36 protein-coding genes and 6 pseudogenes are annotated in these 43,416 nt (G+C 37.5%); 15 read left to right on the top strand and 27 right to left on the bottom strand.

Annotated features, from left to right (window positions below; genetic code table 11):
• Window positions 1-1,060 (top strand): annotated as a pseudogene (locus L655_RS0105785) (serine/threonine protein kinase); the annotation flags it as partial.
• A gap of 105 nt (window positions 1,061-1,165) precedes the next feature.
• Here L655_RS0105785 and L655_RS1000000128480 read toward each other — a convergent pair.
• Window positions 1,166-1,683, bottom strand: a pseudogene (locus L655_RS1000000128480) (hypothetical protein).
• Between the two features lie 13 nt (window positions 1,684-1,696).
• Window positions 1,697-2,701 carry a YHYH protein gene (locus L655_RS0105775; protein ID WP_024604402.1) on the bottom strand — a complete coding sequence of 335 codons (1,005 nt, stop codon included), beginning with the start codon at window positions 2,699-2,701 and terminating at the stop codon, window positions 1,697-1,699.
• 205 nt (window positions 2,702-2,906) lie between these two features.
• Between L655_RS0105775 and L655_RS0105770 the strand changes: the two genes are divergently transcribed.
• On the top strand, window positions 2,907-3,338 hold the full coding sequence (locus tag L655_RS0105770; RefSeq protein WP_024604401.1) for a DUF3859 domain-containing protein: 432 nt from the start codon (window positions 2,907-2,909) through the stop codon (window positions 3,336-3,338).
• Window positions 3,339-3,436: 98 nt separating this feature from the next.
• Here the strand turns inward: L655_RS0105770 and L655_RS0105765 are convergent, their stop codons facing one another.
• From L655_RS0105765 to L655_RS0105755, 3 genes are all read right to left on the bottom strand, one after another.
• The gene (locus tag L655_RS0105765; RefSeq protein WP_024604400.1) at window positions 3,437-3,853 is read right to left on the bottom strand and encodes a VF530 family protein; all 417 of its coding nucleotides are present in this window, start codon (window positions 3,851-3,853) and stop codon (window positions 3,437-3,439) included.
• 72 nt (window positions 3,854-3,925) lie between these two features.
• Window positions 3,926-4,918, bottom strand: a complete 993-nt coding sequence (locus L655_RS0105760; RefSeq protein WP_024604399.1) for an MDR family oxidoreductase — start codon at window positions 4,916-4,918, stop codon at window positions 3,926-3,928.
• A 49-nt stretch (window positions 4,919-4,967) separates the two neighbouring features.
• The gene (locus tag L655_RS0105755) at window positions 4,968-5,603 is read right to left on the bottom strand and encodes a TetR/AcrR family transcriptional regulator (RefSeq protein ID WP_024604398.1); all 636 of its coding nucleotides are present in this window, start codon (window positions 5,601-5,603) and stop codon (window positions 4,968-4,970) included.
• Window positions 5,604-6,002: 399 nt separating this feature from the next.
• Here L655_RS0105755 and rmf point away from each other — a divergent pair, with 399 nt between their 5' ends.
• On the top strand, window positions 6,003-6,173 hold the full coding sequence (rmf, locus tag L655_RS0105750; protein ID WP_002960897.1) for a ribosome modulation factor: 171 nt from the start codon (window positions 6,003-6,005) through the stop codon (window positions 6,171-6,173).
• 67 nt (window positions 6,174-6,240) lie between these two features.
• On the opposite strand, the gene fabA is transcribed toward rmf, so the two are convergent.
• Window positions 6,241-6,756 (bottom strand): bifunctional 3-hydroxydecanoyl-ACP dehydratase/trans-2-decenoyl-ACP isomerase, encoded by a 516-nt coding sequence (gene fabA / locus L655_RS0105745; RefSeq protein WP_007582756.1) that lies wholly within the window; start codon window positions 6,754-6,756, stop codon window positions 6,241-6,243.
• Window positions 6,757-6,959: 203 nt separating this feature from the next.
• On the opposite strand from fabA, the gene L655_RS0105740 reads away from it, so the two are divergent.
• From L655_RS0105740 to L655_RS0105730, 3 genes are read left to right on the top strand one after another with little or no spacing between them, the layout of a single operon-like run.
• The gene (locus L655_RS0105740) at window positions 6,960-7,817 is read left to right on the top strand and encodes a 6-carboxytetrahydropterin synthase (protein WP_024597965.1); all 858 of its coding nucleotides are present in this window, start codon (window positions 6,960-6,962) and stop codon (window positions 7,815-7,817) included.
• The gene (locus tag L655_RS0105735; protein WP_024604397.1) at window positions 7,810-8,628 is read left to right on the top strand and encodes a M23 family metallopeptidase; all 819 of its coding nucleotides are present in this window, start codon (window positions 7,810-7,812) and stop codon (window positions 8,626-8,628) included. The genes L655_RS0105740 and L655_RS0105735 overlap by 8 nt, the downstream gene beginning before the upstream one ends.
• A gap of 5 nt (window positions 8,629-8,633) precedes the next feature.
• On the top strand, window positions 8,634-9,077 hold the full coding sequence (locus L655_RS0105730) for an acyl-CoA thioesterase (RefSeq protein ID WP_024604396.1): 444 nt from the start codon (window positions 8,634-8,636) through the stop codon (window positions 9,075-9,077).
• A gap of 259 nt (window positions 9,078-9,336) precedes the next feature.
• Here the strand turns inward: L655_RS0105730 and L655_RS0105725 are convergent, their stop codons facing one another.
• The 5 genes from L655_RS0105725 to L655_RS0105705 are packed head-to-tail and all read right to left on the bottom strand — an operon-like array spanning window position 9,337 to window position 14,933.
• Window positions 9,337-10,659, bottom strand: coding sequence for a Na+/H+ antiporter family protein (locus L655_RS0105725; protein WP_024604395.1), 1,323 nt, complete (start codon window positions 10,657-10,659; stop codon window positions 9,337-9,339).
• 8 nt (window positions 10,660-10,667) lie between these two features.
• Window positions 10,668-12,638 (bottom strand): DUF3488 and transglutaminase-like domain-containing protein, encoded by a 1,971-nt coding sequence (locus L655_RS0105720; RefSeq protein ID WP_024604394.1) that lies wholly within the window; start codon window positions 12,636-12,638, stop codon window positions 10,668-10,670.
• Entirely contained in the window at window positions 12,638-13,624 is a 987-nt protein-coding gene (locus L655_RS0105715) for a DUF58 domain-containing protein (RefSeq protein WP_024604393.1), read from the bottom strand. Before L655_RS0105715 ends, L655_RS0105720 begins: the two co-directional genes overlap by 1 nt.
• A 6-nt stretch (window positions 13,625-13,630) precedes the next feature.
• Window positions 13,631-14,536 carry a MoxR family ATPase gene (locus L655_RS0105710; RefSeq protein WP_024604392.1) on the bottom strand — a complete coding sequence of 302 codons (906 nt, stop codon included), beginning with the start codon at window positions 14,534-14,536 and terminating at the stop codon, window positions 13,631-13,633.
• A 13-nt stretch (window positions 14,537-14,549) separates the two neighbouring features.
• Window positions 14,550-14,933, bottom strand: a complete 384-nt coding sequence (locus L655_RS0105705; protein WP_002960883.1) for a response regulator — start codon at window positions 14,931-14,933, stop codon at window positions 14,550-14,552.
• Between the two features lie 529 nt (window positions 14,934-15,462).
• Here L655_RS0105705 and L655_RS0105695 point away from each other — a divergent pair.
• From L655_RS0105695 to L655_RS0105675, 5 genes and pseudogenes are all read left to right on the top strand, one after another.
• A pseudogene (locus L655_RS0105695) lies at window positions 15,463-15,789 on the top strand (hypothetical protein); the annotation flags it as partial.
• Between the two features lie 32 nt (window positions 15,790-15,821).
• Window positions 15,822-16,605, top strand: a pseudogene (locus L655_RS01000000125165) (sugar ABC transporter permease).
• 2 nt (window positions 16,606-16,607) lie between these two features.
• Window positions 16,608-17,438: a carbohydrate ABC transporter permease gene (locus tag L655_RS0105685; protein WP_024604390.1), complete on the top strand. Its 831-nt coding sequence runs from the start codon at window positions 16,608-16,610 to the stop codon at window positions 17,436-17,438.
• A 10-nt stretch (window positions 17,439-17,448) separates the two neighbouring features.
• Window positions 17,449-18,450, top strand: coding sequence for an ABC transporter ATP-binding protein (locus L655_RS0105680; RefSeq protein WP_024604389.1), 1,002 nt, complete (start codon window positions 17,449-17,451; stop codon window positions 18,448-18,450).
• 248 nt (window positions 18,451-18,698) lie between these two features.
• Window positions 18,699-19,658, top strand: a complete 960-nt coding sequence (locus L655_RS0105675) for a sugar-binding transcriptional regulator (RefSeq protein ID WP_002960874.1) — start codon at window positions 18,699-18,701, stop codon at window positions 19,656-19,658.
• A gap of 420 nt (window positions 19,659-20,078) precedes the next feature.
• Here L655_RS0105675 and L655_RS01000000125160 read toward each other — a convergent pair.
• The 8 genes and pseudogenes from L655_RS01000000125160 to L655_RS0105635 all read right to left on the bottom strand — a co-directional run bounded on the left by L655_RS01000000125160 (window position 20,079) and on the right by L655_RS0105635 (window position 27,100).
• Window positions 20,079-20,878 (bottom strand): annotated as a pseudogene (locus tag L655_RS01000000125160) (alpha/beta hydrolase).
• Window positions 20,879-21,267: 389 nt separating this feature from the next.
• Complete coding sequence (locus tag L655_RS0105665) at window positions 21,268-21,696, bottom strand: response regulator (RefSeq protein ID WP_024604388.1); 429 nt, start codon at window positions 21,694-21,696, stop codon at window positions 21,268-21,270.
• 96 nt (window positions 21,697-21,792) lie between these two features.
• Window positions 21,793-22,926, bottom strand: coding sequence for a response regulator (locus L655_RS1000000127870; protein WP_241764451.1), 1,134 nt, complete (start codon window positions 22,924-22,926; stop codon window positions 21,793-21,795).
• Window positions 22,895-24,679, bottom strand: a complete 1,785-nt coding sequence (locus L655_RS1000000127865; protein WP_029751616.1) for a hypothetical protein — start codon at window positions 24,677-24,679, stop codon at window positions 22,895-22,897. The genes L655_RS1000000127870 and L655_RS1000000127865 overlap by 32 nt, the downstream gene beginning before the upstream one ends.
• 252 nt (window positions 24,680-24,931) lie before the next feature.
• Window positions 24,932-25,249, bottom strand: a complete 318-nt coding sequence (locus L655_RS0105650; RefSeq protein ID WP_024599105.1) for a pilus assembly protein N-terminal domain-containing protein — start codon at window positions 25,247-25,249, stop codon at window positions 24,932-24,934.
• A gap of 212 nt (window positions 25,250-25,461) precedes the next feature.
• Window positions 25,462-26,034, bottom strand: coding sequence for a tRNA-(ms[2]io[6]A)-hydroxylase (locus tag L655_RS0105645; protein ID WP_024604387.1), 573 nt, complete (start codon window positions 26,032-26,034; stop codon window positions 25,462-25,464).
• A 47-nt stretch (window positions 26,035-26,081) separates the two neighbouring features.
• Window positions 26,082-26,714: a sulfotransferase gene (locus L655_RS0105640; RefSeq protein ID WP_024604386.1), complete on the bottom strand. Its 633-nt coding sequence runs from the start codon at window positions 26,712-26,714 to the stop codon at window positions 26,082-26,084.
• A 14-nt stretch (window positions 26,715-26,728) separates the two neighbouring features.
• Window positions 26,729-27,100: an MAPEG family protein gene (locus tag L655_RS0105635; RefSeq protein WP_024604385.1), complete on the bottom strand. Its 372-nt coding sequence runs from the start codon at window positions 27,098-27,100 to the stop codon at window positions 26,729-26,731.
• Between the two features lie 151 nt (window positions 27,101-27,251).
• Here L655_RS0105635 and L655_RS0105630 point away from each other — a divergent pair, with 151 nt between their 5' ends.
• The gene (locus L655_RS0105630; RefSeq protein WP_024604384.1) at window positions 27,252-28,598 is read left to right on the top strand and encodes a DUF2254 domain-containing protein; all 1,347 of its coding nucleotides are present in this window, start codon (window positions 27,252-27,254) and stop codon (window positions 28,596-28,598) included.
• A 134-nt stretch (window positions 28,599-28,732) separates the two neighbouring features.
• Here the strand turns inward: L655_RS0105630 and L655_RS0105625 are convergent, their stop codons facing one another.
• From L655_RS0105625 to ggt, 3 genes are all read right to left on the bottom strand, one after another.
• Window positions 28,733-29,458, bottom strand: coding sequence for an SIMPL domain-containing protein (locus L655_RS0105625; RefSeq protein WP_024604383.1), 726 nt, complete (start codon window positions 29,456-29,458; stop codon window positions 28,733-28,735).
• Between the two features lie 154 nt (window positions 29,459-29,612).
• Window positions 29,613-31,307, bottom strand: coding sequence for an NAD-dependent malic enzyme (locus L655_RS0105620; RefSeq protein WP_024604382.1), 1,695 nt, complete (start codon window positions 31,305-31,307; stop codon window positions 29,613-29,615).
• A gap of 142 nt (window positions 31,308-31,449) precedes the next feature.
• Window positions 31,450-33,228 carry a gamma-glutamyltransferase gene (gene ggt / locus L655_RS0105615; protein ID WP_024604381.1) on the bottom strand — a complete coding sequence of 593 codons (1,779 nt, stop codon included), beginning with the start codon at window positions 33,226-33,228 and terminating at the stop codon, window positions 31,450-31,452.
• 97 nt (window positions 33,229-33,325) lie between these two features.
• Here ggt and rrtA point away from each other — a divergent pair, with 97 nt between their 5' ends.
• Window positions 33,326-33,910: a rhombosortase gene (rrtA, locus tag L655_RS0105610; RefSeq protein ID WP_024604380.1), complete on the top strand. Its 585-nt coding sequence runs from the start codon at window positions 33,326-33,328 to the stop codon at window positions 33,908-33,910.
• A gap of 81 nt (window positions 33,911-33,991) precedes the next feature.
• Here the strand turns inward: rrtA and L655_RS0105605 are convergent, their stop codons facing one another.
• From L655_RS0105605 to L655_RS0105585, 5 genes are all read right to left on the bottom strand, one after another.
• Window positions 33,992-36,496, bottom strand: coding sequence for a prolyl oligopeptidase family serine peptidase (locus L655_RS0105605; protein ID WP_024604379.1), 2,505 nt, complete (start codon window positions 36,494-36,496; stop codon window positions 33,992-33,994).
• A 132-nt stretch (window positions 36,497-36,628) separates the two neighbouring features.
• Complete coding sequence (locus L655_RS0105600; protein ID WP_024604378.1) at window positions 36,629-37,792, bottom strand: endonuclease/exonuclease/phosphatase family protein; 1,164 nt, start codon at window positions 37,790-37,792, stop codon at window positions 36,629-36,631.
• A 112-nt stretch (window positions 37,793-37,904) separates the two neighbouring features.
• Window positions 37,905-39,056: a 5-(carboxyamino)imidazole ribonucleotide synthase gene (locus tag L655_RS0105595; protein ID WP_024604377.1), complete on the bottom strand. Its 1,152-nt coding sequence runs from the start codon at window positions 39,054-39,056 to the stop codon at window positions 37,905-37,907.
• Window positions 39,057-39,058: 2 nt separating this feature from the next.
• Window positions 39,059-39,541 carry a 5-(carboxyamino)imidazole ribonucleotide mutase gene (gene purE / locus L655_RS0105590; RefSeq protein WP_002962540.1) on the bottom strand — a complete coding sequence of 161 codons (483 nt, stop codon included), beginning with the start codon at window positions 39,539-39,541 and terminating at the stop codon, window positions 39,059-39,061.
• Window positions 39,542-39,692: 151 nt separating this feature from the next.
• Window positions 39,693-41,282: an ABC-F family ATPase gene (locus tag L655_RS0105585; RefSeq protein WP_076915297.1), complete on the bottom strand. Its 1,590-nt coding sequence runs from the start codon at window positions 41,280-41,282 to the stop codon at window positions 39,693-39,695.
• 637 nt (window positions 41,283-41,919) lie between these two features.
• Here L655_RS0105585 and L655_RS0105580 point away from each other — a divergent pair.
• Both L655_RS0105580 and L655_RS0105575 read left to right on the top strand, forming a co-directional pair.
• A pseudogene (locus L655_RS0105580) lies at window positions 41,920-42,078 on the top strand (porin); the annotation flags it as partial.
• Window positions 42,079-42,174: 96 nt separating this feature from the next.
• The gene (locus L655_RS0105575) at window positions 42,175-43,392 is read left to right on the top strand and encodes an IS4 family transposase (protein WP_125825536.1); all 1,218 of its coding nucleotides are present in this window, start codon (window positions 42,175-42,177) and stop codon (window positions 43,390-43,392) included.
• Window positions 43,393-43,416 lie beyond the last annotated feature (24 nt).

The following is a 43,416-nucleotide window of genomic DNA, read 5'->3' as shown; positions in this document are numbered from 1 at the left end:
GTTGTATGCGCTAGCGTCGGCGCAGTCGTGTCGCTTTGGTGCGCAAGCCATCCCTGCAAGCAGCTTAGGGCTCCCAAAAGAACTGGCTAAAGTGATTGATGGCATGCTCTCTAAAAGTAAGGCACAACGTGATGGTGCCGGTGATTACTTTATGCGTAACATTACAACTATGGCTAAAGCGTATTTACCTGAGCTTGATAAAAAACAAAAAAAAGCAGATATTCCTTTTTGGTATGGCAAGGCAGAGCAACCCGACACGGTTGTATATAGTTCACGAAAACAGTTTTTACGCCAAGCCGATCATAACCAGCAATTACTAGATATAAACGACGCGCAACTTGACCGTTATTATAAAGAGTTTTTGTTTGATACAGGCGATAACGAAAAAGCATTTTTAGCATCAATAAGCCGATTAGCTAAGTACCCTGTTGTTGGTGGGCTTAGTTTTCATTGGAAGGATGAGTCGATGTTTGTTGAATCGTCTTTAATTATGCATGACGAATCATTGGGTGATGCGTTTAGTGATGCGATTAATAACACGGTGATGCTTGCGCAAGCGATTAATCAAAAAGGGTTATTTAAGTGTTGTTTGTTTGATGCCCGTAAAACCATTCAACTAGAGCGAGATGGCACGGGTGCATTTAAGTTTGATAGCCTGCCAGAGCTTGAATACGAAGTAGTCAGCATGAAAGCAAACGACATAACCCGCCCGCATTCATACTTTGAAGACGGTAAAGACCCTGATGAGCAACTACAGCTACCTAAAAAAGTTATTAAGTGCGTATTTGAGCTTAACCAAATTCATCATACGGGGTGTATTATTTTTGAAGCACTGCCTGACAGAATGAAGATTCACCATTACTACCGCTTACTCGATTCGAGCAAAGAGGTTGAGTTTAAACGCCTTCTTAATAAACTAATGCAATACGCGGTAAATATTACGGACGTGGGTGTTGCGGGCTTTATGAAACTCCCATATAAAAACACCCGTGAGTTTAGTTTATGTGAACAGCAACAAGAGCATTACTTTCCTAAAAATCCCAAGCTTGTATCTTTATAGCAAGAACCCTTCACTAAAGAGTGTTAAATAAGAAGACAAAGATAAAAAGAGCACAAATTGGTTTAACTTGTACTCTTTGCCACTTAATTATTTAGGTAAATATTACTAATTATTAAACACCTTACTAAAGGGCGACGTTGGTGATAGCTCAAATTGATGAGTTAACTTTTGCGTTTTATTAGTCGCTGTAATTTGATAGTGCTGCTTGTGCTCATTGTTACTAAATAGCTTAACGTTAAAGTTAACTTTGGTTAGTTTACTAGGCAAAGAGTAGCGCCCAGTAATGGTTACTTGGTCTATATTGTCGCTTTTATGTTTATGCGACGCTTCTGGGTTTAGCAAAAGCCCGTCAATAGTAAATTTATACTGATGATCCGCTAAATAAACGTTCTTTTTAACTCGCTTAGTTATTAGCTTTTATGAGCGTTAAACTCAACTATTGATACTTTGCCATCCTTGTTTTCATCAACCCCCTTAAAAGCCGACATAGGGATTGAAAGTACAATAAACACGTTATTATCAACAAAATTCAGCGTACCGTGCTCTGCAACGTTTGCTAATGTTGATGTACTCAATAAGCCCAATGTGGTTACAATTAACAAATAATTTTTCATATAAGGCATAACTTACTCCTAATTAAACTTCGCCTTTAACGCAGCGTTGAAAAAACGGATAAGTGTCTGTTGCGTAGTAGTGGTATATCCCATCAGGAAACTCAGGTGTTACGCCAACGCGGCCATTACATTCATCTAAATCACCAGAGCCTGCTACGTATTCCCAATCTTGTGCAAATGTACCTAGTGGGTATGTATCGGTAGAAGGGCGGTTTGCGCTTACAGATGTTATGTGTTGGTAGCTACCGGTCATTACGGTTAGCGCTGAAGTTGTATCATTTGAGTCTAAATAGCCGTAACGTGCATAAATAGGAAAGCCGTCTGCTGCCCAGCCTATTAGAGTCATAGTGGAGCTATTGCCACCTCGCAGTGTTACAAAGCCTTCAGGCATACCATGATAATGATATGTGCCATCGGGTTGTACGTGTGCATTGTTGTCGTCTGTTCCAAAACTAAACGTGTCTTGGCTTAAGGCTTCTATGTTCCAATTACCGCTGTTGTCGCCTAAATCGCAATCGGTGCCTGAATCATCGCAACTTCCGGCTGTGCCGGCGTCTATTTTAATGCCGTTAAGTACAACGCCTATCATTCCGCGAGGGCCACCAAGCATGGTTGCTTGTGTTGTTTCTACAGGCTCAAGTGTGTAGCTTTCATTTACTGATTGTTCAGAAATAGTATTTGGGTTATCGGCATTAGGGAATGTACCTACTTCGTGATCAGGTATGCCATTAGCTACTAAGTCGCGTGTAGTTCCTGTGCATGACCAATCTGCCACGCTGGTGGCCTGTACTGACTCTGACTCGTTATATTCACTGTAGCTATATTCACAAAACACGCCTGGGGTTGAGCTACTCGTACCTGTACCGTTATCTGAGGTGGTTGATGATGAATCTGTAGTTGTTGAGGTATCAACTATGCCTTCTTCACCTCCACAAGCAACTAACGGTAAAACAACTAGAGCCAAGGTGCTTAGCTTTATAGCATTTACCCTATTTGAGTTTTTAATATTAAGTGCGTGTAGTTTCATTGCTGCTTACCTGATCAATTAAGTTACTTAAACAATAATCAGCAATTGTGCAAATAGTGTGTAAACAATGATGACAAATTAGCAATGATGTAAATAGGCGAAGTATTAAAGCTAAGTTGAGATTTAACTTTATTAGATTGTGTTTTATTTTAAAATTTCAAAAAGTTAAACTAACAGTAATTAAGTAATATAAAAGGCTATCTTAATGGCTAAAATAAAACCTGTTGTTACGCTACAAAGTCACGGTATTTACTCTAAGTGGGACAGCGAAAGTAAAGCATTGCCACAAATAGAGCAATTTACAACAAATGTAATAGCTGAGGTAGATGTTGAGTTTGGCTTAATCGTAAATATTAAAAAGGGTAAAGGCGAAAAGCTTCACTATTGTATATACCATCCAGATATTCCAGACAGTGAAGGTGATGTAATGGACCCCTTTGAAGGCGATGTATACGTTAAAAACAGTGATTGGAACTTTTATTTAGGCGACACGCTTTGGTTGCCAATAGAGAATAAATTGGGTGATTGGCGTATGACTATTGAGCTAAATGGGAAAATTATTGCTGATAAAACTTTTAAGGTGGCATTAGAGGCAGAGCGTACTGAAACAGATTTTTGGAAAAACCGAGGGTATTGATTTCTATTTGTTAGCTATATGGTGTGGATGTAATAAAAATTAATAAAAGAGAATTGTAGAGCCATTTAAAATAGCTCTACAAAATTAAATTAGCGTGTTTAGTTACCCCAAGGGTTACTAGAATTAGAGCGTTGTTTACGATCGCGAGCACGTTGCTTTGATGCTTTTTTTTCCATAATACGTTTTGCATCACTAAAACTTAACTCACATGGCTCACCAGGTTTATGATCAGCTGGGATCACGCGATCGCGTGGCGGTAATTCGTATTGAACATCATCAGGCTTAGGTAAGTTTTTAAGACGATAAAGGTAAAAGTTATCTACTTTTTCTTGTGCCCATTGTGTTTTACGTAAAAATTTAACCGCAGACTTAACATCAGGATTATTTTTAAAGCAGTTAAGTTGTAAATAAGCGTGTAGGAGTTCCCACCCGTATTGTTCAACCAGCTCTTCAACCACTTGTTCTAATTTTACGCCTTGCAGTGGGTTATTACTGAAAAGTTCTTGGTTGCTCATAGGTGTTGCCTCATTATTAAAATACAAATTGCATTATAAATTTAATAACGAGGCTTTAACAGAGTAAATATCTTAACTTTGGCAATTAACTACAACACGACCACGAATTTTACCTTCCATAAGTTGCTCTGCGTTATCAATTACATGTTCGAGAGATATTTCTGTCGAGATTTTATCTAAATAATCAGCGCTTACTAATTTAGCTAAACGCTCCCATGCTTCGATTCTGTCGACTTTAGGGCGCATTACGCTATCAATCCCCATTAACGATATGCCACGTAATATGAATGGCGCAACTGACCCTGGTAAATCCATACCTTGTGCAAGTCCGCAGGCGGTTACTACGCCACCATATTTTAATGATGCACAAATATTGGCAAGTGTATAGCTCCCTACAGAGTCTATTGCCCCAGCAAAGCGCTCTTTTTGAAGGGGCTTACCTGGGTTTGAAAGCTCATTTCTGTCAATTACGTGTTTAGCGCCTAACTCTTTTAAATACTCACTTTGATCTAATCGGCCCGTTGCTGCTGTTACGTTAAACCCAAGTTGATTTAATAAATAAATAGCAAAGCTGCCTACGCCACCATTAGCACCCGTTACCAGTATTTCGCCAGACTCAGGCGTAATACCTTGTTTTTCAAGAGCTATAACACTTAGCATGGCGGTATAACCGGCGGTACCAATTTGCATGGCTTGTTTTGGTGAAATACCAGCAGGCAAGGGGATTAGCCAATCGCTATTAAGTGCCGCTTTTTGAGCAAGCCCACCCCAATGTTTTTCGCCTACACCAAAGCCATTTAATATTACGTTATCGCCATTTTTAAATTCATCGCTGGTGGAATTTGTAACCGTACCCACTAAGTCGATACCTGGCACCATAGGAAAACTACGTACAACGGGGCCTTTGCCAGTAATTGCTAAGCCATCTTTATAGTTAAGTGTGCTGTATAGCACGTCGATAGATACGTTTTCGTTTGGTAAATCACTATGTTCGATAGTAGATAATGAAGCACTATAGTTATTATCTTCTTTATTAATAACAATGGCTTTAATTGGGTTACTCATGGGATATCCTTTTAGACCGATCGTCTTTTAATTGGTAAATAAAAACGCATTAGGTTAATAATGCGCGTAAAAACATTTCTGTATACAAAGTAAGTGGGGTATTTGATTTAGTTAGCTTGGCGCGCATAACAGCACCTTCCCAACCAATCCAAAAGTACTCACTCATTAATTTTGTGTTTACATGGCTTGCAATAGTGCCTTGCTGCTTAGCTTGGTTTAAGCAAACTTCTACATGGTTTTGCCAAGCGGTGTAGCTTTGCATTAATCTGGTTTTAAACTCACCACTTAAATGGTTAAGCTCTTGGTTTAAGTTACCGACTAAGCAGCCACGTTTGTAATCGTATTTTTTCATCCCCTTAATTGCGCTTTGGGTAAAATTAACGATTCGCTCCAGTGGGGGAACATTTTCTTGCTGTAAGTAATAGGTAAGCTTGGCAATAAAATAATTGTCGTATGCATCAACTAACGCAATACCGTAGGCTTCTTTACTTTTAAAGTAGTGATAAAAAGAGCCTTTAGGTACAGCGGCTTTTTTTAAAATAGTATCGAGGCCTGTGGCACTAAAACCAAATTCGGTTAGTGTTTCTAGGCCCGTGCGAATAAGTAACGCTTTTGTATCGGCGTTCTCTCTGGCTATTTTAGGTGGGCGACCACGGCGTATTGGTGTTGATGTATTTTTGTTCATAGGTATATATTAGACCGATCAACTTTAAATAATCAAGTGTAAATTTAAATTGTTTAAAAATAATGCAAATTAGGCGAGTAATAATAACTGAAATAAAAGTGTCACGATTACATTTTTGTTTGGAACTTAGTCAAATTACTCAGGTCGTAATTTATGTACTTAAGTACATTTTAGCGATTATTGAGTCGCATTTTATTTAGCATAAAACCGGTCAAATTAAATGTTGTATGACCACTTACTTTTTTAAATGTTAATTCATTTTTGCATCAGCAGCTTAGTTAAAGTCAAACAATTTAATTGCTTTTACGATTTGAATTTTACATTTTTATTAACTATTCATTAAATGTAGATTTCACTAATGCTACACAATATATAAATAAAAAGGTGAGGATATTACCGATGAAGAGACAGAAAAGAGATCGTTTAGAAAGAGCTCATTCTCAAGGTTTTAAAGCAGGTTTAGCAGGTCGCTCAAAAGAGCTATGCCCTTATCAACAAGTAGATCCAAAATCAGAGTGGTTAGGAGGTTGGCGTGAAGCGATTGAAAACCGCAACATGTACAAAACCTAAAATCAATAATCGAATTTAAGCAAAAAGGCCTCCACATTGGAGGCCTTTTTGTTTGTGCGTTTAAAAATTAAAATGCGCTAGTGTCTTGGAACAAGCCCACTTTTAAATCTTTTGCTTCGTAGATTACTCGGCCATCTACTTCTACAGTGCCGTCAGCAACGCCCATAAACAATTTACGTTTAATTACGCGTTTCATTACAAGGCGGTAAGTTACTTTTTTATTAGTTGGTAAAATTTGGCCAGTAAATTTAACTTCACCCACACCTAGCGCGCGGCCAAGACCAGGGCCACCAGACCAACCTAAGTAAAAACCAACTAGTTGCCACATAGCATCTAAGCCTAAACAACCTGGCATTACTGGGTCGCCTTTAAAATGGCAATCGAAAAACCAAAGGCTAGGGTCAATATCAAGCTCAGCAACAATCTCGCCTTTACCATGAATTCCGCCATCAGCGGTAATAGAGGTAATGCGGTCCATCATTAACATGTTGTCACTTGGTAAACGGCAGTTGCCTTCACCAAACATTTCACCTTGACCGCAAAGGATCAAATCTTCTTTTGTATAGCTATTTTTAGGTTCCATAACACTTATCTTCGCTTAGAAATTGCCAAGTACTTTAGCGTACACTTGTACGCTAAACAACTCGGAGCAGTTAAAAAATCTAAATATTGCATATTAAATCACCAATCAATCAGCGCGATTGGTTTTTGCACTATAAAACCGCGCAATTACAATCAGAAATCATTATAATTGGCACTGTCTTATAACCAGTCTAAAGGAAGTTTATGATCCTTTTTGTTAACTCACTAACTGTGATTGATTTTTCTTACTTATGTAACAAACGCGGCGCCGTTGGCGAGAGCTGGATTGTTGATTTAACTTTGCACGGTAAACTTAACGAAGAGTCTATGGTTTTAGACTTTGGTTTAGTTAAAAAGCAAATTAAAGGCATTATAGATGAGTGTATTGATCACCGATTAGCAATTCCTACGGGCCTTAATGGCACTGTATCTGAATTTGACGAGCATAAAACACTCGACTGTACATTTGGTGAAAACAACCACTTGGCTATGAGTGCTCCTCATCAAGCTTATTGCATGATTAACGCAAACGAAGTCACTGTTGAATCGGTAACTGAATTTTTAATTGCGACTATTTTACCAAAGCTACCAGATAACATAGAAAAAATTGAGTTGTCTCTTAAGCCTGAGCACAGCCAGAGCTTTTACTATCATTACAGCCATGGCCTTAAAAAGCATGACGGTAATTGCCAACGTATTATTCATGGGCATCGTTCTCAAATTGGTATTAGCCTAGACGGCATCTCTATGCCGCGCTTGCAAAAAGAATGGTCTCAAAAGTGGGAAGATATTTACTTAGCGACTAGTGAAGATCAAATTAACGCACCTGATTTAAAACACCTAACAGCCAAAGCGGATGATGTATGTTTTGCTTACACATCGGCACAAGGCTATTTTGAAATGGCTATAAGCGAGTCTCGTTGCGACATTTTACCAGTAGACACCACTGTAGAATGTATTGCTGAACATGTAGCTGGCCAAATTAAAGCCCAATACCCAGAAAAAGCAGTAAAAGTTACCGCTTATGAAGGTGTTGGAAAAGGATCGATTAGTTATGTTTAAAACACTTTTAGCAACAGCGCTTGTTGCCTCTGCTAGTTTTAGTGCTATGGCGCTTGAGTTAAAAGGGCATTTAACTCAGGGCGGTTTAGTTACTGGAAAGTTAGAAAATGTTAAATCAGTAAGCTTGGATGGCAAAGACTTAAAAATTTCAGCAAATGGTGATTTTGTATTTGGCTTTGGTCGTGACGCTGATACTACTCATACTTTAAAATGGGTAGATAACAATGGTAAATCGCATTCTCAGCCAATAGCTATCACTAAGCGCGAATATAAAATTGATAAAATTACCGGCGTAGCTAAAAAATATGTCTCTCCGCCAAAAGAAGTTAGTGCGCGTATAAGCCGCGAAGCAGTTGCGGTACGAAAAGCCAGAGAAGTAGAGTCTGATTTATTGTACTTTTTAGATCCTGTTTTAAAGCCTGCAGAAGGGCGCATATCGGGTGTTTATGGTAGTCAGCGCTATTTTAATGGCGAGCCTCGTCGTCCGCACTTTGGCTTAGATATTGCGAATAAAACAGGCTCACCTGTTTACGCGCCTATTAGTGGTACCGTGGTATTTGCTGAACCTGATTTATACTACTCTGGCGGTACATTAATTATTGATCATGGCCATGGTATTACCTCAACTTACATTCACTTAAGTAAGCTTGATGTAAAAGTGGGTGATAAAATTGAGCAAGGTAACAAAGTGGCTGAAATTGGTGCAACAGGGCGTGTAACGGGTCCTCACCTAGATTGGCGTTTTAACTGGAAAGGCGAACGCCTTGATCCTGCATTACTAATGCAAGATACATCAGCAAACAAAAAGTAGAAACTATGACTGACGTAAATCGCGATGCAATAATTGCTCAGCGTATTGAAGACTCAACCACATCGGTAACTAAAACAGTGTTTCCAGGGCGCACCAATCATCACAATACATTATTTGGTGGTGATGCACTGGCGTGGATGGATGAAGTTGCATTTATAGCGGCGACTCGTTTTTGTCGTAAGCCTTTGGTTACTATATCCTCTGATAGAGTTGATTTTAAAGAAGCGATACCAGCAGGTACGTTTGCAGAGTTAATAGCTAAAGTAGTGCATGTAGGTAACACCAGCTTAAAAGTTGATGTAGATATACTCTTAGAAACTATGCACAGAGACGATAAGCACTCGGCTATTAGTGGTAGCTTTACGTTTGTTGCAGTTGATGATAACCACAGACCAACACCGGTAGTATGCGATAAAATGATTTATGGTTTTGACGAATTAAAGCTTTAAATACAAGATAGAGTAAAGTTATATGAGCACCTTAATAGGTGCTTATATAAAAACGCATAAAGAACACATCATACTAAATATTCATAAAGTATAACCTCAAAAACAGAGTTAGTATTAACTAAAAGAAAGTAATCAAACTGGGGGGGATTGATAGGGGTGAGAGTTGTTGGATTTGGATACTAAAAAGGTATGCTTTTAACATACCTTTTTGGTTATATTTAGCTTTTAATTACATTTATTAAACTTACATAAATACTTTTTAAAGTACCATTGCTGCAATCCAGCCAAATATAAGCAGTGGAATGTTAAAGTGAATAAACGTTGGAATAACAGAGTCTCTAATGTGGTCGTGCTGGCCGTCGGCATTTAAACCCGATGTTGGGCCAAGCGTTGAATCTGAAGCAGGAGAGCCTGCATCACCTAGAGCGCCCGCAGTACCAACAAGCGCAGCGGTAGCCATAACAGAAAAGCCAAGGTCTAAACATAGAGGTACAAACAAAGTTGCAATAATAGGCACTGTTGAAAACGAACTACCAATTCCCATTGTAATTAATAAACCAACTAACAAAATAACACCGGCGGCCAAAGGTTTATTACCATCAAAAAGTGCCGCTGTGCTGTGTACTAAGCTCGCTACATCGCCAGTGGCCTGCATAACCGATGCAAAACCTTGTGCCGATATCATAATAAAGCCAATCATGGCCATCATCGCAACGCCTTTACTAAATACGTCGCCGTTTTCTTCCCACTTAACTACACCAAAAACACTAAATATCATTACACCTACTAAGCCACCTAAAATCATTGAGCCACTTAGGTTTTGTGCGACAAGTGAGGCAAGTACTGCAAAAAGCCCGACAATCATTACTTTTCTAGAGTTTTCGACTTCAGCCGATTTACTAACAGTTGTTAATGGGAGCTCGGTGTATTCGCGGCGTTTTTTGTAGGTAATAAATACCGCAATAAGCAATCCAATAAACATACCTAATGCAGGAATTATCATCGCCACAGGGACTTGGGTATTTACAATGTCTAGGCCGTTATCAACTAGGTTTTTGTGCAAAATAGAATATAAGTAAATACCCCCAAAACCATAAGGAAGCACCATGTAAGACGTTGCTAATCCAAATGTTAAAATACACGCTATAGCACGTCTGTCTAACCTTAACTGATTAAAAACAACGAGTAACGGCGGGATCAAAATAGGAATAAACGCTATGTGTACAGGGACTAAGTTTTGCGAAGAAATTGCACAACCTAAAATAATTACTAAAATGAAGTAACTTAAAAATGTTTCATTACCGCTGCCTTTTGCATTTACTTTAGCAAGTAGCTTATCAGCGAGAATACGTGTTAAACCCGACTTAGAAATAGCAACGGCAAACGCGCCGAGCATAGCATAACTTAGTGCAATTTCAGCTCCAGCTGAAAGGCCAGAATTAAACGCATCAACACTTTCTTTTATGCCCAAGCCTGCAGTAAGACCTGCAACTAACGCGCTTATGATCATGGCAACAATGACGTTAACGCGAGCCAGAGATAGCCCGAGCATTAAAATAACGCCTATAACAACAGCATTCATAGTATTCTCTATTTGGAAATTTTAATTAATTTTATCAGATCTTTAGCCTGAGTTTTACGCTCTTTCGTAAAAGGTTTTTTACCATAGCGTACTTGGTTAAATAACTGCCTAAAAGTGTTTATAGATTGTGCAGAATGAGGAAGTTGACCAGCAAAAAAGTCTAATTGCTGACTCGGTGTTAAATTATCGGGTGTATTTATTTTTTGTTTTTTAGCCCATGCTTTTACTTCATAAAACTCTTTAACCATAGGCGCTAATTTAGCTGGGCGTTTTGGTAAGTTTAAATAGATAAAATAACCTATAAAACAAAAACCAGCTGTTAGTAAAACCATTAATGGTACAAGCCAAATATTTTTACTACCAAAAATTGATTTTAAAAAATCATTTTGTTTTTCTTCGTCAAAACCAAGTACCCAGCTAGACCATTGATAATCGAGGTTTTCAAGTTCCAACCTTAACCAATTAATAGCGGGGAAATTACTTAAACTCACTAAACCAAAATCAAGGTTACTTTTAAATTCGTCATTCAGCTCTTCGTTTTGAGAAAGTGAGCCATTTAAACGCTCTGGTGCAACAACGGCGGTTGCATCAAAAATAACCCAACCTTCGTTTTGTAAATATACTTCTACCCAAGCGTGTGCGTCGTATTGGCGAACAGTGAGCGTATTATTATCTTGATTTAATTCGCCACCTAAATAGCCACTTACTAGTCGAGCGGGTATACCTGCGGTTCTAAAAATGTACGCAGCGGCACTGGCATAGTGGCCACAAAAGCCACGTTGATTATCAAATAAAAATTGATCTATGGTGTTATCGCCGCTCATAGGAGTGGGTGTTAATGTGTAAGTAAATCCCGTACCTGAAAAGTACTGTAATAAGCTATTGTAAAAATCGCGGTCAGAGTGTGTATTTTGCTTTAAGCTTTTAGCAAGTGATGATGTTTTTACATTCTTTTTATTGGAGAGGTATTTGTAGCGTTTTTCTTCAAATTCGCCAAGCGGTAAAGCTGTGAAGTTAAAGCTATTTACATCGTATTGTAAGTTTTTAGCTTGGCGACTTTTTTTACGCAATAAACCTAGCGAATTACCTTCAACATTTGGTGAGTTACTACTGGAATACGCTAAACCATAGAGCCATTTTTGTGTAGCAGGCTCTGCAATAACTGAGTAGCTTGCAATAAGTTGCTCATCATTTTCGCTCTGCGTATTTGTTTTTACATTATTATATTTTAAAAAGTCAGACGTAAGCCACGCATTACCATTAAACTCATCATGGACTATTGCTCGCCAATAATAAGGCGCTACAGGTTTTTCTTCGTTAAATTTAGCTCTAAACACAAGTTCATCTGAGTTTGAAAGCTTTGCAATATCGAATGGATCGACTTGTTCAGAAAGCCCTGTTTTAGCAAGCTTAGGCCCAGGAAGCTGCCAAAAGGCGGGCATTTTTGGCAAAAAAAGCAGTAAAAATATAGCTAAAGGAAGCGCTAAAAGTAGCAGTTTACCGCTTTGTTTAGAGGCTATTTTTAAATTATGTTTGGACTCGAGTAAGCCAAGTACTGCAAAGTTTAATATGTATAAACCACTTACAGTTAAAGTTGTTAAAATGCTTTGGTTAAATAAATACACCGATGAGAGTGAAAAAAACGTAAGCGTTGTAATTACATGATAGTGTTTTTTGGTTTTAGCCTGTAGCAGTTTAAATAAACTAGCAAGTAGCAGCATGGCCACAAATAAAATAACCGTATCCGACATGCCTACTGTGTAGAGCATTAAACCCAGTGACACACCTGCGAGTATATTTGCCAGCCAAGCATTTGGCTTTGGTTTATTACTCAGCGTTATGTAAAAGTTCCATGCACAAATAAGTGAAAGTACACCTACAAAAACAAGCGGTAAATGTGATACAAAAAATACAATCAAACATGCATATATAAAAGACAGCGAATAATTTATTACTTTTTCGTTTTTAAGTATGTCCATTACACATCACCATTAAATGAGCATAATACTTCTAAGCATTGCTGCTTATGATGCTGTCCGGTATTTGTATTTATTGTTTTATTCGGTAGCTTTAACATAAAAGGGGTGTTTTTCTCGGTTGCTTCACACACTAAAAAGCATAACTGGCTTAACCGTTGTTCTGTATCTCCATTCATTAACGTAAAATCGAAGAGTGCATTTGCTGTTTTAAAGTCTACAAACTCTTTAACTAACAACTGCTGTGTTTTTGCGTAATGCTTCCACGACACTCTTTGCAAGCCCATCTCAGGTAAGTGTGGGATAAGAGACTCAAACTCTTCGCTACCAGATTGTGTAGAAATACCTTTATCGGCTTGCTCATCAAGCATAGAAACATGCGCGTCACAGTGAACCTGTTCAAGCGACGGGTATACAAATACATCTTGTTGTAATTGAATGTAGCTCCAAACAGTTATCAAACCAAAGGGATAGTTACTCGCTATTTTAATACGTTGCACTGAGTACTTACCGCGTGAGCTGTAGGGTAAGTTGAGTGTAAGTAACTGAGGTTTACTATCAACTTGGCCGGTATGTTTGTGAGTTTGCTCACTACCTTGATATGTTAAATTAATAGATTGGGTAACAGAAGGGCTTTGTAATTCAAATATAATACTCGGTTTTTGAGGAGCGTAGCTGTTAAATGCATCTTTAAATTTAACTGTTAAGCCTTTAGCGTTACTGTAGCCCATTAATACAGCAATAATCATTACCACAAACATAAGATAAGACATTATTAAAATTAAATTATTTTGATAATTAATGCCCATCACAAAGTTTAAAATAGCTACAACTATAAAATACCAACCAAGGGATGATGGCAATACATAAATTGTTCTGTGTTCAAGTGTAATTGAGTTTTTTAAATGTTTATTTTTTAATAACTTATTAAATACACTTTGCTTAAATGACTTAAATAAAGAAGGGCGCTTAGCTGTTTTTTTTGGCATAAAAGTTTATACCGGAACTAATACGTTTTTTAAAATATCGTTTACTTGTGCTTCACCTGACTCATTATGCAAACCTAATCGATGCTGACACACACTTACAAATACGGCTTGAACATCTTCTGGCATTACAAAATCACGACCATCAATAAAGGCCCACGACCTAGCTGCTTTAGCCAAAGCCATACTAGCACGAGGTGATAACGATGATGCAAAAGCGTTGCTTGTGCGTGTGTAATTAACAAGCTCTATAATGTAGTCAATAACCGGGCTACTTAAAGAAATTTGGCTTATCTGAGTTTGAATTGCCGCTAACTCTTGTTGGTTAATACGCTTAGGTAATTGGCTGTAATCTCGTTTTTGCATATTCAAAATTAAGCGTTTTTCGGCTTCTTTAGGTGGAAAACCTAAGCTAATGCGCATTAAAAATCGGTCTAATTGCGACTCAGGTAACGGGTAGGTACCTGATTGGTAAAGCGGGTTTTGTGTTGCAATCACAAAAAATGGATTTGGCAGCGTATATTTTTTTCCATCAACTGTTACTTGTTGCTCTTCCATTGCTTCAAGCAACGCACTTTGTGTTTTGGGCCCTGCGCGGTTTATTTCATCAGCTAAAACAACTTGGCTAAAAATAGGGCCTTTATGAAACGTAAAACTGTGCTCGGTAGAGTTAAATACATTAGTACCCAGAATATCAGCAGGGAGAAGATCACTGGTAAACTGTATACGCTGATACGATAAACCTAACACAGCTGACAATGCATGAGAAAGAGTGGTTTTTCCCATGCCAGGCAAATCTTCAATGAGTAAATGCCCTTCGCTAAATAAGCATGTAAGTGCCAGTTTTATTTGTTGTTGTTTACCAAATATAACACTCGAAAGATCGTCTATAATCGCAGTAACAGTACTATGCATGCTAACCTTATTATTATTCTATTATTTCAAGACGCTTCATTACAGTGTCTACTTTTTTTGTATTAAAAGGTTTTGCAATAAAACCTTTAGCGCCCATTTCCCACGTGTTTTGTACGTTTTCGAGACTATTGTGGCCCGAACACATAACAACATGAGTGTGCGGGTAAGCACTATTAATGTATTCCAATATCTCTGCACCGTTAGAGTCTGGTAAATCTACATCTACAAATATAACGCCTGGCGGTTTATTGTCCATAATAGGTTTGGCAGAGCTAAAATCAGCACTTTCTAATATATCTTCAAACCCTAAGTCAGTTAAAATTTGGTTTAGATAATCACGAATTTCCTTAACGTCATCAATAATGAGGATGGGCTCTAGCGGGCGAACAAATTCCATATGTAGGTTACTTCTATTTTGAATACATCTAAGTGCTTTAATACTAAGCTAACCCCATCATAAGCTCAAGAACGTTACTTAAAAAACACCAATAAATAAACTGTTTATAGGTTTGCCCAACAACGTATTTTTAAAGGATTATCTGCTCTCATATCTTCTACTAACTTATATTTTCATTAATTGTAATGAACAATAATGACGTATTCATAAGAAATTCCTTAATCCAATACATCATTCCATCAAAATTTGATGTAACAAATTTGCTACTTAACTTATTGATTCAAAAATATTTACATATGAATTCGATTTTTTGTAAACGTTTTGTAATAAAAAATCGTTGACCTTCTAAATTCATTCTGTGATTATGCTCAGCAGATGGGCTTATGCTCACAAGTGCAGTTTCATTAACCACTTAATGTTTTGCTCAGTCAGCCTCATCTATACACACTGAATTAATACCAATTTCATTAAATGAAAATGCAATTTAATAAAGTTGGCATCACACACCACACTAAATAAAGAGCTTATTATGTTGAATAATAAAAAGACTAAATTTGCAATTTCTCTCATAGCGGCAGCTATGGCTACATCGGCTCCAGCACAGGCTGATATTTCTGAATATTTAGATCGCGTTGACGTAGACTTTTTACTAATGCAAAACCTTCAGTCAATTCAGGCTAAAGAGGGTGCATTTCGTCCAGAAGATGAAGAACAAGAATCAGGATTTGGGCGTATTAGAGCAAATCTAATGCTTAAATTTCATATTAACGAGTTCATTACTGCCGATATAGATATTGCAGAAGAGCCTAATGACTTTGGTGGTGAAGATCGTGACTTTTCATTTCACAACGATTTTTATTACTTGCTTGGATGATAGTTCCGCTGTGTATGACACTGTATTTTTCATTTATTGATTACAACTTACTCGTTCCAGGGGGTAAAGAGTTTGTAGGCTTTTTAAACTATGAGTTTTTTCTAACTGATCCGGCTTTTTTTGAATCATTTTTTAACACGCTTTACCTAGTAACTGGGGGTTTTACTTATCACTATTTGTGGTGGTATTGGCTTAGCTATTTTACTAGACCAAGCAATATGGGGACGAAATTACGTTCGCATTATGGTACTAGCCCCATTTTTTGTAATGCCAACTGTGTCGGCATTGGTATGGAAAAACATGCTAATGAACCCAGTTAATGGCTTATTTGCACATTTCGCGATTTGGCTTGGCTTTGAACCTATCGACTTTTTTGCTCAAATGCCGTTATTTTCAATCATCATAATTGTGTCTTGGCAGTGGTTACCATTTGCAGCATTAATACTGCTAACAGCAATACAGTCATTAGACCGTGAACAATTAGAAGCGGCTGATTTAGACGGAGCTGGGCAACATAGTAAGTTTTTTTACATCGTTTTGCCGCACTTATCGCGCGCTGTAACCGCTGTTATTTTAATCGAAACTATATTTTTATTGTCAATCTTTGCTGAAATATTAGTTACAACCAGCGGTGGTCCTGGTTATTCGTCGACCAATATAACGTACTTAATTTACACGCAATCACTACTTCAATTTGATGTAGGTGGCGGTTCGGCAGGGGGCATAGTTGCAGTAATAATTGCAAATATTGTCGCTATATTTTTAATGCGCTTAATTGGCAAAAACTTGGAGGGTTAATTATGACTATAAAAGATAGCCGTCGTTCCAAACTAATTTATACCATAGCTGCATGGACAATAAGCGGCATGATTTTCTTTCCAATTTTATGGACGTTAATCACCAGCTTTAAAACGGAAGCTGAAGCAATTTCAGCAAGTCCAAGCTTATATGCATTCGATTGGACACTCGAAAACTACCGCGATGTACTGTCGCGTTCGCCATACTTTAACCATTTTTGGAACTCTGTAGTTATATCGCTAGGTTCAAGTTTGCTGGGTTTATTAATTTCTGTGCCTGCTGCTTGGTCTATGGCTTTTGTACAAACTAAAAAAACAAAGCATTTATTAATGTGGATGCTTTCTACCAAAATGTTACCGCCAGTAGGGGTACTTATTCCGATTTATTTATTGTTTCGAGACTTCGCATTACTCGATACAAAATTAGGTTTAGTAATTGTAATGACACTTATTAACTTACCAATAATGGTATGGATGCTGTACACCTACTTTAGAGAAATACCAAAAGAAATACTTGAAGCTTCACGTATGGATGGCGCAACAATTGGAGAAGAAATATTTCATTTTTTATTACCAATAGCCTTACCGGGTATAGCCTCAACGCTATTGTTAAATGTTATTTTGTCGTGGAACGAAGCATTTTGGACACTTATTTTAACCGCTGCAAATGCTGCACCTTTAACGGCATTTATTGCCAGTTACTCAAGCCCTGAGGGGTTATTTTACGCTAAGTTATCGGCAGCATCTGCCATGGCCATTGTGCCAATTTTAATACTTGGTTGGTTTAGTCAAAAACAATTAGTGCGTGGATTAAGTTTCGGCGCAGTAAAATAGGAGAATACACATGGGCAGCATCACACTAAAACAAGTCACTAAAAACTTTGATGAAGTTAACGTAATTAAACCACTCGACTTAGAAATTAAAGACGGTGAGTTTATCGTATTTGTTGGGCCATCAGGCTGTGGTAAATCTACATTACTTCGTATGATCGCAGGGCTTGAAGATACCACCAGTGGTAATATAGAAATTGACGGCATTGACGCTACAAAAACACCACCTGCAAAAAGAAGCTTAGCAATGGTGTTTCAATCCTACGCGTTATATCCGCATATGACCGTGCGTAACAATATTGCTTTTCCTTTAAAAAGAGCCAAAGTTAGCCCTGCAGAAATCGAAAGTAAAATTGCTAACGCCGCTAAAATTCTTAATTTGACCGATTATTTAGAACGAAAGCCAGGGCAATTATCGGGCGGTCAGCGCCAGCGTGTAGCGATAGGGCGCGCAATTGTTCGTCAGCCTTCGGCATTTTTATTTGATGAACCGCTTTCAAATCTTGATGCGTCACTACGTGTAAATATGCGTTTAGAAATATCTGAATTACATAAAAGTTTAGTTACAACAATGATTTATGTTACGCACGATCAGGTTGAAGCTATGACAATGGCAGATAGAATCGCGGTATTTAATGCCGGTATTATTGAACAGGTAGGCACACCTTTAGAGCTTTATAAAAATCCTGTAAACAAATTTGTAGCTGGTTTTATTGGTTCGCCAAAAATGAATTTTATAGATGCTCCACAAAATGAAGATGCGAATGTTAGCTGTATTGGTATACGACCAGAGCATATAACACTCTCTACTGAGCAAGGTACTTGGGCTGGAACTGTAGGTGTAATTGAGCATTTAGGATCGGAGAGCTTTTTACATATAAATATTGAAGGCAAAGGGACCGTAACAGTAAAAGCAGATGGTGATTGTCCGTTAAAATATGGCGATAGTATTTACCTAAGCGCACCGGCTGATAAAGTATTAAAGTTTGATAATAACGGTTTAACAATTCTCTAGAGCCAATCTTTAATTACCTTAAATAGCACCTTTATAAAGGTGCTATTAACTAAATTCTAATTACATAATCCTATGAAACCTAGGTATTTTTTATTAAGGAATGGTATATTTACAACTATAAATAACAAAAACGTTATTGATAAATAGATACTTCAAAATTAATAAAATAATTTATATAGCAGCATATATAATTAAAATTATGTAATAAAAATAAGGACTTAGTTTTCCTTCTATTTTAAGAGGTTTACGTGGTAAAGCTATCAAATACAGAAATTAGAAAGCTAGATGATGCAGCCAGAGCAGGGTGGTTATATTATGTTGGCGGTAACACACAAGATGAAATTGCTAAAAAACTAAATATATCTCGTCAATCTGCACAAAGAATGGTCGCATTATCTGTGAGCCAAGGATTAATTAAAGTTAGACTTGACCACCCGATTGCCAAATGTATGGATTTAGCTGAAAAATTAAAAAGCCGTTTTGGGTTAGATTCGTGTGAAGTTGTACCGAGCGATCCATCTGAACCTTCATCTACATTAGGTTTGGCTCAAGCTGGCGCGGCAGAAATAGAACGTCATCTAAAATCAGAACAACCCAAAGTACTTGCTATGGGAACCGGTCGAGTTTTACGTTCATGTGTGGATGAGCTAAGAACTGTTGATTGTCCGCAACATAAAATTGTAGCCATGCTAGGTAATATGGCTTTGGATGGATCGGCTTCACCTTATGATGTTGTAGTAAGAATGGCCGAACACACTAATGCAAAACATTATCCAATGCCATTGCCAGTTTTACCAAGAAGCATTGAAGAAAAAGAACAGTTACACGCACAACAAAATATTACCGGTAATTTAAAACTCGCTAAAGATGCCGATGTAACATTTGTGGGTATTGGTAGCTTAGGTGAAAAGTCGCCATTACATATAGATGGTTTTATTGATGCGCAAGAACTTAAAGAGCTACAAGATCTTGGTGCTGTTGGTGAAATGATTAGTTGGGTGTTTGATAAAAACGGTAAGCTTTTAGATTGCACAGTTAATCAGCGTGTAGCAAGTACGCCATTAAAAACAAATGCTAACAAACAGATTTATGCGATAGCTGCTGGTGAAGAAAAAGTGTTAGCCATTTTGGGCGCAGTAAGGTCAAACATGATCAGTGGATTAATTACTAACGAATATACAGCTGAGCGTTTACTTAGTATTGATTAAACAAATTGATAAATAAAGTATCTGTATTAGTAATACTAGTTATTGTAATAAAAACACTTAATGTCCGATACCGTCTAGTATTGGACATAGCAAGGGCGCATTTAAGCGCTCTTTCTATATATACATTAACTACCTATAATTTATATTATGTTAAATAGGGTAAATAAATACATAACTAAGTTACTCACCTTCATGAATTAACGTATAAACGCGATATTTTGACTATTTAATAAGCATTAACCTACTTATTTTAAAAATTAATGTTTTGCCTCTTTTCGCTATTTGTTACTTAAACATATAAAAATACCGCTTGGTTATTAATATAATCAAGCGGTATTACACTGATTGCCTATTCGCTACTTTATGCAATAAAACTTAACATATTGAAATAAATAGATTTTAAATTATCCTAGTAATTCACTAGAATAATTTATCATTCATAAAATCACTAATAAGCTCAGACACTTTATCTGGATGTTCATCAATAACCCAATGTGCGGCTTTATCTATTCAAACCAATGACGAATTTGGAATTGCTTCTTCTAACATTGGTGCATACTTTGGCTTTTGAAATTTGTCTTCTTTACCCCATATTATGAGTGTTTCATGAGGTAAGCTTTTAAGATCGCCTGTAATAGCTTCGGTATATTCTTTATTGAGCCTGCGCATGTTACTAAATAAAGCGGCTTTTCCTTTTTCATTACTCCATGGTGTTAAGTATATTTTCATCAACTCTTCAGTCATTACGTTCGAGTCGTAAACACCTTTGGGCATGAAATCTCTTAATGTATCAACAAATTCATCTACAGATGTTTTTTCTTCTACGCCTGGTTCTAGTAAAGGTTCAAATTCTGGTATTGGCCAAGAATCAAAACATACACTATCAAGTAAAACCAACCCGTTTACTTTATCCGGATGATTTACAGCCATTAATTGAGCAACACCACCACCAATATCATGTGCAGCAATATTAACTTTAGAAATACCGAGCTCTTCTATAAACTTACACATTATTCTACATTGCGCATTTATAGATACATCAGTGTTACTTGGCATATCTGGTGCTATTACCCGATATTTTGATGCAAGTTTGGCATCACATTTCGCCATAAAAATTTATTAGTCGGAATACCGTGTATCAATAATAAAGGTGTACCTTGTCCCATTTCTTGATAAGCAATTTGATGACCTTCTACTGTAACGTACTGTGTTTTGCTCATGCTTGTGCCTCGTTAACTTTAAAAATTATAATATTTCGTGAACTATAAAATTGGAATATAACCTTATAAAGCAAATTCCATCCCAAGATGAGTATTTTTTAGTTATTCAAAAATTATAATAATTTAAAGTCAAACCCAAACCCAAACCCTTGTAATACTTGGGCTCTAGGCTAAGTAAGTTTATTTGTTTTTTATTATTATAGAGTTTGATAATTGTGATTGTTAAACCACTTTATGAAGTGTGAAGCGTTTGCTCTTAAATATGCAACAATTACAAAAGCGAAGTTGCTACTAATTTGAAGAAATTATTCTTATTAAATAGTTTTTAGTAAGTAATAAGTAATAAGTAATAAGTAATAAACAGCGAACCGCCCTACTATTGCTATTAATCACTTTAAGAAAGATCTAATATTTTCAATTAATACACCTTGCTTAACTGGCTTTAATAACAAACCATTAAACCCAAGCTTTATATATTTATTATTACTATTTTCGTTTTCACTAAATGTATGCGCAATAATTTTCGTTGCTGATGCATCAGCGTGCTTTCTTATTTTTAGCATTGCGTCGGTGCCCGTAAACTGTGGCATGACTATGTCCATTAAAATAATATCGTAAATATTTTGAGAAACCATTAATAGCGCCTCTATTGCACTGGATGCAAAATCTATTAATATGTTTTCTTCTTTAAGCATTTTTCTTATTACAATTTCTATTAGTAAATCATCATCGACTAAAAGCAGTCGTGTAGTTTTATTTATAGGTTTTACTGTATTAAATCCGATAACTTCCATCGTATCTTCAATCGTTTTTTTCATTTTTTACCTCGAATATATTACGCTATATGTAACACCAACCGGCATTAATATTTTATCGTTACATAAAATCTACATTAAGGCGGTTGGTATAGCGGCCTATCTTTTTAAAATACGTGCTATTTGGTTTATTAATATGCCTTGTTTTACAGGTTTTAATAGCATGTCATCAAAGCCCTGGTTTACATATTTAGATTCTGGATCGGGTGTCGATGTATGTGCAATTATTTTAGTTTTAGAATTATCACTGTGTTTTTTAATTTTTAACATAGCATCAGTTCCTGATAATTCTGGCATTACTATGTCCATTAAAATAATGTCGTAACTGTTTTGAGATACCATTAACATTGCTTCTATAGCACTGCGCGCGTAATCTATTTTAATGCTCTCATTTTTTAGCATTGCCCTAATAACAATTTCAACCAGTGGATCGTCATCAACCAGTAATAGCGTGTTTTGTTCTTCATTAGTTAATGGATTAATATTTACTAAATCGGTAGTTATTAATGGACTGTTTAATACTTCTTGTTCATCATCTTTGTTTTGTTTACTCGCTAGGTTTACCAACATAGAAAGTGATATCGTCGTTTTATTTGCATTACTGCTAATAATTATCGCTTTCCCACCAAGCATTTTAAATATCGAGATAAAAAACTTTAACTCTAATGATAAGTCTTTATCATCTATAAAGCGTGTTATATTATCACCCGAAATGCTTTTAAGTTCAGTTATAAAATGGTTAGTGTTGATTAAATTACTTAATGAAAAGTCGAGGTTTAAGTAATTACGAGTACTTTCTTTTTTAATCTGAGCGTCAATTGAAAGCGTTGTATTACTTGATGAATCCAAAACCTCAGTAACTAACTGAATAACCAGTTGAGAAATTAACTTTTCATCGCTTGCTACCGTTAACTCTGATGTAATATTATTTTTCAAAACTATTTTATTATTTTCAGCCTCTTTCGTTAAAATTGACATGTTATTATTGATCAGTTTCTTTAGATTTACGTTTTTGGCTTGAAGCTTTAACTTACCTATCTCTGATTTATTTATATTTACGAGCTGTTGAATCACACTTTCAAGCTGGTCGCACACATCAGAAATATTCCCTACATTGTTTTTAAATTCGTTAAAGCTTATAGGATCTTTTGATATTTCAATTAATGACTTTAAAGATGATAAAGGCGTTTTTAATTGACGGCTAAGCCTTGAAACAAATAAGCCTTGAAACAAATTTTTCTTTTAATTGATTTGTCTGTTTTGATTTTTCAAGAACATCAGCGAGTAAACATTCTTTTTGATGTGCCTCTGTATCATCTCTAAAGTAGCAAACGAAACCATTAAAATCTGTATGTCTTTGTAATACAGTTATCCACTTCCCGTCTGTAAAACCTATATCTATTAATTGGTTACGATCATCATCAAGCTTATGATGTTCATGGTAGTGATTTATAATATTATTCTGCTGCGCAATACTTACCAGCTGGCTATACGATAGCTGACTATTTTGTTTATTCACTTGTGCAAATAAAAGGTTAAATGCATTGTTGGTGATCACAGGAAATTCGTGGCTATTAAAAATAGCAAACCCATGCGGCAGTGCATCAAGAGAACTTGAAAAAAGCTCTTCTCTATTGAGTATTAACTGATTTTTTTGTTTTATTTCGTTGTGTAAACGTCTTGGCAAACGTAAAAAATAATACACAAAGGCAAATACACAAAAAGAGATTAACCCTAATCTAATTAAACTATATTTAGTTATTTGTGGGCGTACTATTTTATTCATAGGTTGCACATGTAAGCGCCATGTAGGTGGAAAACGACTACTTAAAGCGCTAATACTATTTTTAATTATACTCGGGCTAACTTCTCCTTGTTTTCCTAAAGTAAACTGTGGTGTTACTATAAAAACGTTATAATTTTCAGTGTTTAATTTGCCAATAACGGCTTTTAAAAACTTACTTAAATCAAATGCTGTAAGTGTATAAATAGAGCCTTGTTTAATTTTTATTTCAGAAATTAAGAAGGCCGTATCTGCAACAGTAAATACTTCTACTGCTTGTTTATTCGCTCTATTATTGAATTTTTCTAACCAGTTTTTAAATCCATACGCGGCTAAATCAAAATTATTTTTTGACCAAAGTGCAAGTTGGTTATACTCAGAATCAAACACAATATACCCTTTATAAGTTAAGCTTTGTGAAACCTGACTCTGTACTAAATCATTAAGCTGCTCTTTTGTATAGCTATTTTGGCTTTGTAAAAAGCCTGCGATAACTAAATCTTTTTGCGATATATATAATCCTTGATTATCAAATCGCTCTAAAGCATTAAATAACGTTTTACGTAATTGCTGAGTTTGTTCATTGTAATTACTTTGCAGCTCCTTTTTTTCTATAGTATAAAGCAGTAATGCAGTGAATGAGCATAATACTAATGCAATTAAGAATGCCACGGGCGCTAAACTAAATACATGAATATACTTTTCCCCATAATTTTTTTTCACAGGATTAGTACTTTGATTACTTACTGAATCTGAATTTTTATTTAACTGTGTCTGCAATAATTGAGCAAATGAAATAAACTGATTTTTTTGTGAACCTATTAATGTTTTAGGTGCTAAATCAGCCATCAGCACTACGCCAATTAATTTATTAGTGACACTATAAATTGGATATTGTGCATAAAAGCGAATTAATTTGTGCGTGTTGTTTGATACATCATCAAAAAAAGTATCTTCAAATAAATATAGTTTTTCTTGTGTGCAGCGTTGTTGATAGCTTAATAACTCATTTTCGACACTTTCTTTATCGTTGCAGGTTATTAACTGCTCTGAATAAACCTCTCTAAAATCGATAAATTTAACAATTGGAACATCATAAAACTGTTTTAGTAGCGTTAGCGTTTCTTTAATTTCTGTTGATATTTCATCAGTTGGTGTATCTGCTAAATTAGCATGTGAGGTAAATATATTTGAGGCGTTCATTGACGTTCTCCTTCCCCTTTTGGGGGAGTATGTATCCACGTTGTCCTGTTTTGGCCGCTATGTACTGGCAGTAAAACTTTAAATGGTGGCGTTAAACTACTAAGAGCAGGTTCGCCTGTGGTGATATTAATTACTTGTTCTGCATTAACTAAATTAAGTGATGTTTTGCAATATGTAATACCTGGCTCAATCCCTATTAAGCTCAGTGTTTCACTAATGATAAGGTTATTTACTAAATCGATACCGACCAGCTCAAATGTGGTTTGTAAAATAGTGAAATGTTTCCGAGCTTTTATCGTCGTACCACACCATCATAGATGTACGGCCCAACTTTTTAGCTAAAATTAGTAGCTCGCGACCATTAACCACGTTCACATCAAGCGTTGTTTCGTGGCCAAGTGCTATACGCGAAATATCACGGGTAAAAACAAAGCGAGTATGTGTCCATTTAACTAAGTGTGATACTTTTTGTACCCGCTCACCATTTGCATTTTCTATATAATCTAAATGACTTTCACTGCCTATGGCGCTAAAAGATATTAGTAATAGTATAAAAGTAAATTTTAACATAAGCCTTTCCCTCAATTTGCTTAATATATAGGTAGCAAGTATGAGACCAAGGGTTTTTATTTTTATTATCAGTAGATTGAAGTTTATAAATGTGGTTTTTATTATTTTGATTCGCAAATTGCAAATCAATAATTCATGAAGGGTTTAACCAAGAAATGAGAGTAGAGGCAGGTGGCGCAAAGCGAATAAAATAGGCTCTGCGCTAGTTTTAGTTAATGCAAAGCGGCTGTAAACGGGATGCTTTCACAGATTTTAGCTTCAGCTATAAGCAGCTCTTCTAGGCGAACATCAACTTCTTCTTTTTCAAAGTATTCGTAAGCTAGTTCTACAAATAGGTTTTTATGTTTTTCTTCTGACTTAGCAATAGCAACATAAAAATCTTTTTCTTTACCCTCAGGAAGTGCTTGTGCAACTAAAGAAAAACGCTCGTGGCCACGTGCTTCAATTACACCGCCAACCAGTAATCGGTCCATTAAAAAACCATCACGACCATGTCTAAACAGTGCACGTATTTGTTTTATGTACGGGTCTTTTTTGTCGTCACCTAAGTTTACATCTCGCTCTAAAAGCAATCTAAGTACTTGTTTAAAGTGTATTAATTCTTCTAGCGCTAAGTCGGTCATAGCTTTTACTAATTTACGTTTGTCTGGATAATGCGAAAGCATAGACATAGCCATACCCGATGCTTTTTTTTCCGCAGCGGCGTGATCTTGTAAAAAAGTATTAAAGTCAGCAAGGACAACTTCGGTCCATTCAAATGGGGTGTGGTATTTTAATTCAAACATGTTCTGTACAACTTAAATAATAATGCGGGGATTTTAACGTATTTGATTTAAAAAATCTTGTAAGGCAGTAATTTATCTATGCGCCCTTTAGCCGTAGACTCAACTTTTAACGGGTGTTTAATATCGTTCCATGCGGTGACTTTTCCGCCCACATTCATTTTTTCAAAATCAGTTTTATCACTTTCTAACCCTAAAAAATTACACAACTTTTTGTAACTATTAGGCTTTGCTATATCAATGGATAAAAAATCGTCGTCACGGTTATTAAAGTACGTTTGAGCATCATTAAAATGTGTATCATAACAGTCTGCTAAGTAACTATCGTCGCTAATATTATCAAGCGAAAGCTCACTAAACGTATTTAAATAACAGCGTTTTATATGAATATTAAAGCCCCCGTCTGCACGGGTTAAATTAGTGTGCATACGCGTTAAAAGCTGCTTTATTGAAGGTAGCCATGCACTCAATTCGCGCTCTAAATAAATAAACTTAGAGTCTGGGTAATGAATATCAAGTGCTTTAAAGTCGTTAAATATGGGAGTGTCGGCAATCGCGTTAGCATTTTCAAAACAAGCATTAGTATACGCGGTATGCGCCGTTGTAATGCCGAGCTCTAAAAATGCGTGGCACACACTGGTTGTGCCGGTACGCGGTAAACCTATTATAAATATTTTGCTCATTAGCTTTTCTTTAATTAGCCACGTGTTACTAGCAATAAAAAGGCGCTAACAATAATCACCAAAAATGTAGCAATAGTACCAATTTGGCGATATTTCAGACTTTTTTCTACTATGCCTAAATTTTGAAATACACGCCCTATTAATAACGCACCACCTAATATATGGCAGTAATGGCTAGCAAGTCCTTGGTACTCTGCCAAAAAGAGTAAAATTAAAGCAATTGGCACGTATTCCATAAAGTTAGCGTGGGCACGTACAGCACGTTGCAGCGTTGCGTTACCGTTATCACCAAGTGATATCTGCTCAGCGCGGCGCACTTTTATTACGTTAAAGCTCAAATAAATGTAAAAGAAGGCAAGTAATGCAGCATAAGTTGAAATGATCACGGCGTTTTCCTGTTATTTTTATCGCATAAGCATGCGCTTTATTATTGTGGGCGTGATAATAACATATAAATTTGAGCAGCATTATCAGAAGTTTAATAAATGCCTATGCTAAGCTAGGGTATTAAGTAAGTAGAAATTACATAAGGATTTTATGTTTGTACCTCGCAAAGTAGCCGACAGTTACCGTGAAATGATTAACAGTATTGGCTTTTACCCTTCGATGCTTTCAGTGGGCTTTTTAGCATTTGCCATTATTACTATGTCGGTTGAATATTTAGCGCCTATTGAGCAGCTAAAATCGTTTATATCGGTTGTACTTGTTGATAGCGCTGAAAACGCACGTACTATTTTAAGCACCTTAGCGGGGAGTATTATTTCGCTTACCGTGTTTAGTTTTTCAATGGTAATGGTCGTTTTAAATTCGGCCAGTGCGAGTTTATCGCCCCGCGTAGTACCTGGGCTTATTACGCGTAAATCACATCAAATGGTTTTGGGCTTTTATTTAGGCAGCATAATTTACTCAATTATTATGCTTATAAATATTAATAAACTTGAAGGTGGCAGTACGGCTATTCCTTCAATTGGTGTGTTATTCGCACTTGTTTTTGGATTGATTTCATTAGGTTTATTTGTATTTTTTATACATTCAATCTCTCGTGCTATTCAGGTTGATAACGTATTAAATGGCTTGTTTAGCCAAACTAAAAACGAAATTAAAACAATAATACAAAGACAACAAGAGAACCCACTTGAAGACTTTCCAGACTTTAGCAAGTGGCATTCGGTTAGCAGTAAAACGGAAGGGTATTATAAAGGCGTACATATCGATAAGCTGTGTGCCATTTTGGCAGAGCAAGATATAAAGGTGTATATCTCTGTTAACCAAGGCTATTTTACAGTTAAAGGTTACCCGTTTTTAAAATGTAATAAAGATATAGCAAACGATGAAGAGTTGATAAATAAAATTCTCGACTGCTTTATTTTTTATATAGAAGAGTACATTAGCGATCATTACCGTTATGGGTTAACGCAAATATCTGAGATTGCAGTTAAGGCAATGAGCCCGGGCATAAACGATCCTGGTACTGCGGTTAAATCAATTGATATGCTGAGTATTTTACTTATTCAACGACTTTCAATTAACGATATTAACTACTCGTTTAAGCACAGTGATAATGCCCCATTGTTGTACCTTCACGAAACAAGCTTTGATGAGTTATTACACGACAACTTTACACCGCTGCGTAATTACGCCAAAGGCGATGCATACGTAATGACAAACGTGCTTGAGGCATTTAAAAATATTTTGTTTGTTGCCCATAAAGATACCGATGCACGCAACAGTTTATTTAATTATTTAAATGCGATTGTTGATGACATAAATGAACATGTAACTAATGAATACGACAGACGCGAAGTGACTAATATGCTCAACTCAATAGCGCGTATTAGCCAAGAGCAAGGTGAGAAGTTGGTGGCACGTTTTGAGCACCACTAGGGCGTGTTGAATTATTTGGATTGAAATTTGTTCAATCTAGGGGCGATTAAATCGCGGCGCGAGGTTTGTAACCTAGTGGGCTAAGTAAAAACCGAGCAACATAGAGTTAATCGTCCCTAGGAAGAACCTATATTTTAATCTATGTAGTACACAGCATAGCTTGAGGCTGTTACTTTAATCTCTCCAGCATGGTAGGCATCAGGTACATAGTTACTTGGTGCGCTATCAGCCATCATTACTTTTTCTGCGCGCATATAAGGCTGCGACTGCACATTGAGTGGACTTAGTGACGCGCTGTATAATCCTTTTAAATCAACGTCATAATCTTCACTAAACTCTTTTGCAGCATCCCGTGCGTCTTTAATTGCTAACTTTTGCGCTTTTTTATGCAGCTCGTTGTAGTTGCTTGCTAAAAATTGCGTTTGATTAATTTCGTTAATACCGTTGTTAACTAAGCTTTGTAGTAACTCAGGGTATTTATTTATATCGCTGAGTTTTACTGTTAACGTACGAGAAACCTTAAAGCCTTTAAATTCTTGATTACCGGTAGTGCGGTTATATTGGCTATCACGGTTTATTGAGATTTGCCCGGCGTTTATATCTCCCTCTTTAACACCAATTTCTTTTACGAGCTTAATTGCTTTAGCGATGGTCAAGTCGGTTTTATTTTTAGCAGCAATTAAGTCTTTATCAACTTCGGTAATACCTACGCTAAGCTGCACGTAATCTGGCATTGTGGTAAGAGTCGCTTCGCCCTTAACATAAATATGAGGAGCATCGGGAGTTGCAGCCGCCAGTGCATCAAAACTAAGTACGTTAAAAGCCAGTGCACTACCTAAAACAAGAGTCAGTGTTTTCATTAAGTCGATCCTTTAATTATGTAAAAGCAAGTAAACACCGTACGTGGTTAATTAAATATGAACAAGCACAAAAAAACAGGCAATTGCCTGTTTTTTGTTAAGCGTTGTAACTAATGCTATTACGCCATTTACTTTTAATTACTTATAAACCTAATTAAACACTACAACGTTTATAGTTACGGTATTTTGGTAACCAGTAATTTTTGTCGATTGCTGCCCATAATGCATCATCCGTAATCTCAAGAGCAACGCCCTCTTCGATTGCTTTTTTAGCGATGGCAAATGCAATACGTTTACTTAGCGTTTCAATTTCAGTCAAGGCTGGTAATAAACTACCTTTACCTGTGTTTGCACGCGGCGACGACTCTGCAAGCATTTCGCTAGATACACTTAACATTGCATCTGTAATGCGTGTCGCTTTAGCGGCAATAACACCTAAACCAATACCCGGGAAAATATAACTGTTGTTACATTGTGGGATTGGGAACATCTCGCCATTGTACTCAACAGGATCAAATGGGCTACCTGTGGCAACAAGTGCTTTACCGTCAGTCCACTTAATCACATCAGCAGGATGCGCTTCTACTTGCTTAGATGGATTACTTAATGGGAAAATAATTGGCTGTTCACAACCGGCATGCATAGCGCGTATTACTTGTTCTGTAAATAAGCCAGGTTGACCAGAAACACCAATCAAAATGTCAGGCTCAGCACAGTGCATAACATCAAGCAGTGATGCGTACTCGCCGCTGTATGTCCAATCACTTAACGAGCCTGTAGGTTGTGCAAGTGCTTGTTGGAAATCGCGTAAGCCTTCCATACCCTCACTAAGCAAACCAAAACGGTCAACCATAAATACTTGGCTACGCGCTTGTGCTTCTGAAATACCTTCAAAAACCATTTGGCTAATAATTTGCTCAGCAATACCACAACCAGCAGAGCCTGCACCCACAAAAACTACTTTTTGCTGGCTTAGGGTTGAATTTTTAACACGACACGCAGCAAGTAAAGAACCGACCGTTACAGCCGCAGTACCTTGAATGTCATCGTTAAAGCTACAAATTTCATTGCGGTAGCGCTTAAGTAATGGCATTGCATTTGGCTGTGCAAAATCTTCAAACTGAAGTAATACATTTGGCCAGCGACGTTTAACCGCTTTAATGAATAAATCTAAAAACTCATCATATTCGTCTTGAGCAATTCGCTTATGGCGTGCGCCCATGTACATAGGATCGTTTAAAAGCTTTTCGTTATTAGTACCCACATCAAGCATTACAGGCAATGTGTATGCTGGGCTTATACCACCACACGCTGTGTAAAGTGACAATTTACCAATTGGAATACCCATGCCACCAATACCCTGATCGCCAAGGCCTAAAATACGCTCGCCATCGGTTACAACAATAACTTTTACTTTACCTTTGGTAGCGTTGCGTAAAATGTCGTCAATTTGGTAGCGATCTTCATACGAAATAAATAAACCACGTGCGCTGCGATAAATGTCAGAGAATTTTTCACAAGCATCGCCCACTGTCGGTGTGTAAATGATTGGCATCATTTCTTCAAGGTGGTCACGCACTAAACGGTAGTAAAGTGTTTCGTTGTTATCTTGAATCGCACGTAAGTAAATATGCTTATTAAGGTTGTCGGTAAAGCTAGAATACTGCTGATAACAACGCTCAACTTGCTCTTCTATTGTTTCAAAGCGAGGAGGAAGTAAACCAGCAAGATTGAAATTTTCGCGTTCTTTTTTACTAAAGGCGCTGCCTTTATTTAATAGCGGTGTTTCAATTAGGCCAGGGCCAGAATGATGAATATATAAGTAGTTAGGATCAGTATTAGTTGTCATATTTCCAGGCTTTAACGGAGTCTTAAGTTATGATCTGTCATTATCAGTGTTAGAGGTTTAATTGCAACGACAATTAAGCTAGTCAGACCATTGAGAGAAAATACATGCAGGCTTCACTGCCCGCATGTATATTATACATAATTTAAAATTGTATAGTGGCGTTATTATCAGTTAAATCAGATAACGCAACACCTTCACGGCGCGGATCAGCGCCACCATATAAGGTATTATTTTTAACTTCAACTGCGTGTAAGCCTGAGTTTAAATCAATAATACGTACATTGTGGCCGCGTTTAGTAAGCGCAGGCGCAATGGCTTCAATGGTTGTGCCTTTTTCAAGGCTGGTGTAATCGTTACGATTTGTTGTACGCGGTAAGTTAATGGCGTCTTGCGCTGATAAATTCCAGTCAATAACACCCACAACAACTTGTGCAACGTAATCGATGATACGGCTACCACCAGGTGAGCCTACGATTAAGCGTAAGCTACCATCTTTATTAAATACCATTACCGGTGACATAGAGCTACGCGGGCGTTTACCAGCCTCTACACGGTTTGCTACAAGCTTGCCGTTTTTACGTGGCGATAACGAAAAGTCAGTTAGTTGGTTATTTAAAATAAAGCCATTAACCATAACCGTAGAGCCAAACGCCATTTCAATTGAACTGGTCATCGAAACTGCATTGCCTTTACTATCTACAATAGATACATGTGAGGTAGAAGGTAACTCGTATGAATCATCCATTGCATAACTTAAGTACCCTACAGGATTACCTGCTACGGCTTTTTGGTCTGTTTCGGTAATTAATTTAGCGCGTGAGGCAATATAATCTTTGTTTAAGAGCTCTTGTGTAGGTACTTGAGTAAAATCGGGATCGCCCATGTACATATCGCGATCGGCAAATGCAATACGCGAAGCTTGGCTAAAGTAATGAATCGCCTTTTCGCCATTTGGCTTAAGTGCGCTCATATCTTTATGTTCAAGCAAGCCAAGCATTTGCAGTACTGCTACGCCGCCACTACTTGGTGGTGCCATAGAACACACGTTATAAGCACGGTATTGAATACATACCGCATCGCGCTCTTTACTTTTATAATCTGCTAAATCTTGTACGCTTAATTTACCAGGGGCAATTTTAGAGTGTTGTACCGCATTAACCATTTGTTTTGCATTTTCGCCTTTGTAAAATGCATCAATGCCCTGCTTTGCAATGTCTTTGTACAAATCAGCAAGTGGTTGATTCTTTTTAACACTACCCACTTCAATTAATTTACCATTTGGGTAAAAGTATTCGTTAATAATTGGCATGCTCAACACGCCAGGGTTTAACTGTCGGGCTAATAAGCCATGTAAACGCGGCGAAACTACAAATCCTTGTTCTGCAAGTTCAATAGCCGGTTTAAAAAGCGCTTCCCACGGTAATGTACCGTATTGTTTATGTGCGCTTGCAAAGGCATGTAAAATACCGGGTACACCAACAGAGCGTCCACCTACTACGGCTTCAATCCATTTAACGGCTTTACCGTGTTTATCTAAAAACAGCGTTTCGTCTGCATTTGCAGGTGCAGTTTCGCGGCCATCAAAACTAGTCAATTTATTGTTAGCTTTGTTGTAATACATCATAAATGTACCACCGCCAATACCTGAGGATTGCGGTTCAACTAAAGTAAGCACTAGTTGAGTAGCAATCGCAGCATCTACGGCACTGCCGCCTTGGGCTAAAATTTGTTGACCGGCTTTTGAGGCATATGGATTTGCCGCAGCTACCATGTATTTATCACCTTGCACTACTTTTTTATGGATTAATCCGGTAGCAGCTTCAGGTTCGCGAGTTTCAATTTGAGTTGTTTGCTGTGCAAATGAAGGCAGTGATACTGCGCACAGCCCAATGGCAAATAATGAGTTAAGTTTAAAATGCATAAAAATACTAAAAACACTTAATTACGTAGTTGTATTTGGCATCTTAAAGTTAAACGGGCACAATATGCAAAAATTTTGACTAAAAAAATATAATAAAATGCTTAATTTACCTATTCAACCTCGTTATATATTATCGCCTATTATTTTGCTGCTTTTTAGTACCATTTTTGCTGCATTTGATTTAAATAGTTTACTTGAATTTAACCGAAGCCTAATTGATGATGGCGAACTGTGGCGAATTTTTTCTAGCCAATTTGTTCATGCTAATTGGGCTCATTTGGGATTAAATGCCAGTGGTGTTTTACTAATATGGTTACTACATGGCGAATACACATCCCCTACTCGCTACGCTTTTAATGCAATTTCGCTAGCACTGTGGTGTGGACTCGGTGTTTATTGGTTTTGCCCAAACATACATATTTACACCGGATTAAGTGCTCTACTGCATGGTGTAATTATTTGGGGCGCAGTTAAAGATATAACCGTAGGGCTTAAGTCGGGTTATTTATTATTTATAGGCGTATGGATTAAAATAGCGTTTGAGCAATTTAGCGGCCCTAATGCTGATATAGGAAAGCTTATTAACTCCACTGTGGCTATTGATGCACATTTAATTGGTGTAATTGGCGGGACTCTGCTTGCCATACCACTGGTTATAGAGCTCTTTAAAAAGAAAAAATAAAGTTAGATTTTGTTCAACCCAATAAAAACGCCGCATTAGTTAACTAAACCAATGCGGCGTTTTTGTTTTTATAATTAAAGCTTAAAGCGTTTCTTTAAATAATTTATGAATACGGCGGTATTCGTCTAACCAGCTTGAAGGCTGTACAAAGCCATGCGGTTCAACAGGGAATATAGCTGTTTCAAAGTTTTGTTTTTCAAGCTCTATTAAGCGCTGTACTAAACGCACTGAGTCTTGAAAAAACACGTTATCGTCAACCATTGGGGCATTAATTAATAAACGTTTGTTTAAGCCCTCAGCGTAATAAATTGGTGAGCTGCGCTCATACGCAATCGGGTCAACATCAGGATGGTTTAATATATTAGCTGTATAACCTGTATTGTAATGTGCCCAATCGGTAACAGGTCTAAGTGCCGCACCCGATTGAAACAACTCAGGCGCGGTAAACAATGCCATAAAGGTCATAAAGCCGCCGTAAGAGCCACCATAAGTGCCGACTGCTTTGGTATCAACGTTGGCATTTTGCGCCATCCATTTAACGCCATCGGCTAAATCTTGTGTTTCAGGCGTTCCCATTTGACGATAAATTGCAGTGCGCCAATCACGCCCGTAACCTTTAGATGCGCGGTAATCCATATCCATTACTATGTAACCTTCATCAGCGAGCAATGAATGAAACATAAATTCACGAAAATAAACCGAAAATCCCATATGTGAGTTTTGTAAGTAACCCGCGCCGTGGTTAAAAATAACTGCTTTGCGATTTTTACCTACTTCACCTTCAACGTAATCAGCTGGGTAGTACACTTTTGCGTATATTGGTTGTTCGGTATGGCTCGATGGCACAGCAACAATTTTAGGTGCAGTTAGCTTTTTAGCTAAAAACTCATCCGACACTGTATGAGTTAATCGCGTTGCTTTTGTATTGGCTTGTGCGTCAGCTACATAAAGCTCATTAGGCATCGTAATTGTAGAGTGCTTAAGGAGTAACTTAGTTCCATCTGGGCTCAACGTGTAATCGGTCATGCCGTTTAAGTCAGTAACTTGCTCACTCTTACCAGTTTGCGGGTTAACGCGGTAAATTTCGTACAGACCTGGGTGTTCAACATTCGCTTTATAATAAATTGCGCTGTCGTCACTTGTAAGCGTTAAGTTAGAAACCTCAAATTGGCCTTGTGTTAGCGCGGTTGCACTACCATTAACTGGTTTTTTATAAAGCTGGCTGTAACCCGACTCTTCCGATAGGTAATAAAGCGTGTTCGAGTTATGTAACCACCCAAAGTCGTTAAACGCATAAGCAATCCATGCGTCGTCATGCAGGCGATGTTGCGACACAAGTTTGTTGTTTTTAAAATCTACAGTAGCAAGCCAACGGTCTTTGTTGTCCCATGCTTCGAGCATGATAGCCACTTGCGAGCCGTCATCGTTCCATACTATTGGGCTTTGCTCAAAACCCCAGTCCATAATAAGGTTAATACCACGAGGTGCCTTTTTGGACTTATATGTTTTACCATCACGTGCATAATTTTCTTTTTTAACTGCGGCTAAAACATCTTCGTCAAAGCCCGGTAAGGTATTAAAGCTAAGTGATGTTTGCTCTTTGTTAGTTAAATTGATGTAGACAAGCTTTGAGGTTTCTTGTTTAGCATCTGCAACACGGCGGCGTGCTTTTTTAGGCTCAATGGTTGCATCATTAGTGATATAATTTGGCATAATATCGCCATCACCACGCCAATCAGTTTGCTTTTGTACAACGACTAATAACGCATCACCATTTGGCGAAAGCTGCGCTTCTGCAACGGTATTTCCTTCGCCTAAGTAATAAGCCGTATTAGCAATTGAATCGTTTTGTTCATTAATTTGCTCACTGCGAGCTTGCTTATCTTTTTTATTTTTTTGTTGAAGCGCCACAAATTTAATCAATTTATGCTGCTCTTTAGCAATATACGTGCTTGGCTCTTCAATACCTTTTGGCTCATCAGCAAGTTTTAAGTTAGCAAGCTCGCTCGTTAAGCCTGTTTTTAAATCAACTTTAAAAAATACATTGCCTTGGCGGTAAACTAAATCGCCATTATTTAAAAATTGTGGCTTTGACTCGCCCGCTGATGTAGCTGTAATTTGTTTAAGTTCGCCGGTTTTTAGGTTTTTAACAAATACATTGCCTTTAAATGTGTAGGCCGCCATTGTTTTATTTTTAGAATAAACGGCTTTATTTGAACCCACAGTATGAAGTTTATTAAGAGCTACTTGCTCTGCTGTTTGGCTAGTAACCGATTGGCTAAATAAATCGCGTAGTGTATTGCCCTGCTCTTTTTGAGCATAAATAATAGTAGCCGAATCGCTCGCCCAGTAAGCACCCTCTGGCTGATTACCCATCCAATCCGGATCGGCCATTGCTTGTTCTAGCGTTATTTTTTGTGAGCCGATATCTGCTGGCGTGTTTACAACCGCAGCAATTTTAGTTGCTGGTAATGCACTTTGCTGTGTTGAAGAGGTGTTAGCGGTAGCGCTACAACCTGCAAGCATGACACTTGAGGCAACAGCTAAGGCCACTAACGTTTTAGATGAAGAAAAATTAAAAATCATAGTGCTTCTATACGGTTATTATAATTAAGCCGTATTTAAGCAGAAGCACTTAAGTTATTGCAATTTTTTTAGATAAATAGCCATTAAACAGGGTAAAGCTCAGTTTACTAGCGCTTCTCTTGTTAACAGGCGTTATTCAATTACCAAATCAAGCCACACCAGTCGGTGATCGCTCGATGCGTTTCTATCTTTAATTAAGCGATACTCACTACTCGTTTTAGTAGGCCAAAACACCCCACCGTCCTTAATTTTTAAGCCATAGTTTGACGGTAAAACGTAATCAACACGGGCTTGCCAATTAGCACTGTAATTTTGTGCATAAGGCACATCATACTGCTCTTTAGCACCTTCACTTTTTGGAACAAAGTGAGCATTTATTAATGGGTTTTTAAGTAATTGGTCGGTGGTATTTGTACGGGCTTTGTCCCCCTCAGGGGCTGCATTTAAATCGCCTAAAATAACAAAACGAGAGTGAACTTTTAAACCGCCCTTTTCGCCTTTATCGTCATAAATATACTTAGCATTTGAAACGTAATCGGCAATTAATCTTACTTCATCGTGGTTACGCTTGCCGTTTCTATCCTCTTCACCGTCAAATACAGGCGGTGTTGGGTGAGATGCAATAACATGAATTGTTTTATCATTAATGCTGATAGGTAAATCCCAAAACGATTTAGAACTGAGTCTAAGTGCTTGCCATTCTTGTGCGTTATACCAGTTTTCACCTGTTTTAGGCATCACAGGCATTTGTGCATTTGGCATGTCTTTATATTTAAAGGTTTGAAGGGTTCTTACTTTATCAAAATTAATTGGGTATTTTGACAAAATAGCCATACCATAATGCCCTTCAAAAAAGCCAAAGCCTTGTGCATCGCCCATCACGCCATTTTTATTGCCATCGTTATCTAAATCAAACTCGGTAGCTAGGCCTGTATTTACTGGTGCAATATAAGAGTAAGGGTAGTTAATAGCGGCTTGTTTTTGCTGACCTACATTTAAATAATGCTGATTAAAGTATTCAATGCCTTGCTCTTTTGGGATGTAATCAAATTCGTTAAGTAAAATAATATCAGGGCGAACACGCTGAATAATTTCCGCTATGTTCTTAATTTGCTGGTGGTTAGCTTTAAGTGCATTAACTAAAGCATCACTTTTAACTTGCTCACCTTTAGGCGTGTGATTAGTTGCATCCATACTTACATTAAAAGTTGCAACACGAAGAGATTCCGATGCAAATGTATTTAAGCTAAATAATGCAGTAATGGCTAGCACGCCAGATATTGTTTTTAGTTTCATTGTTTTACTTCACAAATTTAAAATTAGACTTTAACAGTATTACATATTCAAAGCCCATTTTTATGACAAAAAAATACCGGCTTAAGCCGGTATTTATATAAAGGTATGATAACTATTCACTGAGCACTAAATTGGCAGCTGCTTTTAAAATACCAGGATAATCTTGTTCTGGTAGGTACTCTGTAAGTTCACCAAGTTTGTCTGCAAGCTCACTCATATTAACAGCTGATACATTAATATGGCCCATTTTACGACCTGGTTTTGCAGTTTTACCGTACCAATGGCTCGTTACATCAACCGTTTTTAATACTTCACTTGGAATACTTGGTTGGCCTAATACGTTTATCATCGCGGTAATGTGTTTAAGCTCTGTATTACCAAGCGGTAAGCCTGCAACAGCACGCATGTGGTTTTCAAACTGCGAGCAATGGCAACCTTGTTGCGTCCAGTGGCCAGAGTTATGTACGCGCGGTGCAATTTCGTTAACGAGTAACGTGCCATGTACATCAAAAAACTCAATTGCTAATACGCCAACGTAGTTAAGCTCGTTTGCTATTTTTGTAAATGCATCGTTTGCTTGAGCTTCAACACTTTGATTATTTTTACCGGCAATAGAAAGCGTTAATACACCATTTGTGTGCTCGTTTTCTGTTAGCGGATAAATAGCAACATTACCGTGTTTGTCGCGCGCACCAATAATAGATACTTCACGATCAAACGGGATCATTTTTTCAGCAATAATCGTATGTGGCGCAAGCTCGGTGCCCGATGCAATAAAATCAGCCATTTGTGACCAAATCTCGTCTATTTGATCATCCGATTTTAAACGCCATTGGCCTTTTCCGTCGTAACCCGCTTGGCATGTTTTAATTACAAGTGGTTTACCTAGAGTTTTAACGGCAAGTTCTAAATGCGCTTTTTCAGTAATTAATTGGTACGGCGCACAAGTTACGTTTGTTTTATCAAGCAATGCCTTTTCAAGCGAGCGATCGCCACCGGTTTTAATAGCGGCTTTACCTGGGTAAAACTTATTACTGTTACAGCAAAGGGTTAAAACATCATCAGGAATGTGCTCAAACTCGGCAGTAATGGCATCAGCGTTTGATATTGCTTGCTCAAGCGACGTGTTATAAACCTCACCGGTTAGCGGGTGCATAATTTGTTTACTGCCTACATCGTATGCAACAACGTTTAAATTAAGCGGCGCTCCTGCAAGGCTCATCATACGTGCAAGTTGCCCTGCACCTAATATTAAAATATTCATTATTACTCTGCAGGGTTTGGATTAGCTAATATAGTGTCGGTTTGAGCTTTACGAAACGCTTCAATTTTTGCAAAAATTTCTGGATTTTGACATCCTAAAATTTGTGCAGCTAATAAACCCGCGTTTGCTGCGCCCGGCTCACCAATTGCAAGCGTACCTACTGCAACGCCTTTAGGCATTTGGCAAATAGATAAAAGTGAATCAACACCATTTAATGCTTTTGATTTTACAGGTACGCCAAGTACAGGAAGCGACGTAAAAGCAGCCGCCATACCAGGTAAATGCGCTGCGCCGCCAGCACCAGCAATAATAACTTTAATACCACGTTCTGCGGCTGAACTTGCGTAATCAGCAAGTAATTGAGGAGTGCGGTGTGCAGACACGACTTTGGTTTCGTACTTAATGCCAAAATGCTCTAGCATAAGTGCTGCATGTTCCATGGTTGGCCAATCTGATTTTGAACCCATAATAATGCCAACAGTCATAAATACTCCTCAGTAATGTATTTTAAAAATAGCGGACTTATGTCCGGTTTTAGGCGGGTATTATACCCAAACCAAGTTTAATTGCGACTCACAAAAACAAAAAAAGCCATGTTTAAACATGGCTTTTTAGAGTTAACGGGTAAATAGCTAATTAAGCTTCTTTACTCGCTAAGTATTCGGCGTAGTTGCCTCTAAAGTCGATAACTTTACCGTCTTTAATTTCCCAAATACGGGTTGCAACCGATGATACAAACTGACGGTCGTGGGAAACAAACATCAATGTACCCTCGTAAGCTTCAAGGGCTAAGTTAAGCGCTTCAATTGATTCCATATCCATGTGGTTAGTTGGCTCATCCATTAACAATATGTTTGGCTTATGCATCATAATTTTACCAAACAACATGCGGCCTTGCTCACCACCTGAAATTACTTTAACTGATTTTTTAATATCGTTTTGAGAGAATAACATACGGCCTAAGAAGCTACGAACCACTTGCTCGTCGTCGCCTTCTTGTTGCCATTGCTCCATCCACTGAAACAAGTTCATGTCGGTGGCAAACTCATCAGCGTGATCTTGCGCGTAGTAACCAATATTCGCGTTTTCTGAGAACTTAAACTCACCAGCTTTAGGTGCTAGGCGCCCTGCTAATGTATTAAGTAATGTTGTTTTACCAACACCATTTTCACCAATAATAGCAATACGTTCGCCAACTTCTACTAAACCTTCAAGTCCAGAAAACAACGTATTGTCGTCAAAACCTTGTGTTAAGTTTGTCATTTCAAGTGCGTTTCTGAATAACTGCTTTTCTTGATCAAAACGGATAAACGGCGTTTGGCGTGAAGATGCTTTAACTTCGTCTAATTGGATTTTGTCGATACGTTTAGCACGCGATGTTGCTTGCTTAGCTTTAGATGCATTAGCAGAGAAACGAGATACAAACTGTTGAAGTTCAGCAATTTGGTTTTTCTTTTTCGCGTTTTCGTTAAGTAATTGCTCACGTGCTTGCGTTGCTGCAAACATGTATTCGTCATAATTACCTGGGTAAATACAAAGCTCGCCGTAGTCAATGTCGGCCATGTGTGTACACACAGAGTTTAAAAAGTGACGGTCATGCGAGATGATTATCATGGTACAGTCGCGCTGATTTAACACGTCTTCTAACCACTTGATGGTGTAAATATCCAAGTTATTAGTAGGCTCATCAAGTAGCATAATGTCTGGGTCTGAAAATAATACCTGTGCAAGTAGCACGCGCAGCTTAAAACCCGGTGCAATTTCTGACATTGGGCCAAAGTGTTGGTCAGTGCCAATACCTACACCTAATAAAAGCTCACCTGCTTTAGATTCTGCAGAGTAACCATCCATTTCAGCAAATTCAGTTTCAAGATCGGCTACTTTCATACCGTCTTCTTCACTCATTTCAGGTAAAGAGTAAATACGGTCTCGTTCTTGTTTAATTTCCCACAACTCTTTGTGGCCCATAATCACGGTATCGATTACTGAGTATTCTTCGTAGGCAAACTGATCTTGGTTAAGTTTAGCAACGCGTTCGTTAGGATCAGTACTTACATTACCTGCAGACGCTTCGAGCTCACCACTTAAAATTTTCATAAATGTTGATTTACCACAACCATTTGCACCGATTAAACCGTAACGGTTACCATCGCCAAATTTTGCTGAGATATTTTCAAATAATGGTTTAGCACCAAATTGCATGGTGACATTAGCTGTACTAATAATAGCGCTACCCTCCAAAGGAGTAATGATGTATTTAAATTGCGCGCAGTTTAAACCAAAATGGCCTGTTTTTCTATGAAAGTTTAAAAGCAAACTACTGCGTTTTAGCCATTTATTATGGCTATGTAGTTAGTAGTAAAAATAACGGATTAGATTTAATGGTTTCGTTAATTTTTATTCAACTTATTCTAATTAAAATCCATAAAGTATGTTTTACAAACAGGCATAAGAGATTAGAAATTACGATACAAATTAGAGTAAAAACACTTTTAACGTGTTTGTGTGTTTACTTAACTCATTTTTGTTCACCCTATAATAATAAAAAGTTATAATTATGAAAATAAAGTACTTTTAGAGCTTTTGCACTAGTTACTACTTTTTAACCAAGATGAAATTAATTCAAATTACAATTTTTACACATCGCTAATTCCTCATCCTATTTACCTATCAAACCATTAAAAACATAAACTTTTGCAACACCTGAAAAACAAAATTAACCTTTAGTGAATATCCGTTAAGTTTAACAGTTAATTTTATTGAGTATTTTTCACTTTTGAGCCGTTTATTGCTTTGTTAGTCTTCGAATCTGAATTTTTACCTACGTAAAAAATTGACCAATTTACACAGGGCAACACACAAGATGAGCAAAAAATTAGCGACGCTTTTTAGCGCAAGTATTGTATTCGCACCCGCTGTTTCGGCAGTAGAATTATACAAAGATGACAAAAATACTGTTGAAGTTGGTGGATATCTTGATGTGCGTGTTATTAATACACAAAACGAAACCGAAGTTGTTAACCTAAAGTATCCCCAGAATTAGCCTTTACATATCAATGAACTAACAGTATTAAAAAATGTGGGTAGTGAGGGAACATTCATGGTGTTTTGTGATCTTATGAATCGCTTAAAAACAACAGAACTAAACACCATGAATGCGTCTACTATTTTGCACAATATGCTCCGCGCTGTCACCCCTAACTCTATTCATAAAGCCAGATTTAATACTCTAGTCGCTGCCGTTAAATCTCTTTTGCACTGTCAGCAATGCACCTTGACGTCTATCGGCCGCAATTTGGATTCAAAAACAACTGAAAAACATGATATTAAACGTATTGACCGACTACTCAGTAACAATGAGCTTTTGCGTGAATCGATATCGGTTTATGTTCGCTTAACCCGTTTTGTGGTCACTGAAAAGCATCCCGTCATTTTGGTCGATTGGAGCCATGCTGATACACAAACCAAATACTGTATTCTGCGTGCCAGCATTGTCAGTGAAGGTCGCTCTTTAACCCTGTATCAGGAAAGTGCATTCAGCTTTCAATATCATTGCCCAAAAGTGCAAAAACGGTTTTTAAAGATGCTCAAACTGATCTTGCCGAGTGATTGCCGCCCCGTGATTGTGACGGATGCGGGCTTTAAAGTCCCCTGGCTCAAAGCCGTGCGGAACAATGGCTGGCATTATATTAGTCGGGTTCGTGGTACGGCACATTTGAAAACGCAGGACAGCGATGAGTTTATTCCATGCCAGTCACTATTCAAGAACAATCAGCGTAAGAGCCAGTATCTTGGCGCGACCGAGCTGACCAAAAGTGCAAAATATCAAACTCATGCAGTGTTGGTTGGCAAGGGACATAAGTTATTAAAAAGAGATAAAAAACGCGGTTATAAGGAGCCTTGGCTACTCGTTTCTTCTCTTCCAAAAAGACACCACTTTCTCGAAAAGGTGCTCAAGCTATATGGAATGAGAATGCAGATAGAGGCAGGGTTTCGAGACCAAAAAAGTGTTAGGTTCGGCTTAGGCTCAGATCTGCACAGAACGAACAAACTCTATCGATTAGACATACTTTTACTGCTCGCAACATTGGCTCATTGGTTCTCAATGATGCTGGGTGCTGTGATAGACAAAGCAGGAAAGACAGGGGCTTTTCAAGCTAACTCAAGCAAAAACAGGCGAGTAGTGTCATGGGCATTTGTTGGGTTGCGATACTTCAAAAAACAGTCCATTAAGCTGCGGCGGCGAGATTACTTGGAAGGGCTAGCCTATTTCGTACAGGTGGTAGTGCAACTCGATTGGAAAAATATGGATGTGAGTGATGTGATTGAAATTTAATAATTATTTTTGGGGATCCCTTAG

The sequence above is a fragment of the Pseudoalteromonas sp. TAE79 genome (assembly GCF_000498015.1).
Taxonomy (GTDB): domain Bacteria; phylum Pseudomonadota; class Gammaproteobacteria; order Enterobacterales; family Alteromonadaceae; genus Pseudoalteromonas.
Note: the sequence above shows the minus strand (reverse complement) of the source record. Positions and strands in the feature narration are given on the sequence as shown.

Excerpts from the sequence above, each read along its gene's own strand:
- L655_RS0105775 (WP_024604402.1), bottom strand. The coding sequence starts at position 2,701 with ATGAAACTACACGCACTTAATATTAAAAACTCAAATAGGGTAAATGCT.
- L655_RS0105770 (WP_024604401.1), top strand. The coding sequence starts at position 2,907 with ATGGCTAAAATAAAACCTGTTGTTACGCTACAAAGTCACGGTATTTAC.
- L655_RS0105765 (WP_024604400.1), bottom strand. The coding sequence starts at position 3,853 with ATGAGCAACCAAGAACTTTTCAGTAATAACCCACTGCAAGGCGTAAAA.
- L655_RS0105760 (WP_024604399.1), bottom strand. The coding sequence starts at position 4,918 with ATGAGTAACCCAATTAAAGCCATTGTTATTAATAAAGAAGATAATAAC.
- L655_RS0105755 (WP_024604398.1), bottom strand. The coding sequence starts at position 5,603 with ATGAACAAAAATACATCAACACCAATACGCCGTGGTCGCCCACCTAAA.
- rmf (WP_002960897.1), top strand. The coding sequence starts at position 6,003 with ATGAAGAGACAGAAAAGAGATCGTTTAGAAAGAGCTCATTCTCAAGGT.
- fabA (WP_007582756.1), bottom strand. The coding sequence starts at position 6,756 with ATGGAACCTAAAAATAGCTATACAAAAGAAGATTTGATCCTTTGCGGT.
- L655_RS0105740 (WP_024597965.1), top strand. The coding sequence starts at position 6,960 with ATGATCCTTTTTGTTAACTCACTAACTGTGATTGATTTTTCTTACTTA.
- L655_RS0105735 (WP_024604397.1), top strand. The coding sequence starts at position 7,810 with ATGTTTAAAACACTTTTAGCAACAGCGCTTGTTGCCTCTGCTAGTTTT.
- L655_RS0105730 (WP_024604396.1), top strand. The coding sequence starts at position 8,634 with ATGACTGACGTAAATCGCGATGCAATAATTGCTCAGCGTATTGAAGAC.
- L655_RS0105725 (WP_024604395.1), bottom strand. The coding sequence starts at position 10,659 with ATGAATGCTGTTGTTATAGGCGTTATTTTAATGCTCGGGCTATCTCTG.
- L655_RS0105720 (WP_024604394.1), bottom strand. The coding sequence starts at position 12,638 with ATGGACATACTTAAAAACGAAAAAGTAATAAATTATTCGCTGTCTTTT.
- L655_RS0105715 (WP_024604393.1), bottom strand. The coding sequence starts at position 13,624 with ATGCCAAAAAAAACAGCTAAGCGCCCTTCTTTATTTAAGTCATTTAAG.
- L655_RS0105710 (WP_024604392.1), bottom strand. The coding sequence starts at position 14,536 with ATGCATAGTACTGTTACTGCGATTATAGACGATCTTTCGAGTGTTATA.
- L655_RS0105705 (WP_002960883.1), bottom strand. The coding sequence starts at position 14,933 with ATGGAATTTGTTCGCCCGCTAGAGCCCATCCTCATTATTGATGACGTT.
- L655_RS0105685 (WP_024604390.1), top strand. The coding sequence starts at position 16,608 with ATGACTATAAAAGATAGCCGTCGTTCCAAACTAATTTATACCATAGCT.
- L655_RS0105680 (WP_024604389.1), top strand. The coding sequence starts at position 17,449 with ATGGGCAGCATCACACTAAAACAAGTCACTAAAAACTTTGATGAAGTT.
- L655_RS0105665 (WP_024604388.1), bottom strand. The coding sequence starts at position 21,696 with ATGAAAAAAACGATTGAAGATACGATGGAAGTTATCGGATTTAATACA.
- L655_RS1000000127865 (WP_029751616.1), bottom strand. The coding sequence starts at position 24,679 with ATGAACGCCTCAAATATATTTACCTCACATGCTAATTTAGCAGATACA.
- L655_RS0105650 (WP_024599105.1), bottom strand. The coding sequence starts at position 25,249 with ATGTTAAAATTTACTTTTATACTATTACTAATATCTTTTAGCGCCATA.
- L655_RS0105645 (WP_024604387.1), bottom strand. The coding sequence starts at position 26,034 with ATGTTTGAATTAAAATACCACACCCCATTTGAATGGACCGAAGTTGTC.
- L655_RS0105640 (WP_024604386.1), bottom strand. The coding sequence starts at position 26,714 with ATGAGCAAAATATTTATAATAGGTTTACCGCGTACCGGCACAACCAGT.
- L655_RS0105630 (WP_024604384.1), top strand. The coding sequence starts at position 27,252 with ATGTTTGTACCTCGCAAAGTAGCCGACAGTTACCGTGAAATGATTAAC.
- L655_RS0105625 (WP_024604383.1), bottom strand. The coding sequence starts at position 29,458 with ATGAAAACACTGACTCTTGTTTTAGGTAGTGCACTGGCTTTTAACGTA.
- L655_RS0105620 (WP_024604382.1), bottom strand. The coding sequence starts at position 31,307 with ATGACAACTAATACTGATCCTAACTACTTATATATTCATCATTCTGGC.
- ggt (WP_024604381.1), bottom strand. The coding sequence starts at position 33,228 with ATGCATTTTAAACTTAACTCATTATTTGCCATTGGGCTGTGCGCAGTA.
- rrtA (WP_024604380.1), top strand. The coding sequence starts at position 33,326 with ATGCTTAATTTACCTATTCAACCTCGTTATATATTATCGCCTATTATT.
- L655_RS0105605 (WP_024604379.1), bottom strand. The coding sequence starts at position 36,496 with ATGATTTTTAATTTTTCTTCATCTAAAACGTTAGTGGCCTTAGCTGTT.
- L655_RS0105600 (WP_024604378.1), bottom strand. The coding sequence starts at position 37,792 with ATGAAACTAAAAACAATATCTGGCGTGCTAGCCATTACTGCATTATTT.
- L655_RS0105595 (WP_024604377.1), bottom strand. The coding sequence starts at position 39,056 with ATGAATATTTTAATATTAGGTGCAGGGCAACTTGCACGTATGATGAGC.
- purE (WP_002962540.1), bottom strand. The coding sequence starts at position 39,541 with ATGACTGTTGGCATTATTATGGGTTCAAAATCAGATTGGCCAACCATG.
- L655_RS0105575 (WP_125825536.1), top strand. The coding sequence starts at position 42,175 with ATGAATCGCTTAAAAACAACAGAACTAAACACCATGAATGCGTCTACT.